The organism is Paenilisteria portnoyi (genome assembly GCF_014322795.1).
GTDB lineage: Bacteria > Bacillota > Bacilli > Lactobacillales > Listeriaceae > Listeria_A > Listeria_A portnoyi.
The window spans coordinates 1-57,671 of the sequence record NZ_JAASTT010000009.1; the positions used below are offsets into that span (position 1 = coordinate 1).

Annotated in this window: 55 protein-coding genes and 1 other annotated feature (1 of these 56 running past the window's edge); of the genes, 46 read left to right on the plus strand and 9 right to left on the minus strand. The window is 42.7% G+C overall.

The genetic code is table 11. From position 1 onward, the window contains the following. Window positions 1–272: 272 nt before the first annotated feature. The 8 genes from argC to HCJ66_RS07575 all read left to right on the plus strand — a co-directional run bounded on the left by argC (window position 273) and on the right by HCJ66_RS07575 (window position 7,106). Window positions 273–1,301, plus strand: coding sequence for an N-acetyl-gamma-glutamyl-phosphate reductase (gene argC, locus HCJ66_RS07540; RefSeq protein ID WP_187132571.1), 1,029 nt, complete (start codon window positions 273–275; stop codon window positions 1,299–1,301). 46 nt (window positions 1,302–1,347) lie between these two features. Then, a complete protein-coding gene (gene argJ, locus HCJ66_RS07545; protein WP_425489631.1) occupies window positions 1,348–2,544 on the plus strand; it encodes a bifunctional glutamate N-acetyltransferase/amino-acid acetyltransferase ArgJ in 1,197 nt (398 codons plus the stop codon). Window positions 2,545–2,560: 16 nt separating this feature from the next. Further along, window positions 2,561–3,313, plus strand: coding sequence for an acetylglutamate kinase (gene argB / locus HCJ66_RS07550; RefSeq protein ID WP_187132573.1), 753 nt, complete (start codon window positions 2,561–2,563; stop codon window positions 3,311–3,313). Continuing rightward, complete coding sequence (gene argD / locus HCJ66_RS07555; RefSeq protein ID WP_187132574.1) at window positions 3,310–4,458, plus strand: acetylornithine transaminase; 1,149 nt, start codon at window positions 3,310–3,312, stop codon at window positions 4,456–4,458. Before argB ends, argD begins: the two co-directional genes overlap by 4 nt. Continuing rightward, window positions 4,458–5,396 (plus strand): ornithine carbamoyltransferase, encoded by a 939-nt coding sequence (argF, locus tag HCJ66_RS07560; protein WP_187132575.1) that lies wholly within the window; start codon window positions 4,458–4,460, stop codon window positions 5,394–5,396. Before argD ends, argF begins: the two co-directional genes overlap by 1 nt. A 492-nt stretch (window positions 5,397–5,888) precedes the next feature. Continuing rightward, window positions 5,889–6,317: a dUTP diphosphatase gene (locus tag HCJ66_RS07565; RefSeq protein ID WP_187132576.1), complete on the plus strand. Its 429-nt coding sequence runs from the start codon at window positions 5,889–5,891 to the stop codon at window positions 6,315–6,317. Further along, the gene (locus tag HCJ66_RS15980; RefSeq protein ID WP_222717440.1) at window positions 6,314–6,661 is read left to right on the plus strand and encodes an arsenic metallochaperone ArsD family protein; all 348 of its coding nucleotides are present in this window, start codon (window positions 6,314–6,316) and stop codon (window positions 6,659–6,661) included. The genes HCJ66_RS07565 and HCJ66_RS15980 overlap by 4 nt, the downstream gene beginning before the upstream one ends. Window positions 6,662–6,764: 103 nt before the next feature. Continuing rightward, window positions 6,765–7,106 carry a homing endonuclease associated repeat-containing protein gene (locus HCJ66_RS07575; RefSeq protein WP_187132578.1) on the plus strand — a complete coding sequence of 114 codons (342 nt, stop codon included), beginning with the start codon at window positions 6,765–6,767 and terminating at the stop codon, window positions 7,104–7,106. A 106-nt stretch (window positions 7,107–7,212) separates the two neighbouring features. Here the strand turns inward: HCJ66_RS07575 and HCJ66_RS07580 are convergent, their stop codons facing one another. Further along, the gene (locus tag HCJ66_RS07580) at window positions 7,213–8,013 is read right to left on the minus strand and encodes an NAD kinase (protein WP_181675353.1); all 801 of its coding nucleotides are present in this window, start codon (window positions 8,011–8,013) and stop codon (window positions 7,213–7,215) included. Between the two features lie 162 nt (window positions 8,014–8,175). Between HCJ66_RS07580 and sppA the strand changes: the two genes are divergently transcribed. The 4 genes from sppA to tpx are packed head-to-tail and all read left to right on the plus strand — an operon-like array spanning window position 8,176 to window position 11,179. Continuing rightward, window positions 8,176–9,198 (plus strand): signal peptide peptidase SppA, encoded by a 1,023-nt coding sequence (gene sppA / locus HCJ66_RS07585; protein WP_187132579.1) that lies wholly within the window; start codon window positions 8,176–8,178, stop codon window positions 9,196–9,198. 13 nt (window positions 9,199–9,211) lie between these two features. After that, the gene (locus tag HCJ66_RS07590; RefSeq protein ID WP_246438605.1) at window positions 9,212–9,730 is read left to right on the plus strand and encodes an RDD family protein; all 519 of its coding nucleotides are present in this window, start codon (window positions 9,212–9,214) and stop codon (window positions 9,728–9,730) included. Window positions 9,731–9,788: 58 nt separating this feature from the next. Further along, window positions 9,789–10,646 (plus strand): phosphotransferase, encoded by an 858-nt coding sequence (locus HCJ66_RS07595; protein WP_187132581.1) that lies wholly within the window; start codon window positions 9,789–9,791, stop codon window positions 10,644–10,646. 32 nt (window positions 10,647–10,678) lie between these two features. Continuing rightward, complete coding sequence (gene tpx / locus HCJ66_RS07600) at window positions 10,679–11,179, plus strand: thiol peroxidase (RefSeq protein WP_187132582.1); 501 nt, start codon at window positions 10,679–10,681, stop codon at window positions 11,177–11,179. A gap of 52 nt (window positions 11,180–11,231) precedes the next feature. On the opposite strand, the gene HCJ66_RS07605 is transcribed toward tpx, so the two are convergent. Further along, window positions 11,232–13,541: a glycoside hydrolase family 65 protein gene (locus HCJ66_RS07605; RefSeq protein WP_187132583.1), complete on the minus strand. Its 2,310-nt coding sequence runs from the start codon at window positions 13,539–13,541 to the stop codon at window positions 11,232–11,234. Between the two features lie 174 nt (window positions 13,542–13,715). Here HCJ66_RS07605 and HCJ66_RS07610 point away from each other — a divergent pair, with 174 nt between their 5' ends. Beyond that, window positions 13,716–14,474 (plus strand): DUF1189 family protein, encoded by a 759-nt coding sequence (locus HCJ66_RS07610; RefSeq protein WP_187132584.1) that lies wholly within the window; start codon window positions 13,716–13,718, stop codon window positions 14,472–14,474. 20 nt (window positions 14,475–14,494) lie between these two features. Here HCJ66_RS07610 and HCJ66_RS07615 read toward each other — a convergent pair whose 3' ends face one another. Next, window positions 14,495–15,508 (minus strand): LacI family DNA-binding transcriptional regulator, encoded by a 1,014-nt coding sequence (locus HCJ66_RS07615; protein WP_187132585.1) that lies wholly within the window; start codon window positions 15,506–15,508, stop codon window positions 14,495–14,497. Between the two features lie 182 nt (window positions 15,509–15,690). Here HCJ66_RS07615 and HCJ66_RS07620 point away from each other — a divergent pair, with 182 nt between their 5' ends. The 6 genes from HCJ66_RS07620 to HCJ66_RS07645 all read left to right on the plus strand — a co-directional run bounded on the left by HCJ66_RS07620 (window position 15,691) and on the right by HCJ66_RS07645 (window position 22,359). Beyond that, window positions 15,691–16,959 carry an ABC transporter substrate-binding protein gene (locus tag HCJ66_RS07620; protein ID WP_187132586.1) on the plus strand — a complete coding sequence of 423 codons (1,269 nt, stop codon included), beginning with the start codon at window positions 15,691–15,693 and terminating at the stop codon, window positions 16,957–16,959. Between the two features lie 387 nt (window positions 16,960–17,346). Continuing rightward, a complete protein-coding gene (locus HCJ66_RS07625) occupies window positions 17,347–18,270 on the plus strand; it encodes a carbohydrate ABC transporter permease (RefSeq protein WP_187132587.1) in 924 nt (307 codons plus the stop codon). Continuing rightward, complete coding sequence (locus HCJ66_RS07630) at window positions 18,267–19,091, plus strand: carbohydrate ABC transporter permease (RefSeq protein ID WP_181675363.1); 825 nt, start codon at window positions 18,267–18,269, stop codon at window positions 19,089–19,091. The genes HCJ66_RS07625 and HCJ66_RS07630 overlap by 4 nt, the downstream gene beginning before the upstream one ends. A 234-nt stretch (window positions 19,092–19,325) precedes the next feature. Then, on the plus strand, window positions 19,326–20,318 hold the full coding sequence (locus tag HCJ66_RS07635) for a class I SAM-dependent methyltransferase (protein WP_343068977.1): 993 nt from the start codon (window positions 19,326–19,328) through the stop codon (window positions 20,316–20,318). A gap of 24 nt (window positions 20,319–20,342) precedes the next feature. Next, window positions 20,343–21,536 carry an acetate kinase gene (locus HCJ66_RS07640; protein ID WP_187132588.1) on the plus strand — a complete coding sequence of 398 codons (1,194 nt, stop codon included), beginning with the start codon at window positions 20,343–20,345 and terminating at the stop codon, window positions 21,534–21,536. Window positions 21,537–21,693: 157 nt separating this feature from the next. Continuing rightward, a complete protein-coding gene (locus HCJ66_RS07645; RefSeq protein WP_187132589.1) occupies window positions 21,694–22,359 on the plus strand; it encodes a GTP pyrophosphokinase in 666 nt (221 codons plus the stop codon). Between the two features lie 49 nt (window positions 22,360–22,408). Here HCJ66_RS07645 and HCJ66_RS07650 read toward each other — a convergent pair whose 3' ends face one another. Then, entirely contained in the window at window positions 22,409–22,867 is a 459-nt protein-coding gene (locus HCJ66_RS07650; RefSeq protein ID WP_036066705.1) for a universal stress protein, read from the minus strand. A gap of 347 nt (window positions 22,868–23,214) precedes the next feature. Between HCJ66_RS07650 and ald the strand changes: the two genes are divergently transcribed. Then, a complete protein-coding gene (ald, locus tag HCJ66_RS07655) occupies window positions 23,215–24,330 on the plus strand; it encodes an alanine dehydrogenase (RefSeq protein WP_187132590.1) in 1,116 nt (371 codons plus the stop codon). Between the two features lie 39 nt (window positions 24,331–24,369). On the opposite strand, the gene HCJ66_RS07660 is transcribed toward ald, so the two are convergent. Further along, a complete protein-coding gene (locus tag HCJ66_RS07660; RefSeq protein ID WP_187132591.1) occupies window positions 24,370–24,726 on the minus strand; it encodes an iron-sulfur cluster biosynthesis family protein in 357 nt (118 codons plus the stop codon). Window positions 24,727–24,852: 126 nt separating this feature from the next. On the opposite strand from HCJ66_RS07660, the gene fosX reads away from it, so the two are divergent. Next, a complete protein-coding gene (gene fosX, locus HCJ66_RS07665) occupies window positions 24,853–25,236 on the plus strand; it encodes a FosX/FosE/FosI family fosfomycin resistance hydrolase (RefSeq protein ID WP_187132592.1) in 384 nt (127 codons plus the stop codon). 30 nt (window positions 25,237–25,266) lie between these two features. Here the strand turns inward: fosX and HCJ66_RS07670 are convergent, their stop codons facing one another. The 3 genes from HCJ66_RS07670 to HCJ66_RS07680 form a co-directional block, all read right to left on the minus strand. Beyond that, window positions 25,267–26,364 carry a M24 family metallopeptidase gene (locus tag HCJ66_RS07670; protein ID WP_187132593.1) on the minus strand — a complete coding sequence of 366 codons (1,098 nt, stop codon included), beginning with the start codon at window positions 26,362–26,364 and terminating at the stop codon, window positions 25,267–25,269. Between the two features lie 66 nt (window positions 26,365–26,430). Further along, window positions 26,431–27,123, minus strand: coding sequence for an SDR family NAD(P)-dependent oxidoreductase (locus HCJ66_RS07675; RefSeq protein ID WP_187132594.1), 693 nt, complete (start codon window positions 27,121–27,123; stop codon window positions 26,431–26,433). Window positions 27,124–27,137: 14 nt separating this feature from the next. Then, the gene (locus HCJ66_RS07680; protein ID WP_187132595.1) at window positions 27,138–27,449 is read right to left on the minus strand and encodes a DUF2316 family protein; all 312 of its coding nucleotides are present in this window, start codon (window positions 27,447–27,449) and stop codon (window positions 27,138–27,140) included. A 143-nt stretch (window positions 27,450–27,592) separates the two neighbouring features. Between HCJ66_RS07680 and HCJ66_RS07685 the strand changes: the two genes are divergently transcribed. The 4 genes from HCJ66_RS07685 (at window position 27,593) to HCJ66_RS07700 (ending at window position 31,049) form a co-directional block, all read left to right on the plus strand. Continuing rightward, window positions 27,593–28,015, plus strand: coding sequence for a MarR family winged helix-turn-helix transcriptional regulator (locus tag HCJ66_RS07685; RefSeq protein ID WP_187132596.1), 423 nt, complete (start codon window positions 27,593–27,595; stop codon window positions 28,013–28,015). Between the two features lie 68 nt (window positions 28,016–28,083). Further along, complete coding sequence (locus HCJ66_RS07690) at window positions 28,084–28,767, plus strand: metal-dependent hydrolase (RefSeq protein WP_187132597.1); 684 nt, start codon at window positions 28,084–28,086, stop codon at window positions 28,765–28,767. Window positions 28,768–28,785: 18 nt separating this feature from the next. Continuing rightward, complete coding sequence (gene ytoI, locus HCJ66_RS07695) at window positions 28,786–30,102, plus strand: CBS-HotDog domain-containing transcription factor YtoI (protein WP_181675635.1); 1,317 nt, start codon at window positions 28,786–28,788, stop codon at window positions 30,100–30,102. 17 nt (window positions 30,103–30,119) lie between these two features. Continuing rightward, window positions 30,120–31,049 (plus strand): DHH family phosphoesterase, encoded by a 930-nt coding sequence (locus HCJ66_RS07700; RefSeq protein ID WP_187132598.1) that lies wholly within the window; start codon window positions 30,120–30,122, stop codon window positions 31,047–31,049. Between the two features lie 41 nt (window positions 31,050–31,090). On the opposite strand, the gene HCJ66_RS07705 is transcribed toward HCJ66_RS07700, so the two are convergent. Continuing rightward, window positions 31,091–31,471: an effector binding domain-containing protein gene (locus HCJ66_RS07705; protein WP_187132599.1), complete on the minus strand. Its 381-nt coding sequence runs from the start codon at window positions 31,469–31,471 to the stop codon at window positions 31,091–31,093. A gap of 99 nt (window positions 31,472–31,570) precedes the next feature. Between HCJ66_RS07705 and HCJ66_RS07710 the strand changes: the two genes are divergently transcribed. The 21 genes from HCJ66_RS07710 to HCJ66_RS07810 all read left to right on the plus strand — a co-directional run. Next, window positions 31,571–32,476 carry a WYL domain-containing protein gene (locus tag HCJ66_RS07710; RefSeq protein WP_187132600.1) on the plus strand — a complete coding sequence of 302 codons (906 nt, stop codon included), beginning with the start codon at window positions 31,571–31,573 and terminating at the stop codon, window positions 32,474–32,476. A gap of 103 nt (window positions 32,477–32,579) precedes the next feature. Beyond that, the gene (dnaE, locus tag HCJ66_RS07715) at window positions 32,580–35,903 is read left to right on the plus strand and encodes a DNA polymerase III subunit alpha (protein ID WP_187132601.1); all 3,324 of its coding nucleotides are present in this window, start codon (window positions 32,580–32,582) and stop codon (window positions 35,901–35,903) included. A gap of 200 nt (window positions 35,904–36,103) precedes the next feature. Next, window positions 36,104–36,979 (plus strand): acetyl-CoA carboxylase, carboxyltransferase subunit beta, encoded by an 876-nt coding sequence (accD, locus tag HCJ66_RS07720; protein ID WP_187132602.1) that lies wholly within the window; start codon window positions 36,104–36,106, stop codon window positions 36,977–36,979. After that, the gene (locus tag HCJ66_RS07725; RefSeq protein ID WP_187132603.1) at window positions 36,969–37,925 is read left to right on the plus strand and encodes an acetyl-CoA carboxylase carboxyltransferase subunit alpha; all 957 of its coding nucleotides are present in this window, start codon (window positions 36,969–36,971) and stop codon (window positions 37,923–37,925) included. The genes accD and HCJ66_RS07725 overlap by 11 nt, the downstream gene beginning before the upstream one ends. Window positions 37,926–38,244: 319 nt before the next feature. Beyond that, window positions 38,245–39,204, plus strand: coding sequence for a 6-phosphofructokinase (gene pfkA / locus HCJ66_RS07730; RefSeq protein WP_187132604.1), 960 nt, complete (start codon window positions 38,245–38,247; stop codon window positions 39,202–39,204). 238 nt (window positions 39,205–39,442) lie between these two features. After that, window positions 39,443–41,200, plus strand: coding sequence for a pyruvate kinase (gene pyk / locus HCJ66_RS07735; RefSeq protein ID WP_187132605.1), 1,758 nt, complete (start codon window positions 39,443–39,445; stop codon window positions 41,198–41,200). A gap of 291 nt (window positions 41,201–41,491) precedes the next feature. Then, complete coding sequence (locus HCJ66_RS07740) at window positions 41,492–41,872, plus strand: FxsA family protein (protein ID WP_187132606.1); 381 nt, start codon at window positions 41,492–41,494, stop codon at window positions 41,870–41,872. Between the two features lie 123 nt (window positions 41,873–41,995). After that, window positions 41,996–42,457: a DUF441 domain-containing protein gene (locus HCJ66_RS07745; protein ID WP_187132607.1), complete on the plus strand. Its 462-nt coding sequence runs from the start codon at window positions 41,996–41,998 to the stop codon at window positions 42,455–42,457. 64 nt (window positions 42,458–42,521) lie between these two features. After that, complete coding sequence (gene citZ / locus HCJ66_RS07750) at window positions 42,522–43,643, plus strand: citrate synthase (protein ID WP_187132608.1); 1,122 nt, start codon at window positions 42,522–42,524, stop codon at window positions 43,641–43,643. A gap of 22 nt (window positions 43,644–43,665) precedes the next feature. After that, complete coding sequence (gene icd, locus HCJ66_RS07755; protein ID WP_187132609.1) at window positions 43,666–44,934, plus strand: NADP-dependent isocitrate dehydrogenase; 1,269 nt, start codon at window positions 43,666–43,668, stop codon at window positions 44,932–44,934. 149 nt (window positions 44,935–45,083) lie between these two features. Beyond that, a complete protein-coding gene (polA, locus tag HCJ66_RS07760) occupies window positions 45,084–47,711 on the plus strand; it encodes a DNA polymerase I (RefSeq protein ID WP_187132610.1) in 2,628 nt (875 codons plus the stop codon). Window positions 47,712–47,732: 21 nt separating this feature from the next. After that, window positions 47,733–48,554: a DNA-formamidopyrimidine glycosylase gene (gene mutM, locus HCJ66_RS07765; protein ID WP_187132611.1), complete on the plus strand. Its 822-nt coding sequence runs from the start codon at window positions 47,733–47,735 to the stop codon at window positions 48,552–48,554. 9 nt (window positions 48,555–48,563) lie between these two features. Further along, complete coding sequence (gene coaE / locus HCJ66_RS07770; RefSeq protein WP_187132612.1) at window positions 48,564–49,160, plus strand: dephospho-CoA kinase; 597 nt, start codon at window positions 48,564–48,566, stop codon at window positions 49,158–49,160. Window positions 49,161–49,224: 64 nt separating this feature from the next. Beyond that, on the plus strand, window positions 49,225–49,689 hold the full coding sequence (nrdR, locus tag HCJ66_RS07775; protein WP_187132613.1) for a transcriptional regulator NrdR: 465 nt from the start codon (window positions 49,225–49,227) through the stop codon (window positions 49,687–49,689). Window positions 49,690–49,704: 15 nt separating this feature from the next. Then, entirely contained in the window at window positions 49,705–51,102 is a 1,398-nt protein-coding gene (locus tag HCJ66_RS07780) for a DnaD domain protein (RefSeq protein WP_187132614.1), read from the plus strand. A 5-nt stretch (window positions 51,103–51,107) separates the two neighbouring features. Continuing rightward, complete coding sequence (gene dnaI, locus HCJ66_RS07785; RefSeq protein WP_187132615.1) at window positions 51,108–52,031, plus strand: primosomal protein DnaI; 924 nt, start codon at window positions 51,108–51,110, stop codon at window positions 52,029–52,031. A gap of 61 nt (window positions 52,032–52,092) precedes the next feature. Then, window positions 52,093–52,326, plus strand: a binding site (T-box leader). A gap of 100 nt (window positions 52,327–52,426) precedes the next feature. Continuing rightward, on the plus strand, window positions 52,427–54,349 hold the full coding sequence (gene thrS, locus HCJ66_RS07790; RefSeq protein ID WP_187132616.1) for a threonine--tRNA ligase: 1,923 nt from the start codon (window positions 52,427–52,429) through the stop codon (window positions 54,347–54,349). A 100-nt stretch (window positions 54,350–54,449) separates the two neighbouring features. Next, window positions 54,450–55,034, plus strand: a complete 585-nt coding sequence (gene yihA, locus HCJ66_RS07795) for a ribosome biogenesis GTP-binding protein YihA/YsxC (RefSeq protein ID WP_181675389.1) — start codon at window positions 54,450–54,452, stop codon at window positions 55,032–55,034. Between the two features lie 96 nt (window positions 55,035–55,130). Further along, window positions 55,131–56,447, plus strand: coding sequence for a glutamyl-tRNA reductase (gene hemA, locus HCJ66_RS07800; RefSeq protein WP_187132617.1), 1,317 nt, complete (start codon window positions 55,131–55,133; stop codon window positions 56,445–56,447). After that, entirely contained in the window at window positions 56,444–57,376 is a 933-nt protein-coding gene (hemC, locus tag HCJ66_RS07805; RefSeq protein ID WP_187132618.1) for a hydroxymethylbilane synthase, read from the plus strand. The genes hemA and hemC overlap by 4 nt, the downstream gene beginning before the upstream one ends. Next, a protein-coding gene (locus tag HCJ66_RS07810; RefSeq protein ID WP_187132619.1) for a uroporphyrinogen-III synthase crosses the window boundary here: on the plus strand, window positions 57,369–57,671 show its beginning. It continues 405 nt past the right edge of the window; only the first 303 of its 708 coding nucleotides appear in the window; its start codon is at window positions 57,369–57,371; its stop codon lies off the right edge, out of view. The genes hemC and HCJ66_RS07810 overlap by 8 nt, the downstream gene beginning before the upstream one ends.

Consider the following 57,671-nt stretch of genomic DNA (forward strand, 5'->3'; position numbering starts at 1 on the left):
TAAATATGGTATTTTTGTTCCAAGTCATATTATTTCTTTTTGTTTTTTAGCCTGTCTACTTGACAGGGAGCAGTTCAGAAGGCCGCTCTGAGGGGTAGTCTTTTTTTTTTGTGTTCAGGAATGTATGTAAATCAGTGATGCATAAAAATGATGATAATATACATAAAAAACGTATAAATAAGCTTAATTATTTATAAAAAACCATTTGACATTATAAATATACAAGTTTATAATAAGCTTTATCATAAAAAAATAAGAAGGGTGGGAAAATCATGAAAGTTTCAATTATTGGTGCAACAGGTTATGGAGGGCTCGAATTACTTCGATTGTTGCATCAGCATCCGCAAGTCGAGGTTGTATCTTTGCATAGTTTTTCCGCCCAGACGGATGATATATCGCGATTTTATCCGCATTTACATACGGTTTACCATCATGAGCTCGCCGAAATTGACGCGGTCAAAATTGCAGAGGAGAGTGAAGCAGTTTTTTTAGCAACGCCGAGTGGGGTCGCGAAGGAGGCTGTGCAGCCGTTTATCGATGTTGGGATGAAGGTCATTGATTTATCTGGGGATTTCAGGTTGACAAAGGAAAAATATGAGAAGTGGTACAACAAGGACGCTGCGCCAGATGCTTACTTGGATCAGGCGGAATATGGCTTGGCGGAATGGCGGGAAAACGTGGATACGACATTTATTTCGAACCCTGGTTGTTACGCGACGGCGACATTGCTTGGGTTAGCGCCGCTTGTGATGCATGGCAAGGTGGAGGCTGATTCGATTATTGTGGATGCGAAATCGGGTATTTCTGGGGCGGGCAAGACGCCGAGTGCGAATACACACTTTCCGGAGACGAACGAGAACATGACGCTATATCGGATGAATCAGCATCAGCATATTCCAGAGATTATCCGGCAGTTGCGAGTGTGGGACGCGGGGATTGATGCGATTACGTTTTCGACATCGCTTATCCCAGTGACGCGAGGCATTTTTGCAACGATTTATGTGAAGGCGAAAGGTGCGACGTCGACGGATGAATTGCTTTCGTTATACCGAGAAAGCTATGACGGGAAGCCATTTGTGCGTATTCAGGATAAGGATGTTTATCCGACGCTTAAACAGGTGACGGCTTCGAATTTTTGCGATATTGGGCTTTGTTATAATGAACGAACGAATATGATTACGATTGTTGTGGTGATCGATAATTTGGTCAAAGGGGCCGCGGGACAAGCGATTCAGAATTTGAATTTGATGGCTGGGTTTGATGAGACGGCTGGGCTTGATTTTATACCGGTTTATCCGTGATTTAGGGGGAAGTACGATGGAAAAGTTATTGGAAAAAGAGGACTGGATAACGGTTGAAAATGGCACGATTGCAACGCCGCTTGGGTTTTACGCGGATGGGAAGCATTGTGGATTAAAGCGCAAAAAGAAGGATATAGGGATTATTTTTTCAGAGGTTCCGGCTGAATCTGCGGCGGTTTATACGATGAATCAAATGCAAGCTGCGCCAATTTTTATAACAAAGGATAGTTTGGCGGCAGACCAGACATTGCAGGCGATTGTGGTCAATAGTGGCGTGGCGAATGCGTGCACTGGGAAGCGGGGGCTGGATGATGGCTTTGCGATGCGGGCGATTACCGCGAAGCATTTAGGAATCGCTGAAACAGACGTAGCTGTTGCGTCCACGGGCGTTATTGGCGACTATTTACCGATGGAAAAAGTGGAAGCTGGAATCGTGTCATTGAGCGCGAAATCAGGTACGAGTGGCGATTTTCATGAGGCGATTTTAACGACGGATACAGTGCAAAAAGAGCTGACATTGCAAGCTGAAATTGGCGGGAAAATGATCACGATTTCAGGCGTGGCCAAGGGTTCGGGAATGATTCATCCAAATATGGCGACGATGCTTTCGTTTATTACGACAGATGCTGCAGTTCCAGCTAAACTATTGCAAAAATTGCTAAAACAAAAAGTAGATCAAACGTTCAATCAAATAACGGTGGATGGTGACACATCAACGAATGACATGGTTGTCGTGATGGCTAATGGCTGTGCGGGAAATACCGCTTTTTCAGAAGGTACATCAGAATTTGCAAGATTCACAAAAATGTTTTACGCTGTTTGCCAACATTTAGCGAAAAGCATTGCGAGAGACGGCGAAGGTGCGACGAAACTCATTGAAGCGCAAGTTAAAGGCGCGACGTCAAAAGAAGACGCGAGAATGATTGCTAAGCAGATTGTATCGTCAAGTCTTGTGAAAACCGCTATGTTCGGTGAGGATGCGAATTGGGGCCGGATTATTTGCGCGATTGGCTACAGCGGCGGTCGTTTTTCACCGGATAATATCACGATTAGGATTGGCGAAACGGCGATTTTAGAAAATAGTGAGACAGCAGATTACAATCCGGATGTACTGGCCAATTATTTGCAAAAGGAAAACATATGTATCGAAGTGAATTTGCATAGTGGTTTGGAAGAAGGAACCGCGTGGGGATGCGATTTAAGCTATGATTATGTCAAAATAAATGCGTGCTACCGGACGTGAAAAAGGGGTGAATGAGATGAGTGGGATTATTGTTGTGAAAATAGGTGGCGTCGCGGGAAGTCATCTTCATGAGAGTTTTTTCAATCAAATAAAAACGTGGCAGGCGGATGGCAAAAAAGTCGTCTTGGTTCATGGTGGTGGCGTTCAGATCAGCAAAATGATGGAGGCGTTGCAGATTCCAGTTGAAACGAAGGCTGGTTTGCGTATCACGACGAAAGAGACGCTCGCGGTGACGAAAATGGTCTTAATCGGGCAAGTGCAACCAGAAATCGTTACAGCGCTCGAGCAGCAGCAAATATCAGCGGTTGGCTTACATGCAGGCGACGCGGGCTTGATGCAAGCGGAGCAATTAACGGACGGCGAGCTCGGTTTTGTCGGGGAAATTACACATGTTAAGACCGACTTGATAGAGAGTCTAATCGCACAACAAATCGTGCCGGTGATTGCGCCACTTGGTTTAGCGATGTCGACGCAGTGGTTAAATGTTAATGCGGATTTGGCAGCGTGCGCGGTGGCGGCAGCGCTCCAAGCCGAGGAATTAATTTTGCTAACAGATGTGGCGGGGGTTTTGGACGCGGGGCAAGTGATGACGCATATTGATACTGCCGAACTGGATGCATTAGTCGCGACAAAAATCATCACGGGTGGCATGATTCCAAAGCTTGAAAGTGCGAAAAATGCAGTCGCACAAGGCGTTGGACAAGTGATTATTACGAATGAAATTACGACTAAAGGGACGATAATAAGCGAAGGGGTGAAGATAGGATGAGTGATTTATTTCCAACATACGCTAAATTTCCGATCGAGATTGTAGAAGGAAAAGGGACGGTTGTAAAGGATGCGAATGGGAAAGCGTATCTTGACTTCACCTCGGGCATTGCGGTTTGCAACTTGGGGCATTGCCACGAAACTGTTCTAGCCGCTGTACAGAAGCAACTCGAGCAAATTTGGCACACATCGAATCTTTTTGAGAGCAGTATTCAAGAACAAGTTGCGACAAAATTAACGGCGGACGAGGATCGTGTTGTCTTTTTCTGCAATAGTGGCGCTGAGGCAAATGAAGCTGCGTTAAAGCTCGCGAAAAAACATACGGGTTGTGATGAGATTATCACGTTTCAACAATCGTTTCACGGTCGAACCATTGCGACAATGACGGCGACAGGACAAGGAAAAATTCATGATGGTTTCGGTGCGTTACTTCCAGGTTTTACATACTTACCATACAATGATTTGGAAGCATTGAAGAACACCATTTCGGCAAAAACAGCGGCGGTCATGCTGGAAGTTATTCAAGGCGAAGGCGGCGTATTACCAGCGACAAAAGCGTTTTTAGTTGGTGTTTCTGAGCTATGCGAAAAACATGGCGCGCTACTCATTATCGACGAAGTTCAAACTGGTATGGGGCGCACAGGAAAACGTTTCGCTTTTGAACATGCAGGCATCGAACCAGATATTTTCACATTAGCAAAAGGGCTCGGAAATGGTTTGCCTGTTGGGGCAATGGTTGGTAAATCAGAGCTTGCTGCAACATTTGGACCGGGTGTTCACGGTTCGACTTTTGGCGGTAATAAGATCGCGATGGCAGCGGCGGATGTGGTTATTGATATTATTTTTGAGGAAGTATTTCTCGCCGATGTGGTCGAAAAAGGCGCCTATTTTCAAGCGTTACTTACTGAAAAATTAGCGGGGAACACCGTTGAGATTCGCGGTGAAGGTTTGATGATTGGAATCGAGTTAGAATCAGAGGCGGGAGTAGTAGTTAAAGCATTGCAAGAGCTAGGTTTACTTACATTGACAGCGGGGCCGAATGTGTTGCGTCTTTTACCACCATTAACGGTGACAAAAGAGGAATTGGAATGCGCGGCGAATTTGATTGAATCCGTGGTTATAAAACAGGAAGTAGGGATGAAATAATGGTATATCAAACAGAAACGACTAAAGGGAAAGATATGTTGAGTTTATTGGAATGGAGCAATGAAGAAATTGCAGAATTAGTGCAATTGGCGCTTGCGATTAAGACAAATCCAGCGCACTATAGCCATACGTTGAGTGGGCAGATTTTAGGGATGATTTTTGATAAGTCATCGACGCGGACAAGGGTTTCTTTTGAGGCGGGGATTTTACAATTAGGTGGGCAGGCGATTGTGATGTCTTCGAAGGAACTGCAAATCGGGCGAGGCGAGCCGATTAAGGACACAGCGCACGTGTTGAGTGAATATATAAACGCCGTGATGATCCGGACGTTTAGCCACGAAGGTGTGGAGGAACTTGCCGAACACGCGTCAATTCCAATTATTAATGGCTTGACAGACCTGCATCATCCGTGCCAAGCATTAGCCGATTTATTAACGATTTTTGAAGTGAAAAATACATTTGAAGATGTAAAACTCGCGTATATCGGGGATGGGAATAATGTGTGTCATTCGCTATTACTAGCTGCTGCAATGGTTGGTTTAGATATCTCATGCGCGATGCCGGCGGGTTATGAGCCAGATGAGGCTGTTTTAAATAAAGCCTTGGAAATCGCCGCTAAAACCGGTTCGACAATCGAGATCACGACAGATCCCGTTCTTGCTGTTTCTGATGCTGATTTTGTGTACACAGATGTGTGGACGAGCATGGGTCAAGAGGAGGAGAATGCGAAACGTCTGGCGGATTTCGAAGGATATGCTGTGACGAGTGAACTAGTATCGCACGCCAAACCGGACTACCATTTCTTACATTGTTTGCCGGCACATCGCGAAGAAGAGGTGGCCACGGCTGTCATCGATGGTAAACAGTCGCTCGTATATCAACAAGCGGGAAATAGACTCCATGCGCAGAAAGCTTTGCTAGTAATGATATTAGGTTAAGAACGAGAACCCACTGTATGATTGATTATCCGTCTGCATTGGGTTTTTGCCTTTTGTTTGACAGTGCTCACATCGAGGCGTAAAATGGAAATGAATGGAGATATAATTATGTCTTCTGATTTTTTTAAATTTTAAAAACACAAAGGGAGGAGAGAGGATAAATGGAGCGTGTTATAACAATTTTCAAACGCTTCCAAATAGACACAAACTACTCTACCGTTCTGGATGAAATTGGAAACGTCGAATTCAAAGTACAAGACGACAGAATCCCTAGATTTATTCATACGGTTAATACGGAAACAGATTGTCAGGCAACCCTTAGCCCATGCGCAGAGTACGTGGAGATAATAAGATCTTAAATTATGCAAAAAATAATCTTGAAAAGGAGGTTGTCTTTTTCAAGATTATTTTTTTGCACAATTATACTTTTATTAGAGACGTTATCATGATAGGATTAAGCGAATGGCAAATTAAATTTTTGGAGGGCTTTCAATGGAAATAAAAGTAAAATACGCGCCTAATCAAGAGGCAAGACTAAATAAAATAGAGCAAGGTGACTGGATTGATTTGTATGCGAACGAAGAAGTCCGTTTGGTTGCTGGCGATTATAAGCTAATCGATCTTGGCGTGGCGATGGAACTACCTAAAGGACACGAAGCCCATGTTGTGCCACGTTCTAGTACATATAAGCATTTCGGGATTATCCAATCAAATAGTATGGGAGTCATCGATGAGAGCTATTGTGGCGAGAATGATTTCTGGAAGTTTCCGGCGATTGCGATGCGAGATACGCTTATTGAAAAAGGTGATCGGATTTGTCAGTTTAGAATTATGGCGAAAATGCCAGAGGTTCAAATCACCGAAGTTACCACGCTAGGCAACACAGATCGAGGTGGATTTGGATCAACTGGTAAAAAATGATGCAGACCTATAAACGAAAAATCGAGATTAGCTACTATTGCTTAGAAGATAATAGGAATTTAGAACTTGAAATTTTTAAGTGCATACACAACGACTCGCGCAAAAATGCACATGCTGAATTTACAGGGGAAGAAATAATGACTCACCTGTATATAAAATCAGAATCCGAACGACCGTTTTTACAAAACAGGCTTGTGTGCGCAGAACTTGAAGAAAATGGTGAAAAGATTTTGCCTATCGTAACGGTTAATGATATGGTTGTTAGACGAGGAGGCTTTCTCAGCCCGGATGAATTAGGAGATTATTTGGGAATTGGGATAAGTATACAGGTAGATGGAGATTAAAAAGGATAGAATTTTGCGGAATGTGGAGCTATTTAGTGACTGAAAAGTAATCATATGGTACAATAATCCTTGTTAATACTTTAATAGTGAAAGGTTGATTACATTGGCGGCAAAACGATATACGGATGAATATTTGATAGATGAAGTAAAGCGCATTACAAAAGTACTCGGCAGACCTCCAATTGGTGCGGCATCTGAGTTTCCAGGCGTTGGCGCTGCGACAAAAAGTTTCGGTTCATGGGAACAGTTTTTAAGTGCAGCAGATTTGACGTTAGTTGCTTCTGAGGGGGAAGGCGAAGATATTAAAGAACGATACATTAAAGAAGCTAATGAGATTATTCGAATTCTCGGTAGAACGCCAAAAATGAATGACTTTGACGATTATCGCATTGTTAAGTATTATTTCGGTAGTTGGCAAGCATTTAAGGATAGTTGGGGAGAATAATTGGAGAGGCTCTGTTCTGGAAATTCAGAATGGTGCCTTTTTCGTTACATAAAAATAAGCTTGTCCGTATACGCCAGACGTGGCAATACAGACAAACTTCATCTTTTTACAAGAAGTTACGCTTCACTTTATCCCAGAATGAATTATTATGCAGCTTGATAATATTCACAAAACGATCGCCAACTTCAAGCTTAATTTCATCCACATGTTGGATGCTAAGCGCTTCGGAATCCATGCCCATAATTGGGAAATCATTCACGCCATTCGCCCGCATATCTAGGCGTAATTTACGTTTCGGACTTAAAATAAACGAGGAGCCGAGCGTACGGAAACGGTTATTATTAATCGAAGCGAGCTCACTCACTTGCATCGATGGTAATAATGGATCCACAATCGAGCCGTTGATTGATTTATTGTAAGCCGTACTTCCGGTTGGCGTCGAAATAACCATGCCGTCACCGCGGAACGTTTCAAACAGGCTGTCATTGATATACACATCGATTTGTAGCGTACGAATAATCGATGAGCGGATATTGAACTCATTTAATACATAAAAAGCCTTCGAATCATTAACCGTGCCGTAAATCGTTGGGTAACGGCGAACAAGCCAGCGATCTTCTGCGGCAGCCTTAATAATTTCATCGATTTGGTGTACGTGAAAATCGCAATATTGGCCAAGTTGTTCTGTTAATGCGATACCTGCATATAGACAATCGGAACGGAAACCAGTTTCGCGCACGGATTTCAAGAATGCGCCGTCTCCACCAATACTAATAATCGCTGTTGCAGCTTCGAAATCATCTGTCACTTCAAAACCGTATTCTTTCGTTACTTTTTTCAGTTCATCCGCATGTTTTTGTAATTCTTCTGTTTTACGATACGAAAAGTAAAAAATTGTTTCAGCCATACTAAAACCTCCAGAGTTCTTAGTTAATTCAATCTCCACCTCATTATAACACGAATGCTCACTACTAATCTTGTAAAAAATAAGAATTTTTCAAGTTTCGCTGTAAAAAGTAGCTGTTTTCCGTTATGATAGTTCTATGGTAATAAAAAAGGGGGAAATAATGTGAATGCAAAAAGATGGATTGCGATCGGGATTGTCGCGGCTTTATTAGTAGTGAGCGGGATTACGAAGATCACAAGTACGCTATTAGCCACTGATGACGAGTATGAAATGTCTTGGGTGGACTCGTTGATGGCGGAGGATACAGGCTTGACGGAGATGGTGTTAGAAGAAGGGAATATAGATAAGCGGATTGCCGTGCTTCATATCGATGGCGCGATTCAGGATACTGGTTCTAGTGACTCACTTCTGGGTGGTAGTGAAGGCTACAGTCATTCGGATTTCATGGATTTTCTTGAAGATATCCGCGAAGACGATTCGATAGCTGGTGTTCTTCTAAACGTGAATTCACCAGGTGGTGGCGTTGTGGAGTCCGCACAAATTCGCGATAAAATTTTACAAATTAAGAAAGAGAAAACGTTGCCAGTCTATGTTTCATTTGGTAGCATGGCGGCATCTGGTGGTTATTACGTTTCCGCGCCAGCCGATAAGATCTACGCGAGTCCTGAAACGCTGACAGGTTCGATTGGTGTTATTATGCAAGGATATGATTTTAGCGAGCTGATGAAGAAAGTCGGAATTTCCGATAATACGATTAAAAGTGGAGAATTCAAGGATATTATGAGTTCGTCACGCCCAATGACAGCAGAAGAAAAAGCGATTATGCAGTCGATGATTGATGATTCTTACGCCCAATTCGTGAAAGTTGTCGCGGAAGGTCGTCACATGACCGAAGCCGAGGTTCGCAAAATTGCAGATGGCCGGATTTACGATGGTCGGCAAGCGAAGGCAAATGGTTTAATTGATGCGTTCGGATATCAAGAAGATGCCCTCAACGCTTTGAAAAAAGAGCAAGATTTGAAAGGTGCAGAAGTGTTTGAATACGATACAAGCGGTGGTGATTTAGCGTCGATATTCTCTACATCTGTCAGCCAAATCGTTGGTCAAAAAAGCGAGGCACACCAAGCGTTGCAGTTGATGAACATGATGGAAGCTCCGCGTTTGATGTATTTGTATGGAAAATAAAGGAGGAGTTCAAATGGAACAGGAAACGTTGCAACATACGGAGCGTCCAGTGTTTAAATATGAGCCTCCAAATGATGAAAAAAACGGTTTTCCCTCGCAATATTATGCTGGATTCTGGATTCGTTTTATGGCGTATATGATCGATTTGCTTGTGACGACGGCGATATCAGGGATTTTGATTAGCCCGGTTTTCCGGTTAGCTGATTGGAACATGGATGGTTCCTTTTTCGCGATTTACGGAGCGCTTTTGACACTTGTTTTTCTGGCCTATTTTATCGTGATGACGAAATTTTGGGGCCAAACGCTTGGAAAAATGATTTTCGGAATTCGCGTCGTATCGCTGAAAACAGAGAAGTTAACATGGGGAACGGTGCTGTTTCGCGAAGGCGCGTTACGCTTTGTCACGTCGGTTGTGTGGATTTTGTACCTTGTCTGTGCATTCACGCCGAAAAAGCAAGGAATTGCGGATTTGCTGGAGAGTACAGCGGTTGTACATGAAGGGTATTTGGCGTTAGATAAAGATAGGAAATAAGATGTGATGAGAATCTACAGGTTACGCTTGTAGGTTCTTTTTCGAAAGGAGTAAAAGGATGGAAATGCAAGTTGCAATAGAGGAATTAGTAGAAAAAGGTGTGTTTATTTCACAAATAGAAAGCTGGGATTTTTTAAGTGGGGGAACATCTAGTCAGGTAGCGAAGGTTTGCTGCGAGGGCGACTGGGAGTATGTCGTGAAGATCAATGATAGTTGTGTTATACGAGCAGAAGCAAGGTTTTTATGTATTTATGGGGGGCTTTCTATTTTGCCAAGCCCTGTTTATGAAGCAGATGAATATGTCGTATATCCATTTTTAGAAGGCGAGACCTCGGGAATACGGCCAGAAAAGAGACAAATGTTGCAGGAATTAGTTGTAGGACTTATCAATCATTACCGTATGGCAACGCGTGGGAGTGGCTGGTACTCTGATGTTCATTGGCTCCGTTTTTTACAAAAAGAAACAATGGGGGCGAGATTAATTATTGGTCATAACTTATCCGAGGAAGATGCGCTACTGATCGTACGAATTGTTCAAAAGCAACCGATAGAGCCAGCGATGTTATTGCATGGGGATTGCGGTGTTCATAATTTTCTATTTCAGGATCAACATTTAAGCGCTGTCATAGACCCTATTCCAGTAGATGGTCCGCCAACATACGATCTGATTTTTGCTTTTTTCTCATCACCAGAAGATTTGACAGAGAAGACGCTTACCTATGCATTACAATTTTTAAAAACACCGATACCAGGAGACTTTTACGGCTCGGTTTTGATTGGGTTGTATATCCGAATCGCGCGTTGTTTATTGCATCATCCGGCTGATTTGGAACAGTATTTAGAAGCTTGGGAATACTGGAAATTGTGTTATTATAGGCAAAAAAATAGTACATTGCTGGACTCTTCGGTAGAATAGAAGGCGTAGAAGAAATCTAAGGAGGAATTCAAATGGCAGAAGTTACATTTAAAGGGAATCCGATGACATTGATTGGAGAAGAAGTAAAAGTTGGTGACATGGCGCCTGATTTCACTGTGCTGAATCAAGGTCTGGAACCAGTCAGATTAGGTGATTATGATGGTAAAGTGAAAATAATCAGTGTGATCCCGTCGATTGATACAGGTGTATGCTCTCAACAAACACGCAAGTTCAATGAGGACGCCTCTGGTTTAGAAAATACGGCTATACTGACCATTTCAGTGGATTTACCTTTCGCACAAAAGAAATGGTGTGCTGCTGAAGGACTTCCGAATGTCATTACTCTTTCTGATCATCGCGATCTTTCGTTTGGTGAAGCATATGGCGTTGTGATGGAGGAATTACGTTTGCTAGCTCGCTCTGTGTTCGTGGTGGACAGCAATAACAAAGTCGTTCATGCAGAATATGTTGGTGAAGGAACGGATCACCCAGATTACGAAACGGCGATTGCGAAGGCAAAAGAAGCTAAATAATAGATAAGAGCTTGTTCAAATGTCGAAATTGGCATCTTGAACAAGCTCTATTTTAATTTGTGGTGAATGTTGCGTTGCCTAAAATACTTATTGCAGTGCCATTTAGCGTTAAAACCACAGTATTGTTAGATGTATTTGTAATGGCGACAGCTTCTTGAGTAACCTTAATTTCTAAACGTGAGCCTTGCCAGTAAATTGGAAATTGCAATGTTGTCCATTTTTCTGGAAGGTGAGGGTGGAGATATAATTTCCCGTCAAGCATACGAACACCGCCAAAACCGTTCACTACGACTTGCCAAATACCACCAATGGATGCGGCGTGAATACCGGCGTCGCTTGATTTCATATTGGGACCAAGATCAATCCGACTTGCTTTTTCAAACATTGAGTAGGCGAGGTCTTTATCACCTAAATCAGATGCTAAAATACTATGTGTAGCTCGACTTAACGATGAATCGTGCAGTGTTTTAGGCTCATAGTAATCCCAATTAGCTTGCTTCACTTCAGGTGAAAACTCATTTTCAAGAAGGTATAGGAGAATCATGACGTCGGCTTGTTTGGTAATCTGCATGTCGTTTACTTGGTCTAGGTTGTAGTCTAGGAATAAAGCGCCAACTTGGGAGGCTTCTTTATAAGGCGCTAGATCAATGATTTTTTTCGATAGGTAGGTGTCGTCTTGCGGAATGACCAGTTCTGTGTTCGGTTGCGGTAGATAAAGTTTTGCTGCTTTTTCTTTCCATTTTTGATAGTTGTTTGGAAGATCCCATTTAGCAGAAAGTGAGGCTAGTAATTCGGGATTTCCTTTTTGTAACAAATCATGGTAATGAATAGCTTTTTTTAGATTCCAATGGGCCATGTAATTTGTGAAAGCATTATTATCCACGTGTTCTTTATATTCGTCAGGGCCGACTACGCCAGTTATTTCATATCGATTTCCTTTTTCTTCAAGCCGTGATTGCCAGAAAACAGCGGTTGCAAATAGGAGCTCGTAGCCGTGTTTTTCCATGAAGTCTTGGTCGCCTGTAAATTGGTAATATTGCCAAACAGCGAATGCGATGTCTGCTGTGATGTGTTGTTCGATGAAGCCAGACCAGATTTTTGTAGGTTCGCCTGTAATGATATCAGCTGCCCCCCAAACTGGCGTCACTTCTCCATCTTCAAGCCAAGCGGATTCCCACGGGAACATAGCGCCTTCGTAATTGTTATCGATTGCCTTTCGGACTGCACCAGGAATCGATAGGGAGCGATATTCTAGGAGCTGGCGAGCAATTTTAGGGTTGGAGGTTGTGAAAAATGGCAATACGAAAATTTCGGTATCCCAAAAAGCGTGACCTTTATATCCTTCACCAGAAAGCCCTTTGGCGCCGATGTTCATGCGGTTATCATGCGCGGGCGTCATACCGGTCAGATGATAAATCGCGAATCTAATAGCCAACTGATCAAAATCAACACCCTCGATTTGAATCGGATATTGCTCCCAAACTTGGCTTTTCCAAGCGTTGCGGTGTGCTTGGAATAAAGTATCGTAATCGGAGGTGGCTGTAAAATTCGCAAGTGCTGTATCGACATCGACCCAATCTTTATCGCGACTTGTGTACACGCCAGATACTTTCTCGATCGTAACGGTTTCGTTCTTCTTAATTTTCTCTGGTTCAAATGCTATGAAAATTTTGCGACGATCCATGAAAATCGTGTTTTTTGGTGTAAAGTTTGTATTTTCTTTTTTGAAGGCATGGCGGGAAAAATGAACAAAATCGATGTTGGATTCTGTTGTATGCGCCTCTAGTTTCATGATTTTTTGGTTGTACAATCGCAAAACCCCTTCTTTAAAATGTTGCGTGCCAGTATTAGTCATTTGGCCGTTTATGCCAGAACGAAGCGTCAAGGTGAGATCGCTAGAAAGTGGCGTAATCGCAACTTTTTGGGCGATGATGTGTTTATTATCTAGGGACACAAAGCGGGTGAAAATAAGCTTGTATTCTGATCCAGATGGGGAGCGCCAATGGATATGACGTGATAGTTCCGCATCTTTAAGGTTTAGTGTACGATCAAAATCTAGAATGTCGCCATCTGTTAATTGGAACATGTCTCCGTTTAGAGTGAAGATCATTTCGGTCATATCTGCAGCGTTTGGTAGTTCGGTGACTTCTTTATCGCCAAGAAATTTATTGAAGGTTCCAGCAACAAAATTACCGCGTACTTCGTGGGCATAACGTTCTTCGGTTGCAGAACGTAAGCCCATATAGCCGTTTCCTAAACTAAAAACGGCTTCGACTTTGCCAAGTGCCTCTGGTTGAAAGTGTGTTTCTGTTATCCGCCAATTCTTTGATTCTGATGTACCTCTATCGTATTTTAATGACATATTCGTATCCTTTCGTATTGCAAAATAGTAAATGAATAGAGAACGCTTTCTTTAGTTTCACATTTTATACGAAACGTTTCGGTAAGTCAAATATAACTTTTATATTGATTTAATTTATGCAATGGTTTAATATGATTTTTAATGATAAATAACGTTTTGGATGTGAGTAGATAAATGGGGATAATTGAGCAATTTCAGCAGAGTTTATTTTTTCAGTGGAAAGAGATTGGGAAGTGGAAGGCGCAGAGTATTTGGAAATCATTTTTTTATTTGTTATGTTTGGTGTTGCTATCATCCCTGATTTTGAGTTTTTCTAGCTTTTCGAAGACGTCGAAATTGGATTATGAGGGTTTATTAACGGAAATGCAACCGTTTAATTTGTCCGAGCAGGGGCTTGATTATGAGGGGGAGCCACTGATTGTGCCCGTTCCAGTTTTTGATGTGACAATTACGATTGGAGATGTAACGCAACGGGCGTCGACGGATTATGTGATTGCGTTGCAGCAAGATGGATTTAAATTTGGAAAAAATGGCTTGATGTCGACGAATAGTACGGCGTATCGTGATTTGCCGATTTGGGGAAGTGCGCAGGAATATACGAATGTGGATGTATTGAAATTGTTGCAGGAAAATGAATCACAGTTGAAACAGTTAGCTTTTTTTTATCAATATGTGAAGGCGTTTTTACAGGTGCTGATTAGCGTGGTATTCATTTCGATTATTGCATGGGTGTCGTTGCCATTTGGACGCAGTGCATCGGTTAGCTACAGGCGACTTTGGATGTTCGGCGCTTACGGCATGACACTACCGCTAGCAATAAAAACAATTTTAAAATTAACGGGATTTTTTATTCCATATTTCGGCATGATATACTGGTTTTCGATTATTATTTTTGTGTTTTTAACGGTGAATACAATAAAGAGGAGCGCCTAAATTTAGGCGCTCCTCTTTATTTATATTCTAGGGCCGCTTGATTCGCGGACAATTAATTCGTTGTGCAAAATTTGGTGATGCTCTGTAGAGGTTTGGTTAATGATTTCTAAAACGAGTATCGCCGCGGCTTTTCCTAGTTCGAATGGGTTTTGCGCAACGGTGCTAAGGGGTGGACTTACGTAGCGAGTGAGCAAAATGTTATCGAATCCGATGATGGAAAGCTCTCTGGGAATCTGGATTTGGAGTTCGCGAGCGGCTTTTAGAACGCCCAATGCCATGATGTCACTGGCGCAGAATATCGCGGAAACGTTTTGTGTGGTTAGTAAAAAATTAAGCGCAGTCTGATACGCTTTTTCTTCTTCAAAATCGCCGTAACAAAGCAGTTTTTCATTATAGTCGATACCGATTTCAGATAGGGCATCTTGGTATGCTTTGAAGCGAATGCCACTCACGTATGCCTGTTTGTGCCCATTCATGAAGGCGATTTTTCGGTGTCCGAGGCGTGACAAATATTTGATAGCCGTTTTTACACTATCCTCTTGATCGGAAGTGACATAACCAGTCGAATCGTTTTCAATCGGAATATCTATCAGCACGGTCGGCAGTTGGCTTGCAACGGCTTCTGTTAGGTATGGATCGTCCTTTTTTAAGCCCTGAATCACAACGCCATCAAGGTTTCGTTCGCTTACGACTTGGCCGAATGTTTTGTTACGTTGCTTGGATGTTGTCGTGCTAATTAAGATCATTTCGTAGTCTATCGTTGCCACATGCTCACTTACACCACATAAAACATCGAATACAAAATTATCTTTCACGCTTTCTCTTTTTAGATCGCTTACTAGTAGGCCGATTGTTTTTGATTTCTTTGTAACGAGGCTCTGGGCAAGCATATTTGGGCTGTATTGTAACTTCTGTGCGGAAGCTCTAATAATAGCACGAGTTTCTTCGTTCACATCGCTGTAGCCATTGAGCGCGCGGGAGACAGTCGTTACCGAAAAACCGGTGTCTTTCGCAATATCTTTGATTGTTGCCAAAACGTTATACCTCCAATTCTAACTTCCTATTACCCCTATTTTAGTGGAATTAAGCTAAACTTACAACTCTAAACATCTATTTTTTAGAAAATAAGCACTTGACATCCGAAACGTTTTGGAATAGAATAACGTTAAATGAATACGCTTTCTTTAAAATTAGATAAAAAGAGGAGAGAATGGTTATGAAAAAAGTTTTGAAAACGTTTATGGTTTTAGGCGCAGTTTGTACATTATTGTTCACTGTTGCTTGTGGAAATGGGACGAAAGACGAGGCGAAAGCTGGGGAGAAGACAGTGACATTAGGTGTTTGGAAAGGTACAGAAGCTGAAAAAACAACAAGAAAGAAGCTCATTGCTGATTTTGAAAAGGAATCTGGAATTAAGGTAAAGGAGAAAGTTTATAATGATTATGAAACGCAACTTCAGACGGATTTAGTTGGTGGAACAGCGCCAGACGTGTTTTATGTGGAGGCATATCTTGCGCCGAGTCTGATTGAAAAGAAGGTTTTAGCTCCACTGGATGATTATATTTCGAAAACGAAGGATTTTGATACAGAGGATTTTTATAAACCTGTTTATAATGCATTTACTGGTGACGATAAGGCGCAGTATGGTTTGCCGAAAGATTATTCTACACTTGGCATTTATTATAACGAGAAGATGTTTGCGGATGCTGGGATTGATCCGAATACGATTCCGACGACAGCAGATAAAATGGAGCCTTTCTTAGAGAGTTTAAAAGCGAAGTTGCCGAAAGATGTTGTTCCTAGTGCGTTCACGGCCGACCTTGCTCGTCAGATGTACATCGCGCAATCTTCTGGGGAAACTATTTTAGATAAAGATGGTTATTCTAATTTGGATGATCCAAAAATTACTGCGGCATTGCAACCGCTTGTTGATTGGTATCAAAAAGGATTGATTAAACGTCCGGCTGATTTAGGCCAAGACTGGTCGGGAGATTCGTTTGGAGCTGGTAAAGCGGCAATGATGGTTGAGGGGAACTGGGCCATTGCGCATTTAGAGCAGAATTTCCCAGATGTCAAATTTGGAACGAAAGAAGTACCGATGATTGATGGTAAAAAAGGGACGATGGTGTTTACTGTAAGTTATTCGATGAATGCGGCGGCAAAGGATAAGAATGCTGCTTGGGAATTGATGGAATATATGAGCGGGAAGACTGGGATGAAAACATGGGCAGAGGGCGCTTCGGTGTTGCCATCACGCCAGTCGGTAGCCAAAGAAATGAATATAGATGCAGATGCAATTTTGCAGCCATTTGTAGCTGGGGCGGAATACGCGACGGCATGGCAAGATGGTACGACACTTTCGATTGTTGCCGATCAATATAAAAACATGTTACCATCCGCGCTTAAAGGTGAGATGACACTGAAAGAAGCGATGACAAAAGCAACGGAAAGTGCGAATAATGATATAAAGACGCAGTTGAAATAGAGAAAAGCTGAAGAAGCCCTTTGCCCCGAAAAAATTTGTTAGGGGGCGCAGTGAAAGTCCTTTTTTGACTTTTGCGGAGGCCACGAAAATTTCGAGGAGCTGGCTTCTGAAGCTAGATCCGGAGGCGGGAAACATGATGCCACGCATGGTAGGACGGGATTGCCGATTCGGTGTCATAAGACCCACTGATGGATTGCCTGTTCACTACGTTCACATGCATATTGAGGGTCTCAAGTTTGTAAAGTATTTCTCGAGTTTTGTATTATTCATATTCGGTGTCATAAGACCCACTGATGGATTACCTGTTCACTACGTTCACATGCATATTGAGGGTCTAATTCAGCAAGGGATGCTTCATAAGACCCTCAACAAAAAGGAGCTTAAAAAATGAACTCAAACAAGCCTACACGCAAGGCGAAGGAGGCCGCGCAAGGTGTTTCTTTCATGTTACCAACAATCATCATCATGACAGTTTTTACTCTAATACCAATTATCTATGCTTTATTTTTATCTCTAAACAAAGTCAGCCTAGTCGGTGAGTCTAGTTATCAGTTTGTCGGTCTAAAAAATTACACCAACGCGTTCCAAGATGAACGTGTCTGGATTGCGCTTAAAAACACGGTGCGCTATGTCATTATCGTTGTGCCTTGCCAAACTATTTTGGCGTTGCTAATGGCGTCTTTACTTAATTCGGGGATTAAATTTCAAAATACATTCCGAACGATTTTCTTCTTACCAACATTGACATCGAGCTCGGCGTTAACAATGATATTCATGTTTTTATTCAGTTTAACTGGTCCTGTGAACAATATTTTAGTCGATTTTGGCATTCTTAGTGAACCGATTAATTTCATTAATGAAACACAATTTGCCCTAGGGACTATTATGGTTATGAATATTTGGTCGACTGTGCCGTTTTTCATGACGATTTATTTAGCTGGGTTACAGGATATTCCGAAAACGATGTACGAGGCAGCGCAAGTGGATGGTGCTAACGCTTGGAAACGCTTGACGCGGATTACGGTTCCGCAGATTGCTCCGATTACGAACTATGTCCTTTTGATGGGGATTATCGGCTGTTTTCAGCTTTTTGACCAAGCCTACATCATTTCGGGTGGGAGTGGTGGTCCGAATAACGCCACATTAACGCTTTCCCTCATTATCTATCAGTATGCGTTTAAATCGTTCGATACGATGGGATATGCTTCGGCTATCGCGATTTTGCTGACCATTATCATTTTCGTCGTGTCGATGCTCGCGAGAAAGCTGAATAAAGAGGATGTCAACGAAGATGGAGGTGAAGCATCATGAAAATGAAGCGTTTTTGGAAAATAATCACGTATACACTCTTGATTGGTTACGGTTTAGTAACGCTGTATCCATTCTTGTGGGCTGTTATGGCCTCGTTCAAACCGTATAGCGAGATCATCGGCGGTGGGCTTTCTTTACTGCCAAAAGCTCCAACTCTTGAGAATTTCAGCTACATTTTCACACGTGATCCGCTCTTTCCAAGATGGATTCTGAACTCATTTATCATCGCTATTTCAGGGACGATCTTGAACATTATTTTTAATAGTATGGCAGGATACGCGTTAGCACGGCTCAGTTTCCCTGGGAGGAAGCAGATTTTCTTGCTGATTTTAGCGGTCATCATGGTGCCGGCGCAGATTCTCTTAATTCCCAATTACTTAATCATGAAATCTATCGGCATTTTGGACACATATAACGCGTTGATTTTGCCAGGTGCGATTAATTTTGGGTATATATTCATGATGCGGCAGTTTTTCGTGAATTTCCCAAGGGAGGTGGAAGAGGCGGCGCAAATGGACGGGCTCAGCCGGACGCAGACATTTTTCCGCATTGTTTTCCCAATGGCTCAAGCGTCGATTGCCACGCAAGGCGTATTTGTGTTCCTCGGTTTGTGGAATGAATTTATGAAACCGTTACTCTACATCACATCACCAGAAAAATATACCTTGACACTTGGTTTACAGTCGTTTCAAACACAAAATGCGACTCAATGGAATTATATTATGGCGGCCTCAGTCGTCTCGATTATTCCGATTCTAATCCTATACATTGTTTTGAATAAGTACTTCATGAAGGGGGTACGCATCGGCGGGGATAAATAGTAAAAGTTTGACGGAGTGCTTCGGCGCTCTTTTTTTGTTGACTCTGTTATAGTAAATACACGCTTTAGTACTATAACAACAAACAAAACACTGGGAAAATTAACGAAAATAAAACGCTTGCTCATTTTGTTACAAATCTTGTTTTTTGATAGTGTAAAATGCTATCATCTTGACTGGAAATGCTGTATAATATTTAATTGGTGTTAGAATTGAAGGAATTCGAGGTGTTCACTTTTGACAAATGCAACAGTTGAGGAATTATTCCGCGTTCTTGATGATACAGCCATTATTATTCAGAATGAGCTCGAAATGAGTTATCTGGAGGCCGTTTATGAGACAGGAGAGAATTTATTTCAGAAAGAGGTACTTCAAAAGGATGAACTTTCTGCTGAGGCGGCACTGAATCTGGAAGAGCGGTATGGTTCTGTTCAGTTGGAGGAGTTTGCAAAAGAAGATATCCGTAAGAGTTATCAACTTGCACTCTTAAAAGGTATGAAGCACGGCATTCAAGTCAATCATCAAATGACGCCGGACTCGATTGGGTTTATTATGGGTTATTTGGTAGACAAGGCTTTTGCTGGTAAGAAACAAATCCGTTTGCTTGATCCTGCGTGCGGGACGGGTAACTTAATTGCAACGATTGTTAATCAATTGGAAGGCAAATTGGAGCTCGATGCTACTGGCGTTGATGTGGATGATTTGCTCATTTCGCTTGCTTACGTCGGTGCTGATTTGGAGCGCCAACCAATCCAACTTTTACATCAAGATGGTCTGGGCAACTTGCTTGTTGATCCAGTCGATGTTGTTGTGAGCGACTTGCCGGTTGGGTACTATCCAGATGATACGCGTGCGAAAGAGTTCGAGCTAAGCCGTGATGATGGTCATTCTTTTGCGCATTTCCTATTTATTGAACAAGGTATGCGATACACGAAAGCAGGAGGGTATTTATTTTTCCTGGTGCCAAGTGCGATGTTTGGAACGGAAGATTTTGCGAAAGTGGACAGGTTCATCAAAAAACATGGCCACATTCAAGGCATTCTGCAATTGCCAGAGACACTTTTTGCATCTGAGGGAGCTCGGAAAAGTATTTTGATATTGCAAAAAGGGGCAGATGATTTGCAGCCGCCAAAAGAAGTATTGCTCGCGAACCTGCCGAGTTTGACCGATCCAAGAGCGACGGCAAACGTATTGGCGAAAATTGAAGACTGGTTTAACGAAAACAAGTAGTGGAAGGGAATGGATGAAATAAACATGGAAAAAACAATTGCAATTAACGCTGGGAGCTCGTCACTAAAATTCCAACTATATGATATGCCATCAGAAACAGTTATTACAGCAGGGATTGTAGAGCGTATCGGTTTGAAAGATTCGATTTTTACAATTTCTGTTGGCGATGAAAAAATCAAAGAAGTAACGGACATTCCGGATCACGAAGTTGCGGTCCAAATGTTACTCGACAAATTAATCTCGCATAACATCATTCAATCATATGATGAAATCACAGGCGTTGGACATCGTGTTGTTCACGGCGGCGAAAAATTCACAGAATCAGTGTACATCACGGATCAAGTTATCACGGACATTGAGGCATTATCTGAACTTGCGCCCCTTCATAATCCAGCGAACGTTACGGGTATCCGCGCTTTCCGCAAAGTTTTACCTGATATCGTGGCTGTAGCCGTTTTTGATACTGCTTTCCATCAAACAATGCCACAATCAAGTTACCTTTACAGTTTGCCATACAGCTATTATAAAGATTATGGAATTCGTAAATATGGTTTTCATGGTACGAGTCATAAATACGTGACTGAACGTGCGTCTGACTTGCTTGGTCGTCCACAAGAAGAATTGCGTTTGATCACATGTCACTTAGGAAACGGTGCAAGTATTGCTGCCATCGAAGGCGGTAAATCAATGGATACATCGATGGGCTTCACGCCGCTTGCTGGTGTCTCAATGGGAACGCGTTCTGGTAATATCGATCCTGCGCTCGTGCCATTTATTATGGAGAAAACAGGGAAGTCAGCAGAACAAGTGCTGGACGTGTTGAACAAAGAATCAGGTATGCTCGGGGTATCGGGTATTTCAAGTGATCTTCGTGATTTAGAAAGCGAAGCCGCAAAAGGAAATGATCGCGCAGAACTAGCGCTTGACGTTTTTGTTGACGGTATTCATAAATACATCGGTTCGTATGCTGCTCGTATGAACGGTGTCGATGCGATTATCTTCACAGCCGGAATTGGCGAAAACAGTTCGTATATCCGCGAGCGCGTTCTTCGTGGCCTTGAATTCATGGGCGTGTACTGGGATCCAGCTTTAAACCAAGTTCGTGGCGTAGAAGCATTCCTTAATTACCCACATTCTCCAGTTAAAGTTATCATCATCCCGACAAATGAAGAATTGATGATTGCACGAGACGTGGAAGTTATTCGCGCACAAAGATAAATCATTTAGCAGAAAGTAGCCATCTTGAGTGAGAGATAGTTGCTTTCTGTTTTTTTTGATGAGATTTTGAAGAAATAGTCAGTTATAGTTAACTTTGTGGTTGGATTTTATGATATTATACAAGAGTGAATACAAAAATTGTAAAGGCGGCAATGATATGGATAGTGCTCTTTTAGAAGATTTTAAAGTATGGTTGGGGAATGATCCGAAATTAAACGAGGGGATGCAACATTTAGACGAATTTCGCAGTTTAATGACATGCTACCAATCGGTTATTAGAGAAGTACGCACGAAATTGGACATTTTAAATGACGAGATGGCTCTGAAGGAAGATCGAAATCCGATTCAGTTTATCACATCTAGAATTAAGAAACCTGTCAGTATTGGTACAAAACTAGCCAAAAAAGAGAAAGCGATTTCGGTGTGTAATATTCGAGAGACGCTAAACGATGTGGCGGGAATTCGCGTTATTTGTTCCTATACAGATGATATTTATTGGTTAGCAGAAATGTTGACAAAGCAAGATGATGTTTATTTGATCGACACGAAAGATTATATTAAAAATCCGAAAGCTAATGGTTATCGTAGCTTGCATCTCATACTTGAAGTCCCGATTTTCTTATCGGATCGTAAGGAGAGTTACCGGATTGAGGTTCAAATTCGTACAATTGCGATGGATTATTGGGCGAGCCTGGAACATTCATTGCGATACAAAAAAGAAGGTAGCGACGCGCAACTTGGCTTAGAACTCGAGAATTGTGCGCACGAAATAGCAGAAATCGAAGACCGGATGCGCGCGATTCGTGAAAAAATAGATAAATAAAAGAAGCGATTTCCCGTTCAAAATTGGGAAATCGCTTCTTTGTATTTTGTTAGTCTTTGTAAACGGGATCTTCATTTCTTACGACAAGTACGTCGCAAGGGGAGTGGCGGATGATGTACTCCGAAACACTACCGATAAGTAGGCGTTCTACTGCGTTTAGACCAGTCGCACCACACATGATAAGGTCGGCTTTAAAGGCTTTTGCAGCTTCTTTTGTGATGGCTGTTTTTGGTGAACCGTATTCGATATAGGTTTCGACGTTGGTAACACCTTGTTTTAATGCATCGTCTTTGTAACCATTCAATAATTCGTCTGCATATTCTGTGGCTTTGTCAGCCATGGAAGTGTCGTAGTTAGCGACGGATGAGAAGGCACGTGTATCAATAACGTGAACTAGTCCTAGTGACCCCTCATTTCTTTTGGCAACTTGAATTGCTTTCTGGAATGCGCTTTCTGCTTCTTTAGACCCGTCAACTGCTACTAAAACTCTACTGTATTGTTGTAACATACAAACTCCTCCTAGCCCAGCGTGTCGACAAATGCTTATCTTCGTCGTTAAAATCTGTGCGCCGGTGCTCACATACCTGAGTATGCTCCGCTCCAGTGCTCGACTTTGCCTAGAATCTAAGCATTTGTCGACACGCTGGGGTTTGGCGAGACTTTTGAGAAAACAGTTTTTGTGACACTTTGGAAAATCTTTTTATACTATTATTGTACCCTTTTTTTGCGAAAACAACCATTAAAAGCATTGCAAAATTTTTTAACCCTTATTTTTTTACAATTCGGGTCATATGTGTTATTCTTGTTTTGTAAGCGCATACTTATGGGCTAATTTACTTAAAAGGGGAGATTCATATGTTAATTGGAGTTCCAAAAGAAATTAAGAATAATGAAAATCGGGTAGCAATGACGCCGGCCAGTGTTTTATCTTATGTGCATTCAGGTCATAAAGTGCTAGTAGAAACAAATGCGGGTGTAGGTTCAGCTTTTCACGATGAGGATTACGTTGCAGCAGGTGCGACGATCGTAGAAACAGCGGCTGAGGCTTGGGCGGCGGATATGGTTGTGAAAGTAAAGGAACCGATTGCATCTGAATACGGCTATTTCCGCGAAGGATTGCTGTTATTCACATACTTACACTTAGCGAACGAACCAGAACTTGCCAAGGCGCTTACGGAAAATAAAGTGAACAGTATTGCCTATGAAACGGTGGAGCTGGATGATCGTACATTGCCGTTACTTAGTCCGATGAGTGAGGTCGCTGGTCGTATGGCAGCGCAGATTGGGACGCAATTTTTGCAAAGAAATAATGGCGGTCGCGGTATTTTACTTAGTGGTGTACCAGGCGTGGAACGTGGTGAAGTGGTGATTATCGGTGGCGGAATGGCAGGAACTAACGCTGCAAAGGTGGCGATTGGACTTGGCGCAAACGTGACGATTCTCGATTTGAACTTGCATCGTTTACGCGAGTTGGATGATATTTTTGGCAATCAAATTACGACGTTGATGAGTAATGCTTTTAATATTGAAACGGCTGTGAAAAAAGCAGATTTGGTTGTTGGTGCGGTGTTGATTCCGGGTGCGCGTGCTCCGAAACTTGTGAAAGAACCGCTTGTGAAGCAGATGAAACCAGGTGCGGTTATCGTGGATATTGCGATTGACCAAGGTGGCATTTTTGAAACGACGGATCGTGTGACGACGCATGATGATCCAACGTATGAAAAACATGGTGTTGTGCATTATGCCGTGGCGAATATGCCGGGTGCCGTGCCACGTACATCGACCATTGCGCTGACGAATGCGACACTACAATTCGGATTAACACTGGCGAATAAAGGGCTTGCTGATGCAGTTCTTGGGAATGTATCGCTGTATAAAGGTGTGAATACGATTGGCGGTTATGTGACATATAAAGCGGTTGCGGATGATTTGGGATATGAGTATAAAGCGGTTGAGGAAGCACTGGCTTAAGCAGATAAATAGGAAAACGAGCAGCGATCTCTGATGAGGTTACTGCTCGTTTTTCGGCGTATATACATAGTTATTATCAGCATCCATTAGCAGGAGATTACGATTATAAAATTGGCCGTCGCTTTTTAGAATGAGGGCGTTGGATTTGGAGTCGTAGTCGATTTTCAGTTGTTCTTCTAGGAAAACGGCTGTCCAGCGAGCAATTAAAATGGGACCGAGATTGGATGAAAATTCGATGTCTTCGGGCGTTGTTTCGGTGGTCAATTTTAATGTGAAAATTCCGCTGTTTTCGCATCCGCATCCTTCTGTTAAATAGTAGAGGTAGAGTTTTCCAGGAAGGTCTTGGCGGAGTGCATGGACGCGGGAAATGGCTGCTGGTGTGAATGTTAGGTTCATTTTTAGTTCACCTCGTTTTTATTTTTATTGTACGGCGATTCGTTGGAATTGGGAAATTTATTGCTCAACAGGGGGAATTTGTATAGTATAGAAGGTGAGGTGATTTTATTGGAAGGTTTGAGTCATATGACATTTATTGTAAAGGATTTGGAAAAGGCAACTGTGTTTTTTGAGCGGATTTTTGATGCGGAGGAGGTTTATTCGAGTGGAGATGATATATTTTCGTTATCGCGCGAGAAGTTTTTCTTAGTCGGGGATTTGTGGATTGCAATTATGGAAGGAGATAGTTTGCCGAGTAAGACATATAATCACACTGCATTTAAGATTGATGATGCAGATTATGAGGTGTATTTGGAGAGGATAGTGGCATTAGGCTTAGAGATAAAAGCGGGGCGTCCAAGGGTGGATGGTGAGGCGAGTTCGATTTATTTTTATGATTTTGATAATCATTTGTTTGAACTGCATACGGGGACACTTGGGGAGCGGTTGTGTAAATATAAAGAGAAGTAGTCCGGATCTAAATCGAACTACTTCTTTGATTTATTTCACATACGTCAATTCTTTCGGAAACTCGGTCAAAATTTCATAACCGTCTTTCGTCACAACGATATCATCTTCAATCCGCACGCCTGCAACGCCTGGGACGTAAATGCCGGGTTCGATGGTGAAGACCATATTTTCTTGTAACGCCATCTCGTTTGTTTCCGTAATCGATGGGAATTCATGGACGCTTGCGCCAAGTCCGTGCCCTAGTCGATGTGGGAAGTAGTCGCCGTAGCCTGCATCCTTGATGATGTTACGCGCAGTGAGATCTACTTCTTTTGCAGGAACGCCCGCTTTTACTTTTTCGATGGCTGCGAGTTGGGCTTGTAGTACGGTATTGTAGATTTTTTCTTGTTCTGCGCTGATTTCGCCGTATGCCACGGTGCGCGTGATGTCGGAGCAGTAGCCTTTGTGGACAACGCCTAGGTCAAAGAGGACAAGGTCACCTTTTTTGATTTTGGTGTCGCCTGGTGTGCCATGTGGCAGGGCGCCGTTTGTACCGGTTAGAACCATCGTTGAAAAGGACATTGCTGTTACGCCTTTTTTCTTCATTTCGTACTCGATTTTTGCCACAATTTCGGCCTCGGTTTTACCTTCTGCGATTTCGTCAACGCCAACTTGGACGGCGTAATCGGCTAGGAGCGCGGCTTCTTTAAGGATGGCGAGTTCTTCGGTTGTTTTAATGAGGCGGATCATCTGGATTTTTTCTTCAATCGAAATGAACGTCGCATCGGTTAAGTATTTGGATAGGACTTCGAAGCGATCGACACTCATATGTGATTTCTCGATGGCAAATTTTTTCACAGTAGGTGTTCGTTTTGTGATTTCTGTTACGATGATTTCCCATGGGTTTTCGATGTCGCTGTAACCGTACGCATCATGTGACCAGTCGCTATTTTTCACGTCTTCTACTTCCAGTCCTGGTGTGAATAGGAATGGCGCTGCTTCGGGAAATACGGCGAGGCCTAGCACGCGTTCGTGTGGGTCGCTATGATAGCCGGTGAAATAGGCGATGTTTTCAGGGTCGGTGATAAACGCAACCTCAGCTCCTTGCTCTTTTAGCCAGTTTTGCAAAATATCGATATTTTTTTCCATCAGTCATCCTTCTTTCCTTGTTTCGTCCGCTTTATCATAACACGAAATCGCGCAGAAATTAAATGTTTACCATGGAATAATGCAATCGCGGCTCATAAAAATGCCAGTAGGACCGTCTTTATCGATATTCGCCATTTGGACGATAGCATCGGTTCCTTCTTGGACTGTTTGGTGGCCTTGCCCGGTTAATCCGGTTTTTGTTGGGCCAGGATCGACCGCGTTAATTTGCATGTTTGGCAATCCTTTGGCGTATTGCACGGTCAGCATCGAAACGGCGGCCTTAGAAGAGCTGTAAACGAGTGGGTTCAGTTTGGACTCGATTTGTTCTGGATTTAGAACTTGTCCGAATGATCCGAGGCCACTGCTCACGTTGACGATGACTGGCTGTGCGGATTGCTGTAATAGGGGCAAAAAGTGATGGGTGACGCGTACGATGCCGAAAACGTTGACTTGGTATACTTGCTCCATCATTTCTGGGGTGATGTCTTCTGGCGATGCGAACGGCCCAGATACTCCTGCGTTGTTGATGAGAACATCCAAGCGGCCTTCTTGTTTTTTGATTGTTGCAGCGGCTTGGATGACGGAAGCTTCGTCGGTTACGTCGATAACTACGAATGAAACTCCTAATTTGGCAGCTGCTTCTTTACCACGAGCCTCGTCGCGCGAACCGATGTAGACTTTATGTCCTAAATCTTTCAATCGTTTCGCTGTTTCGAATCCTAAACCTGCATTTCCTCCAGTAATAAGTGTTACTTTCATTGTGAATTCCTCCTTTATTTATCGCCTTTGCTAAGCTTCATGTTATCGATTTTTTTTGTATTTAAAAACCAGTATTGGTGATAATCGCCTTGTAGTGCGGTAAATGCTACGGGTGTTTTGCCGATTTTGGAAATATGTTGTTCTAGAAAAATTTTAAGAATCCACGGGTCCTCGATGGATTTTTGTTGTAGATTGAGGATGTGTTGGATTTTTTCGGTGCTTGTTTGTAGCTCGGTGGCGATTTGTTCTACGCTTAATTCCGAGATAATGAAGTTTTGTTGAAATTCATGAATGGTATCGTTGACTTGTTGGGTTGTTAGTGACATGATAATTCCTCCTATATAGTTGTTTTTAATACAGTTGTAATTAAAACTATAACGCATAAAAGGAGTATACATCGTTTCTGAATAGTTGTCAATTGAATTGTTTTATATTAAACTGTTATAAAAGACGTGTGGGAGGGAAGGCTTTGATTTCAGGTGAAAATGAGTTGTCAGAGAAGATTTATACGCTTAGTTTGTTGCAGCAGGACTACATTGCGAAGCGGCTAAAAGGGATTCATCTCAACGTTTTGCAGGCGAAGAGTTTGAATTATGTGTCTGCGAATTCTGGGACAATCCAAAAGGAACTCGCGAATTATTTAGGGAAACAGAACGCGACGGTGACGAATATTTTGAAGGAATTAGAAAAGAAACAGCTGATTTACCGGGAAATTCCGAAAGATAATGAGCGCCAGAAAAAGATTTTTTTGACAACTGAGGGCAAGGATTTGGTTGTTGAGGTGCAGCGGGCGTTTCATGATTTAAACAAGGAGATGGAGCGGGTGCTTTCTGGAAAAGAAAGAGCGCAACTCGTGGCGGGTTTAAAAAAACTTATTGAGGATTTTGTTTAATATAAAGTGCCAAAATAAAGGCTTTGGCTTATAATGAGAGTAAGTATATATAGAAGGGAAGTCAAAATATGAAAATTTCATTTCACGGGCAATCTTGTATTAAAGTAGTAACGGAGGACGTGACGATTCTTGTGGATCCGTTTATTTCGGGGAATCCGCAGTGTGATTTGGTGGTTGAGGATGAGAAACCAGATTATATTATTGTAACGCATGGGCATGATGATCATGTTGGGGATACGGTGGCGATTGCGCAAAGAACAGGTGCGACGGTGATTGCGAATGTTGAATTGGCAACGTTTTTGAATATGCAAGGTGTGGAGAATTTGGCGCCGCTACATATTGGTGGAAAGCGGCCGTTTGATTTTGGAACGGTGAAATTGACGCAGGCGTTTCATGGTTCGTCGACAATGCAAGATGGCAAAATTATTAATTTGGGCTTGCCGACGGGGTTTGTGTTGACGATCGGCGACAAATCGATTTACCATGCTGGCGATACGGGATTGTTCTCGGATATGAAATTGATTGGGCAGTTGAACGAGCTTGACGCAGCCTTTTTGCCGATTGGGGATAATTTCACAATGGGGCCAGAGGATGCGGCGATTGCGGCGGAATTTTTGCAGGCGAAGGTAGTTGTGCCAATGCATTATAATACGTTTCCGTTGATTGCGCAGGATCCGCACGCGTTTGTGGCGAGTTTGAATACGGAATTGCGCGGGAAAGTGCTGGATATTGGCGCGTCGATGACAATTTAGAGGGAATGGGTGAGTGGCTTGGCGACAAAGCATGAGCAGATTTTGAAATATATTGAAGAGCTTGCGGTTGGCGAGAAAATTTCGGTTCGGAAAATCGCGAAAAACTTGCATGTCAGTGAGGGGACGGCTTACAGGGCGATTAAGGATGCGGAAATTGTCGGCTTTGTTAGCACGATTAAGCGTGTTGGGACGATTCGGATTGAGCGGAAGCAAAAGGATAGTATCGAGAAGCTGACCTATGCGGAGATTGTGAATATGATTGATGGTCAAGTGCTGGGCGGCCGTGCTGGGCTTCATAAATCGCTGAACAAGTTTGTGATTGGTGCGATGACGGTTGAGGCGATGGAACGTTATACGGATGCGGGAAACTTGGTGATTGTTGGGAACCGGGTTGGTGCGCAGGAGTTGGCGCTTGAACGTGGTGCCGCGGTGCTGATTACAGGTGGTTTTGATACGGTGGATTCGGTGAAGAAGTTGGCGGATGAGAAGGAATTGCCAATTTTATCGACGACGTATGATACGTTTACGGTGGCGACGATGATTAACCGGGCGATTTTTGATCAGTTGATTAAGAAGGAAGTCGTGTTTGTGGAAGATATTCTGACACCGCTTGAGAAGACGGCTTATTTGAGCACATCGGACCGGGTCGAGGATTGGTATAAGAAGGAAACGTCGACCGGACACAGCCGTTTTCCAGTGGTAAATAAAGCGATGCGGTTGTCAGGGATGATTACGAGCAAAGATGTGATTGATAAAAATTTATCGATCTCGATTGAGCGGGCGATGACGAAAAATCCGTTGACTGTCGGTCCGAAAATGAGCGTGGCGTCGGTATCTCACATGATGATTTGGGAAGGTATCGAGGTTATTCCGGTCGTGAAGGATGATTTGACGCTGATTGGGATTGTGAGTCGGCAGGATATTTTGAAATCGTTGCAAATGATTCAGCGCCAGCCGCAAATTGGAGAGACGATTGACGATACAATTACGAATCAGTTGATTGAAAAAACAACGGATGACGCATCGGAGCTCGATTTTCAATTTACGGTGACGCCGCAGATGACGAATAGTATTGGAACGCTTTCTTATGGCGTTTTTACGCAGATTGTGTGTGATGTTGTGCAACAAAAACTGTTTTCCCTGAAGAAGCGTAATGTGGCGATTGAGAATATCTCAATTTACTTTTTGAAACCGGTACAGATGGATGCGACGATTGTGATTAAACCGCGGATTTTGGAGATAGGGCGTAAGGCGGGGAAAATTGATATTGAGCTATATTTGGAAGGTATTTTAGTTGGTAAGGCGATTGTGGCTTGCCAAATGATGGAACGTTAAAGATTGGTGGAAATAGGATGAAAAAAGCGATTTTAGATGTCATTAAGAAATATGAGACGATTATTATTCATCGGCATGTGCGGCCAGATCCAGATGCGTATGGTTCGCAAATGGGACTCGCAGCGGTTTTAGAAGGTAATTTTCCAGATAAGAAGATTTATTGCGTTGGTGAAGGTGAGCCGTCGCTTGATTTTCTTGGGAAAGTGGATACAATTGATGATTCGGTTTACGATGGTGCGCTTGTGATTGTTTGTGATACCGCGAACACGGAACGGATTGATGATGCGCGCTATACGCTTGGCAAGGAGCTTGTGAAGATCGATCACCATCCGAATGATGATGCGTATGGTGATTACAGTTGGGTTGATACGGCGGCTTCGTCTTGTAGTGAGATGGTGACGGCATTCGTGGAGGCGTTTCCGAAAGAATTGACGCTGAATGAGAAGGCGGCGAGGTTGTTGTACGCTGGAATTGTCGGGGATACAGGGCGGTTCTTATTTCCAAATACGACACCGAAAACATTGCGTTACGCAGCGGACCTCGTGGTTTTCCCGTTTGATCGCACGGAAATTTTCACAAAAATGTACGAGACACCACTGAATGCGGTCAAATTATCAGGTTATATTTTGCAAAATTTCCAAATGGCAGCAAATGGCGCCGCGCATATTTATATTAATCGTGCCTTGCTGGAGCAGTTTGATGTCACGGCGCGTGATGCGGCACAGTTGGTGAATCGGATTGATAGCGTTATTGGCATTAAGGCGTGGATATTATTCATAGAAGATGGCGATATTATCCGAGCTCGTTTGCGATCAAAAAGCCCTGTTATCAACGGTTTGGCAAAGGAATATCGCGGCGGCGGGCATCCATTAGCATCGGGTGCGACGCTTGAATCGGAGTCAGAAATCCCAGAAATGGTTGCGAAATTGGAAGCATTGTGCGATTAAGAAAAAGAGAAGGACACCAAAATTTGGCGTTCTTCTCTTTTTTATGCGTTCAGCCCAATGTAAATCCGAATCGAGCCATCAGGGGCGTATTCTTCGTAGTCAAAATGGTAACTTCGATTGAGTTCGGTATTCCAAATTTCTTGCCACGTCGCGAAAACGTCTTTTTCTACGTTGAAAACTTGATACGGTTGTTCAGGAATCATGATTTTTTTCGTATTTTCGGAATGAGGCATATTGCTCGCAATACTCACCGTGTAATCTCCCAAGTAATCACTCTCATAATCGGCATAAATACCATAAAATGTGGCGCTCGTTTGCTGTAACTTTTGCGCATCGGCCCATAAATTACCTATTTTTGTAGCTACGTCGGGATCATTGAAATTATTCGTACGTGTTTCGTTTATCCAATAAATTTCTTGCATTGTTAAAACCTCCTTTTCATCTATATTAACGTACTTGATTGACAGCGTTATGTCATATTAAAAATATATGTTAGGATAAAATAAAGAGGGGTGAGCGTCGTGAAAATTGATCGTTTGTTAGAAATTTTAATCTTATTAATGAATCGAAAACAAGTACAGGCCAAAGATTTGGCAACCAATTTTACAGTTTCAGTCCGAACAATCTATCGTGATATTGAAACGCTCTCCCTTGCAGGTATTCCTATCGAGATGACACGCGGGAGAAGTGGTGGAATCAGACTGATGCATGGATTTAGCTTATCTCGAATCCCGATAACGACGAAGGAAAAAGATGTTTTACAAGTAGCGTTGCAAAACCTTTCGACGACGAATTTTCCAGAGGTGGCCCTTTTAATGGAGAAGTTTCAAGCATTGTGGGATGCGGTTGAGAAGGATTGGATTGTGATTGATCCAGCTGAATATGGGGCTCCGCCTGAACGGAATGAAATTTTTGCGATGATGAAGCAGTGTATTTTGGAAAATCGCAAAGTTTCTTTTATTTATTATAATAGCAATCGACAGAAAACGAGGCGAGAAGTGGCGCCCTTGAAGCTTTGGTATCGCGGGAATGCTTGGTATTTATGGGGGTACTGCTATTTGCGGAAGGCGTACCGCTTATTTCATGTGCATCGCATGGTGGATGCTGTAATCACGGATTATTTCCCACCAAGTTTTGAGGAATCTGTGTTTGAAGCGTTTCGTCAGCAAGCCGTGACACCAGCGCCAAAATTGGCAGTACATATCGTGTTTGAAGCATCCGTCTACTATCGTTTACTAGCCATTTTTCCCGCAGAAATCTTGAGGATAGTATCTGATCGTATCGAAGTGAAGACGGAAATTCCGAAAACAGACTGGCTGTATTCCTTCTTACTATCTTTCGGATCGGACGTTCAAATCATAGCACCAGAATCACTACGCCTAGAAATAAGGGCAAGTCTGCAAAAAGCTGTCAAAAATTATGAGTAGCCTCGACGCGCAGGATAAATAAAAGCGAACATATGGTTTCTTTTTCGGAGGATAACCGATATAATAGAATGGAGAATATTGTTCGAGAGAGGAGACGTGGATAATGGGATTTGTTCATTTACAAGTAGCTAGCGCATATGATTTGCTATCGAGTACGGCGGCTATTGACGGGATTATTGAGAAAGCGCAACAATTTCATTATCCAGCAGTCGCGATTACGGACCATAATGTGATGTATGGCGTTATCGAATTTTATCAAAAGTGTCATGCGGCGGGGATTAAACCGCTTATCGGGATGACGATTTCAGTGGAAGGCGTGACGCAACCGCTCGAGACTTACGAACTACTCCTACTCGCGAAAACGACACAAGGCTACCGTAATTTGCTCAAAATTTCAAGTGCCATCGAAACGCGTGAGGAGCAGAAACTACCTATAAAATGGCTAGAATCATATCGAGACGGCTTGTTGCTATTCTCGCCGGGTGAAGCTGGAGAAATCGAACGCTTGATTCGTCAGGGATTACACGAAGATGCTCGTCTAGTCGTGGCAAAATGGCAGGAAATGGCGGGGGCATCTGGTTTTTATATGACCTTGCAAAAGGAAAATCCACATTATGAGGCTGTTCGTGATTTTTGCGAGGCGGAGCAAATCCCAGCGGTTGCGACGAAAAATGTGCAGTATTTAGAACCAAAAGGTGTTCGTAGTACGGAAATTTTGCGCGCGATTCGCGATAATGAAACTGTGTCGTGGCACAATTTACCGCTCGCTGGAGGGGCTTATTTTGCGGCACCAGAGGATATGGAAAACTTGTTTACATCGCCTTTTGAGAAGGAAGCATTGGCGTTAACGGCGAAAATTGCGGATATGTGTGACGTAGAAATTGCGATGGATCAACATTTATTGCCTAAGTTCCCGCTGGCAGAAGGTTTTGAAGCAGGACCGGTGTTGAAAGATTTATGTTATGAAGCGCTGAGAACTCGTGTTGTGAATCCTGATGGAAGCTATTGGGAGCGCTTGGATTATGAGTTGAAAGTCATTCAAGATATGGGCTTTTCCGATTATTTTCTCATTGTATGGGATGTCATGAAATATTCGCGAGGGAATGGTATTCTAACGGGACCAGGGCGAGGATCGGCGGCGGGATCGCTCGTTTCTTACGTCCTACAAATTACGGATGTGGATCCGATTCAATACCAACTTTTATTTGAGCGATTCCTGAATCCAGAACGTATCAGCATGCCCGATATCGATTTGGATTTCCCGGATAATCGTCGAGATGAAGTCATTTCCTATGTGGTTAGCAAATATGGCACGCAACATGTCGCCCAAATTGGCACATTTGGAACGCTGGCTGCCAAAGCTGCGGTGCGAGATACAGCGCGGACATTCGGCTTAAATTCTGTCCAATTATCCGACTGGTCGAAGCTTATTTCACGGGAACTTGGTATGACGCTAACCAAGGCGTATGAACAATCTACAGCATTACAACGTCATATCATTAGCTCCGAACAAAACCAACTTATCTGGGAAATTGCGACTGAAATCGAAGGCTTGCCACGCCATATTTCCACACATGCCGCAGGGGTCGTTATTAGTGACGAACCACTCGTGGATCAAATTGCCTTGCAAAAAGGGAGTGGAGATGCGCTTCTGACACAATTTGCTATGGGTGATCTGGAAAAAATCGGACTTCTAAAAATGGATTTCTTAGGCCTTCGAAATTTAACGCTACTCGATCGAACATTGAAAAACGTCAATTATATCCGAGATACAGAGCTGACGCTGCAAGATATCCCGCTCGACGACGCTAAAACGTTACAAATTTTCCAAAAAGGGGATACAACGGGGATTTTTCAGTTTGAATCAGATGGGATTAGGCGTGTATTGAAGCATTTACGCCCGACTTCATTTGAAGATATTGTCGCGACGAATGCACTTTATCGTCCAGGCCCGATGGAACAAATCGATACTTTTATTGCTCGGAAACATGGGAAACAAGAAATTGTGTATCCACATCCCGATTTAGAGCCGATTTTAGGCGTTACTTACGGCATTATCGTCTACCAAGAACAGATTATCCAAGTCGCGTCCGCTATGGCAGGTTTTTCGCTCGGTGAGGCCGATTTACTTCGACGCGCCGTCAGCAAGAAGAAGGCGGATGTCTTAGAAGAAGAACGCATTCATTTTGTGTCTGGTGCGGTCAAAAAAGGGTACACACAAGCGAGCGCGGATGAAGTCTATGATCTGATTGTCCGATTTGCGAACTACGGTTTCAATAGAAGTCACGCGGTAGCCTATTCCAAAATCGCGTTTCAACTAGCTTACTTAAAAGCCAATTACCCAGCCGCATTCATGGCTTCCCTTCTTAGCGCGGTCATTGGAAACGACGATAAAATCAGCCAATATATCACGGAAGCAAAAAACTACGGCATCAAAATGCGCGGTCCATCGATCAATCGTAGCTATTATCATTTTCAAGTGGAAGAGGACGCGATTAGGTTCAGTTTACGCGTGATTCGCAAAGTCCCAAGTAAATTCGTACTTGCAATCGTTAACGAGAGAAAAGGAGCGCCGTTCAAGGATTTCTTTGATTTTTGCGAACGAATGCCTCAAAAACAGCTAACGAAACAAGTTTTAGAAGCGCTTATTTATGCGGGCTGTTTCGATGAATTTGGCAAAGATCGCGCTACCTATATGGCATCAATGGACGCAGCACTGCAATATGTTAGTTTGCTCGGCGACGATGAAAAAGGAATCAATCTCTTCACGACAGACGATGAATTATTCCGCAAAATGAAACCGAAATATCGCGAAGCTAGTCCACTTCCAATCGATGAAAAACTAGAAAAAGAAAAAGAATACGTCGGACAATATGTTTCTGCGCATCCCGTCACGTTCTATCAAGATAAATTAAAATTACTTGAAATAACGCCCTTATCGCAAATCAAAGTCGGTAAAATTTACAAAATCGCGGCGTATATTCACGATATCAAAACCATCCGCACAAAAAAAGGCGAATCAATGTGTTTTCTTACAATCAGTGATGACAGTCGCGAAATAAGTGCAGTCATGTTCCCTGAAACCTACCGAAAATATACAGAACTAGTCGAAAAAGGACTTATTGTACTGCTCCAAGCCAAAGTCGACCAGCGAAATGGGGAATTACAGCTCGTCGTCAATAAAACAGAGAATGTAAAAGACATCGAAGTTCCCAAACGTGCTTTTGTGCGAATTAAAGAAGCAAGCCAGTTGGAACAATTAAAACCGATTTTATTATCTAATCGCGGGGATATCAGCGTTATTTTGCACGATGAAACAACAAAGAAAACCACCCAGCTACAGCCGAAATTTAGTATTAACGGAAGCCCAGAAACAGGGAAGGCGATCACAGAACTCCTCGGCAAAGGCAACTTTATCATTCGTTAGCCTTTTAAAAAATAAAAAAAATATGGTATAGTAGTGTGACGGATTAAAGGATAAATAGTTAATATCGGAATCCAAGTTGTGCTAATACAGAGAAATTTAGATAAGACAAATGCGCCCAAAAATGCTATTATGGAAAGTGGACGAAAAATAGTTGAAGCGCGTAGTTAGAAAAGAGATTGTTTCAAAAGGGGGTTCATCCTTTGTTAGGAGATTTATTTACAAAACCAAAGAAAAGGAAATATGCAACGATTCCTTCAGACGGCTCTAAGCCAGATGTTCCAGAGGGTATTATGACTAAATGTCCTTCATGTAAGAAAATTATGTACTCCAAAGAATTACAGAAGAACTTGAAGGTTTGTAGCTATTGTGGCTACCATCATTCGCTCGGAGCTCAAGAAAGAATCGCGTACTTAGTAGACGAGGATTCATTTTCGGAGTTAGATGGCAATTTAACAACTGCAAATCCGCTTGGGTTTGAAGATTATATGGATCGAATTGTAAAAGATAAGAAGAAAACAGATTTGAACGAAGCTATTTTGACTGGAACGGCGACGATTGCAACACTGCCATTTGTAGTAGCAGTGATGGATTCTCGGTTCCGGATGGCGAGTATGGGTTCGGTTGTCGGAGAAAAAATCTTGCGTGGTGTGGAAAAAGCAGATGAGTTAGGCATTCCTTTTGTGATTTTCACAGCATCAGGTGGCGCTCGGATGCAAGAAGGCATGGTATCCTTAATGCAAATGGCAAAAACATCAGCCGCCTTCAAACGTTTTAGTAACCACGGAGGACTCGCGATTTCCATCATGACGCATCCAACAACAGGAGGCGTTTCCGCAAGTTTCGCTTCGTTGGGGGACTACAATTTTGCAGAACCGGGAGCGATGATTGGTTTTGCGGGACGTCGTGTTATTGAGCAAACGGTTCGTGAAGATTTACCAGAGGACTTCCAAACCGCGGAGTTCTTATTAAAGCACGGCCAGCTCGATGAAGTTGTGTCACGCCTTGATATGCGCGAAACATTGCGCTTCCTCTTAGATATTCATACGAAAAAGGAGGATTCGGCAAATGGCAAATGAGCTAGAATTTGAAAAACCGATTTTAGAATTACAAACAAAAATTGCCGATCTCAAAGAGTATAATGAGAAGTCGGATGTCGATTTGTCGAAGGAGATTGTGAAGCTGGAGATTCGTCTTGGCAAGCTAGAGGACGCGATTTATGGCAATATGTCTGCATGGGATAAATTCCAAGTGGCGCGCCATCCAGAACGCCCGACGACATTGGATTATATTCCGTTCGTGTTCGACCAGTTTATGGAATTACATGGCGATCGTTATTTTGGTGATGACGCAGCGATTGTCGCGGGTGTGGCAACGTTTAACGGCACACCAGTCACGGTTATCGGTCACCAACGCGGGAAAGATACAAAAGATAATTTGCATCGTAATTTCGGAATGCCGCATCCAGAGGGTCTCCGTAAAGCGTTGCGATTAATGAAACAAGCCAATAAATTTGGACGTCCGATTATCTGTTTCATCGATACGAAAGGCGCCTATCCAGGTCGCGCCGCAGAAGAACGCGGACAAAGCGAAGCGATTGCGCGTAACCTTTACGAGATGAGCGATATGACTGTGCCAATTATTTCAATCGTTATCGGTGAAGGCGGAAGTGGTGGAGCCTTGGCGCTAGGCGTCGGCAACCAAATATACATGCTAGAAAATGCCGTATTCTCCGTTATTTCACCAGAAGGCGCAGCCGCGATTCTTTGGAAGGATGCAAGCCTTGCCAAACAAGCCGCTGAGTCAATGAAAATAACGGCAACAGACCTTTTTGAGCTGGGTATTACAGACGGCATCATCCCGGAAATTCGCGGTGGGGCCCATCGTAATGTGGAAGAACAAGCCGCACTTATTTCTGCTGTCATCCGCAAAAGCTTGAATTCCTTGTCAGCGCTTGACGGCGAACAATTATCGGATCAACGGTATGAGAAGTTTAAGAAAATCGGTGTTTACGAAGAGTTATAAATAATTATGAAAAGTCATGAAAGTATGAGCCGATGGAAGTGTTAGCTTATATCTTAATGGCTTTTTATTTTTTTGATGCTATCGAAAAGTAGCTTTGTTCCATCCTATACAATGTTTGGTCTACTCCACCAACGGGTAATAAACCAATACCAATTCCTAATAAAAAGCAATTGGTATACACCATTCGCAGGTGGAATTAATGAAAAGTTTCACAAAACATGAAAAAAGAACTAGATTCCTGCTTTCATTTTTAGGAAAAGTGATGTAGAATGTAACCATGTGATGAAAAAATATATTCATTGTTTGAGGTGGGATTTTAATGAAACGTATTGCAGTTTTAACAAGTGGTGGAGACGCACCAGGAATGAACGCTGCGGCTCGTGCCGTTGTTCGTAAAGGTATTTATGAAGGTCTAGAAGTTTATGGTATCGATTACGGCTTTTTAGGTCTAGTAAACGGAGATATTCATAAATTGGATTTAGGTTCTGTAGGGGATCTTTTACATCGCGGAGGAACGTTCCTTTATTCGGCGCGCTATCCTGAATTTGCGACCGAAGAAGGTCAACTAAAAGGTATTGAGCAGTTGAAGAAATTCGGTATTGAAGGCCTTGTTGTTATCGGTGGAGACGGTTCTTATCACGGAGCTGAGGCCCTAACAAAACGTGGCTTCCCAACAGTCGGTATTCCAGGAACAATCGATAATGATATTTCTGGTACTGATTTTACCATTGGTTTTGACACGGCTTTAAACACAGTGCTTGACGCATTGGATAAAATTCGTGACACGGCAACAAGTCATGAACGTACATTTATCATTGAAGTAATGGGGCGCGATGCTGGTGATATCGCACTTTGGTCTGGTCTAGCAGGAGGCGCGGAAGCAATTATCGTTCCTGAGCATAATTTTGTGATGGAAGATGTTGTAGAACGCCTGAACAATGGACTTGCTCGTGGTAAAAAACATAGTATTATCGTCGTTGCAGAAGGCGTTATTTCTGGAAATGAATTCGCGAACCAATTAGCTGAGTTTGGCGATTATCATGCTCGTGTAACGGTTCTAGGACATGTTCAACGTGGTGGTAGTCCGACTGCTTTTGACCGCGTACTAGCAAGTCGTCTAGGCGCGCGTGCTGTCGATTTATTAATGGAAAACCGTGGCGGTCTTGCTGTCGGCATCCAAAATAATAAAATCGTCGAAAATGATATCACAGAAGTTTTGAAACAAAAACACGTGATTGATAAAGAAATGTTTGATTTAGCAACAATCCTATCAATTTAATACAACGATAGAGGTTTCTAGTTTTGCATAACTTAGAAGCCTCTTCCTACGGATTAAAATGAAAATAGGCATGAAAACAGGCTACATAAATGCGTGCCTAAAAAAGAATGAAAAGTTTGGTCAACATGCACATAAATTCACAAAATCCTTGAACGCTAGTGAAGTTACTGGTAAAATGGGGCGGATGAGTTTATAATAAGTAATGAATGAATAGGTATTCTTAGGAGGAGTATAAAAGATGAAAAAAACTAAAGTTGTTTGTACGATTGGACCTGCAAGTGAAACGGTAGAAACATTAGTACAATTAATCGAATCAGGTATGAACGTATGTCGTCTTAATTTTTCACATGGTGATTATGAAGAGCACGGCGCGCGTATCAAAAATATTCGCGAAGCTGTCAAAATTACGGGAACAGAGGTAGCGATTTTACTTGATACAAAAGGCCCTGAAATCCGTACGAACGATATGGAAAATGGGAAATTAGAATTTGCAAAAGGGGACACTGTTCGCGTAGCAATGGAAGAAGTCCTTGGAACAAAAGAAAAATTCTCCGTAACATATACAGAACTATTTGATGACGTAGAAATCGGTTCAACGATTCTTTTAGATGACGGCTTAATTGGTCTTGAAGTTATCGAAAAAGACGCTGCTAACCGTGAACTAGTAACATATGTTCAAAACCCAGGCGTACTTAAAAACAAAAAAGGCGTGAACGTGCCAAACGTATCGATTAACCTACCTGGTATCACAGAAAAAGATGCAAATGATATCCGTTTTGGTCTAGGACAAGGAATCGACTTTATCGCAGCATCATTCGTTCGTCGCGCAACAGATGTTCTTGAAATCACAAAAATTCTAGAAGAAAACAATGCAACACACGTACAAATCATTCCTAAGATTGAGAACCAAGAGGGCGTTGACAATATCGACGAAATCCTACAAGTATCTCAAGGCCTAATGGTTGCTCGTGGTGACCTAGGCGTTGAAATTCCTGCTGAAGAAGTTCCGATCGTTCAAAAACAACTAATCAAAAAATGTAATAAGCTTGCCAAACCAGTTATTACAGCAACTCAAATGTTAGATTCTATGCAACGTAACCCGCGTCCAACCCGCGCAGAAGCAAGTGATGTAGCCAATGCCATTTTTGATGGTACAGATGCAATCATGCTTTCAGGTGAAACAGCAGCTGGGGACTATCCAGTAGAATCCGTACAAATGATGACTAAAATTGCGCTACGTGCGGAAGAAGCACTAGTAGCTCAAGATAAATTTGCTCTTAAAGCGCACCAAAATTCTGATATGACAGAAGCAATCGGTCAAGCAGTTGGTCACACAGCGCGCAACTTGAACGTTCACACAATCGTTGCAACAACGCAAAGTGGTCACACAGCACGCATGATCTCGAAATACCGTCCAAAATCACATATTTTAGCGGTTACTTTCAACGAACGCGTATGTCGCGGACTTTCTCTAGTATGGGGCGTATACCCACGTCTAGCAGAACCAATCGCGAATACAGATGACATGTTCGACCTTGCAGTAAAAGAGTCACTAGCATCAGGACTTGCAAAACAAGGCGACCTAATCATCATCACTGCCGGTGTTCCAGTTACAGAATCCGGTACAACCAACCTAATGAAAATCCAATTAATCGGTGACAAAGCAGTATCAGGACACGGAATTGGTTCGACTTCCGTTATCGGTAAAGCAGTCGTTGCTAAATCGAATAAAGAAGCATTAGACAAAGCAGTAGAAGGCGGCATCCTTGTTGTTAAAACGACAGACAAAGAAATGTTACCAGCATTCGAGAAAAGCGCAGCAGTCGTTGTAGAAGAAGGCGGCCTAACTAGCCACGCAGCCGTTGTTGGAATCACACTAGGAATTCCAGTAATCGTAGGCGCAACAAACGCAACAGACCTTGTCAAAGACGGCGAAACAGTAACCGTCGACGCACGCCAAGGTAATGTTTACAATGGTAAAACGGCTACACATTAATAGAAGTGCTGAAACAGCCCGTTCAGCTCCGACAAAAACTGGAGCGGCCGCAGGAAAAAGCCGCTCTTGCTTTTTTCGGAGGGCGTGAAGTTTTCGAGGAGTTGGCTGTTGAAGCTGGATCCGAAGGCGCTAAACACGAACTACTCAAAACTAAGAACTCAAAACCAGATTACATCCCAAACTCGGATGATAATCTGGTTTTTCTAATCTTTTCCGCAACACCATCTTCTTTCTCATTTCCCCAAAACTACGCTATAATAAAAAAGAAACCATACAAAGGAGGTCGCCATTTTGAAAAAAATAATCTACTACTGGGCTGCATACGGCTTATTAGAACTACTCACCTACATCCTCCTATTCCAATGGATTGGCTTCTGGCCACTAGTATTCATCCAAATCGCATCGACAGCATTCGGTATATTCATCGTCAAACGCTTATGGCGCGGCATTACTCAAAACATGCGCGAAGGAAAAACAATATCCCCATACCTGTTAGACACGATTTGCCTACTACTAGCCGGAATCCTACTCATCATCCCTGGTATTATCACATCTATCTGCGGATTACTCCTATTCCTACCCTTCATACGTTCATGGATGAAACCACGCATCAACCGCTGGATAGAACGCCGAATGAGTCAAGGAAACTTCACCTATTTCGATATGAAATAATAGGTCATTGGCTTTTCTTATCTATTTTCAGATATACAATAAGTATCGCTTTACATCAAGGGGTGTAGATGTGTTATAATACAACTAATCTGACGTTTTCTCAGAAGGAAAGGTTTGTTCTTCTTGGTTACAGAAAGTATGCTATTTTTATTACTATTTCTCGGACTTGGGCTACTAGCAAAAAATAACTCGTTAATCATTGCGGTTGCCGTTGTAATTTTGCTGAAACTTTTCCATGTGGATGGCAGAATTATGGAAACGATTCAATCGCGAGGAATAAATTGGGGCGTAACGGTGATTACAGTTGCCATCCTGATTCCAATTGCGACGGGACAAATTGGTTTTAAAGACTTAATCGATTCCTTTAAATCAGCGGCTGGTTGGATTGGTTTGCTGGCGGGGATTGCGGTTTCAATTTTGGCAAAAAAAGGCGTTGGCTATATGGCGGTGGACCCACAAGTGACGGTATCACTTGTTTTTGGTACGATTTTAGCTGTGGTACTATTTCGCGGGGTTGCGGCTGGACCGGTTATCGCGGCAGGTATTGCCTACGTACTTATGCAAGGTGTCGCTTTATTCAAATAAATTAATAAAAAAGACAACTACATAGCAGATGACGCTAAATTTTATATTGTTAGGGGGAAAAATAATGACGGTTTCAAGAGGTTTGGAGAATGTATATGTTGCGGAGACGTCGATTAGTTCTATTCTAGATGACATGCTGACTTATGTTGGCTACGGTATTGATGATCTGATGGAAAGTAATGCAACATTCGAAGAGGTTATTTATTTACTTTGGCATTTACGCTTGCCGAATGCGGAAGATTTGGCGAAATTTACGGGCGAAATCCGTGAAAATATGGCAGTTTCGGAGACGATTATTACGAGTTTGCGTTTGCAACATCACCAGAAATTACATCCGATGAGCGTTTTACGGACAACGGTTTCGATGCTCGGCGTTTTTGATACGGAATCGGAGATGGATGACGGGGAAGCTGTTTATCGTAAAGGCATTCGTTTGCAAGCGAAGATGCCGACGATTGTGGCAGCATTTTCACGGATTCGTCGCGGCTTGGATCCGATTCCGCCACGCGATGATTTGAGCATGGCCGCGAACTTTTTATACATGCTAACTGGCGAAGATGCTACTTATTTGGAAGTCGAGGCAATGAACAAAGCGCTTGTCCTACATGCGGATCATGAGTTTAATGCGTCTACGTTTACTGCGCGTGTTTGTGTGGCGACGTTATCCGATGTTTATTCTGGCGTAACCGCTGCGATTGGCGCGCTTAAAGGGCCGCTTCATGGTGGCGCGAATGAGCGTGTGATTGACATGATTGAAGAAATTAAAGAAAAAGGTCATGCGCGCGAATATATCCAAAATAAGATTGATAACAAAGAGAAGATTATGGGCTTTGGACACCGTGTTTATCAAGGTGGCGACCCGCGTGCGATGCATCTGAAAGAAATGGCGCGTAAGCTTACGGAGAAAAAAGGCGAGCCAGAATACTACGATATTTCGGCGGAAGTGGAAGAGGCTGTTTGGGAATTTAAACACTTGAAACCAAATGTCGATTTTTATTCGGCGTCTGTCTATCACGCGCTTAATATTGATCACGACTTGTTTACGCTCGTTTTTGCAATGAGTCGCGTATCAGGCTGGTTGGCGCATATCTTTGAACAATACCGTGATAACCGCTTGATTCGTCCACGTGCTATTTATGTGGGGCCAGATTCAAGAGACTATATTCCTGTCACAGAACGGGACTAAAATTTGCGAGGGGGAAATTAATTTGACACAAGGTGAAAAAATTCAAGTAGTAGACGGTGTTTTAAAAACGCCAAATAATCCAGTGATTCCATTTATCGAAGGCGATGGCACAGGTCCAGATATTTGGCGTGCATCTAAGCGCGTACTCGATGCGGCTGTTGAAAAAGCATATAACGGCGAGAAAAAAATCGATTGGAAAGAAGTTTTAGCGGGCGAGAAAGCATTCAATCAAACGGGCGAATGGTTACCGCAAGCGACACTCGACACAATCGATGAGTACTTAATCGCGATTAAAGGGCCACTTACAACGCCAATCGGTGGCGGGATTCGCTCGTTAAATGTGGCGCTTCGTCAAGAATTAGATTTATATGTATGTCTGCGTCCAGTTCGCTATTTTACAGGGGTTCCTTCTCCTGTGAAGCGTCCTGAGGATACGGATATGGTTATTTTCCGTGAGAATACGGAGGATATTTACGCTGGGATTGAGTTTAAAGAAGGTAGCGATGAGGCGAAGAAATTGATTGCTTTCTTGCGCGATGAATTTGGCGTGAATAAAATTCGTTTCCCTGAAACTTCTGGGATCGGTGTGAAGCCTGTTTCTAAAGAAGGAACGGAGCGTTTAGTGCGCGCGGCGATTGAATATGCGATTAAAGAAAACCGCAAATCATTGACGCTTGTGCATAAAGGAAACATTATGAAATTCACAGAAGGCGCGTTCAAAACGTGGGGCTATGACCTTGCAGAACGCGAATTTGGCGATAAAGTTTTCACATGGTCTGAATATGATCGTATCGTTGAGGCGGAAGGTGTAGATGCAGCTAACGCGAAACAAGACGCGGCACTTACGGCAGGCAAAATCTTAGTCAAAGATTCGATTGCGGATATTTTCTTGCAACAAATTTTGACACGTCCAGCGGAATTCGATGTTGTGGCGACGATGAACTTGAATGGAGATTATATTTCCGACGCGCTTGCGGCTCAGGTTGGTGGCATTGGTATTGCGCCTGGTGCGAATATTAACTATTTGACGGGACATGCGATTTTTGAGGCGACACATGGTACGGCTCCGAAATACGCAAACCTTGATAAAGTGAATCCATCCTCGGTTATCCTTTCTGGAACGTTGCTACTCGAGCATATCGGATGGGGCGAGGCGGCAGCTTTAATTATTAAATCAATGGAGAAAACAATCGCTGACAAAACAGTTACTTACGACTTCGCACGTTTAATGGATGGCGCGACAGAAGTGAAATGTTCCGAGTTTGCAGATGCCTTAATTCGCAATTTTTAAGCGATAAAAGATACCGTGTTTTGAAGTGGGAGAGAGCGTGTGGCTGCCATTTCAAAACATGGTTTTTTTGTGCGCTCGAATAAAGGCGCATTCAATGTTTCTATGTTAAAATGGACATAATGAGCGCTAAATTTGGAGGAGGAATCCCTGTGAATAAACTTGTACTAATTGATGGAAATAGTATCGCGAATCGTGCCTTTTATGCGTTGCCGCTTTTGAGTAATGATAAAGGTGTGTATACGAATGCGGTGTATGGTTTTGCGATGATGATTATGAATGTGTTGGAAAAAGAGCAACCGGACCATGTGTTGGTGGCTTTCGATGCGGGGAAAACGACTTTTCGGCATAGTCAGTATAAAGAGTATAAAGGTGGACGCCAGAAGACGCCGAGTGAGCTGTCTGAGCAGTTTCCGTTTATTCGTGAGTTGCTGGATGCCTATTCGATTCCGCGCTATGAGCTGCCAAATTATGAGGCGGATGATATTATTGGGACCATTACGAAGCATGCCGAAAAAGATGGCTTGGAAGTCGTTGTTATTACGGGAGATCGCGATTTAACACAGCTTGCGAGCAATAAAACGACCGTGTATATTACCAAAAAAGGCATCACGGATATGGAAGAAAATACACCAGCAAGTTTGAAAGAAAAATATGATCTTACGCCTGAGCAAATCATTGATATGAAAGGCTTAATGGGCGATGCTTCCGATAATATTCCCGGGATTCCTGGTGTCGGCGAAAAAACGGCATTAAAACTATTACACCAATTTGGTACGGTAGAAGAAGTGCTAGCCAATGCGGATCAAATTTCAGGTAAAAAGCTACAAGAGAAAGTAATGGACAACAAGGAATCGGCAATCATGAGTAAAGAATTGGTGACGATTAATACTGATTCACCGCTAGAAATCAAAGTTGCAGATCTGAAATATACTGGTTACGATACAGAAAAAGTGGTGCCGTTACTGAAAGAACTTGGTTTTGCGACACTTTTGAAAAATATACAAGGCGAGTCAAGCGAACCGGTGAAAGAGATGGAGAGTCTCTCATTTGAAATAATAGAGGAAGTTACGGCGGCACATCTGAGCGATAAAACGGCGATTTATGTCGAGTTGGATAACGATAACTACCATACGGCGCCATTTATCGGGATTGCTTTTCATTCAGAAGCAGGTACATTTTTTGCGAATGCGGATGCGCTTGTGAAGTCTCCGGCACTTAAAACGTGGCTGGAAGATCCGAAAAAAGAAAAAGTCGTATATGATGCGAAGAAAACGATTGTTGGACTTTCCAAATTTGAGATTGCAGTTGACGGTATTGCATTCGATATTATGCTAGCTTCTTACTTGCTCAACCCATCTGATACGATTGGGGACTTTGCGAGTGTAGCGGTCAGCCATGATTTCGACGCGGTAAAAACAGATGAACTAGTATACGGAAAAGGGGCAAAACGAGCGATTCCAGAAGAAGCGATTGTCGCGGAACATTTGGCACGTAAAGTAGTCGCGGTTTCAGAACTAGAAAAGAAAATGCGAACTGAACTCGAAAATAATGAGCAGTTAGGCTTATTTGAAGACCTCGAATTACCACTATCCAAGGTTTTAGCGAAAATAGAAATGTACGGCGTCAAGGTCGATACAGCGCGTTTAGAAGATATGAAAGTTGAGTTGGCAGGTCGATTAAGTGAACTCGAAAAAACGATTCACGACTATGCCGGTTCTGAATTCAACATCAACTCACCGAAACAACTTGGCGTTATCTTATTCGAAAATCTAGGACTTCCAGCTGAGAAGAAGACGAAAACAGGCTATTCCACATCTGCTGACGTTCTTGAAAAATTGGCGGGCTCACATCCAATCATTGAAAGTATCCTCATGTACCGTCAACTTGGCAAACTGCAATCAACCTATATCGAAGGCTTGCTAAAAGTAACCCATCAAGATACGCAAAAAGTATACACGCGCTTTAACCAAACGTTGGCGCAAACAGGCCGTCTGAGCTCTGTTGACCCGAACTTGCAAAACATCCCAATTCGTTTAGAAGAAGGCCGCAAAATTCGCCAAGTCTTCGTTCCATCTGAGCCAGGTTGGAAGATATTCTCCGCGGATTATTCACAAGTGGAATTACGCGTCTTGGCACATATTTCAGAAGATGAGAATTTACAGTATGCCTTCAAACATGACTACGATATTCATACAAAAACAGCGATGGATGTTTTTCATGTCGAGCAGGAAGAAGTGGATTCGTTGATGCGCCGCCAAGCGAAGGCTGTTAATTTTGGTATCGTATACGGCATTAGTGATTACGGTTTATCGCAGAATTTAGGAATTACTCGGAAAGACGCGCATGATTTTATCGATCGTTATTTTGCGAGCTATCCTGGCGTAAAAGAATACATGGAAGATATTGTGCGTTCTGCAAAGGAAAAAGGCTATGTCGAAACGATTTTGCATCGGCGTCGTTACATTCCGGAAATCACGAGTCGCAATTTCAACGTGCGTGGTTTTGCTGAAAGAACCGCGATGAATACACCGATTCAAGGAAGTGCCGCCGATATTATTAAAAAAGCGATGATTCTCATGAACGACCGTCTTATCTCGGAGAAACTGGAAGCGCGTTTGCTACTCCAAGTACATGATGAGCTCATTTTCGAAGCACCAGAAAGCGAAATCGCGAAACTGGAAGAAATCGTTCCAGATGTGATGGAGAATGCTGTGGAGCTCTCTGTTCCGCTCAAAGTCGATAGCTCTTTCGGAGACACATGGTACGACGCGAAATAACATAAGTAAGGGGTTAAAATCATGCCAGAATTACCAGAAGTAGAAAATGTTCGGGCAACACTCGCCGAACTTGTGATAGGGAAAAAAATTGATCAAGTTATCGTTGGCGTTCCAAAGATGATTGTTGGTATGCCTGCGGAACAATTTATCGGCAATATGATTGGGCAAAAAATCGATGCTGTTCGCCGTCGCGGCAAGTTTTTGCTGATTGACACAACGGACGGCACGCTTTTATCGCATTTGCGCATGGAAGGAAAGTATCGTCTCAATAATGCGACAGACCCAGTCGATAAACACACGCATGTCATCTTCCATTTCACAGATGGGACAGAACTACGCTACCTCGATGTCCGCAAGTTTGGGACGATGGAGCTCGTATTAAAAGGGCAAGAAGGGCTCACGAAATCGATTCAAAAACTCGGACCAGAACCACTTTCCGCAACGTTTGAAAAAAGCGCTTTTGCGACGAAGTTAAAAAAATCTGGTCGTGCTGTCAAAACGGTATTATTGGATCAGAGTCTTGTCGCAGGTATCGGAAATATTTACGCAGACGAGATTTGCTTCCAAGCTAAGGTGCTTCCGGAACGCCCTGCGAACACGCTAAAACCGGCAGAAATCACGCGACTCTATGACAGCACAAAATCAATCATGGCAGAGGCAGTGGCGCTTGGTGGCTCCACAATTCGCACGTATGTGAACTCGCAAGGAAAGATTGGCGGGTATCAAGATAAACTGCAAGTCTATGGCGAAAAAGACAATCCGTGTCCGATATGCGGTACGCCTATCGTGAAAATCAAACTGAACGGCAGGGGCACGCATTTTTGCCCGAAATGTCAGAAATAGGTGACGCGGATGGCTTATATTATCGGATTAACAGGTGGAATCGCAAGTGGGAAAAGTACGGTCAGTAAAATGCTTCACGATGCTGGTTTTCCAATCGTTGACGCGGATATTGCTGCTCGACAAGTTGTCCAGGCAGGGACGGAAGGCGCCAAGCAAATCAGGGCTACTTTTGGCGCGGAGGTTTTTCAAGAGAACGGGGAGCTTGATCGGCAGAAGTTGGGCAACATTATTTTTCATGATAGTGAGAAGCGAGCGGCTTTAAATGCAATTGTGCACCCGCTTGTGAGGCGCTGGATGCTGGCTGAGCGGGATCGCTTGCTAGCTGCTGGACACGACCTCATTATTTTTGATATTCCACTTTTGATTGAGAGCAAACTGCAAGAAATGGTGGACACGGTTGTCGTTGTTTTTGTGGATGAACAGACGCAATTAGAGCGCTTGATGCAACGAAATAAGTTGTCGGAAAGCGAGGCACAAGCTAGAATTTCCAGTCAAATACCGCTATCCGATAAAATAAAGCAGGCAGATATTGTGATTGATAATTCACAGAGTCTAGCCGAAACAGAACAACAAGTAAACGCACTGATTCGCACCTTTTCAAAGTAGAAGCTTTGGCGGTAGTCGTGGTATACTAGGGAAAAGTAATCACATAAAATAGGAGTGGATGACAATGAAATGTCCATCTTGTAAAGGCAATAGCTCACGCGTTGTGGATTCAAGACCGGCGGATGATGGCAATTCCATTCGACGTCGCAGAGAATGCGAAACGTGCGGCTTTCGCTTCACAACATTCGAAAAAGTAGAGGAAAGCCCGCTTATCGTCGTCAAAAAAGATGGTGTTCGCGAAGAATTTGCCAGAGAAAAAATATTGCGCGGCTTGATTCGGGCATGTGAAAAACGACCGGTTTCCGTGGAACAACTGGAAGACGTCGTGAATGCAGTCGAACGTGAGCTCCGAAGCATCGGTGAAAGTGAAGTATCTTCGCATTTGATTGGTGAGAAATTAATGGATAAACTGGCTATTTTAGACGAGGTTGCCTACGTGCGATTCGCCTCTGTATACCGCCAGTTCAAAGATATTAGTGTTTTTGTAGAAGAACTCAAGGATTTAATGAATAAGACAAAACAGGAGTAAGAAAGGTGAAGTAGAGTGGCAGAATTTTGGATGGAGTTACAGCCGGTCGATAGCTATCAAGTGAAGGCGAATGGCGTTTTATCAGAGAAAGACCGCAAAATCATGACTTTTTTATATCAGCCGCTAATGGGAGCAGAATGTTTGGCACTCTACGACACGCTTGTCACGGAGGTAGAGGAAAATCGTCTTTGGTCCGAGAGTCACAGCCATACCCAGTTGCTAAACTTACTTGGAATTAGCTTAGCAAACCTTTTTCAGGCTCGGTTGAAGTTAGAAGGGCTGGGCTTGTTGCGCAGTTTTGTGCAAACGACCGGGGAATCCCGACATTACATATACGAAATGGCAGCACCGCTTTCTCCAGAGCAATTCTTTTCTGATGGGTTATTAAATATTTATTTATATAGCAAAATTGGAAACGCACAGTACCAACGATTGCGCCGCTTTTTTTCCGACGAACCGATGTCAGAAGAAGGTTTTGATGAGGTGACGCGTTCGTTTCAAGATGTATTTGAGACATTTAATGGGAGCGAATTGCCAGTGAGCACTGTCTCGAATGGCGAGCCAATGGGGCGTGCGGTATCCCGAGGCGTCACGCTTGATGACAAGGCCTTTGATTTTGCGGTGATGCTCCAAAGTTTGTCGCCAACGATGCTATCGCGAAATGCAGTGACGGAAGAAGTTCGTGCCTGTATCTTGAAGTTGCACGCGATTTATGCGGTCGAGGAGCTTGATATGGTGCATTATTTGTATCGTTCGGTGCAAGCGGATGGTTCGCTGGATTTAGATTATTTACGCAAAATTGTACGCGATGGTTACCAGTTGCAGAATAATCGATTGCCAGAATTAAAAGCGAAAGCAGAGCCTAAAACCACGTCACAGGAGTCGCAACCACAAGAAGGCGCATCGGATACAGAAGCGCTGGCGTACTACTTGGAAAACGTGACACCGTATCAATTGATGGTTGATATTAGTGATGGAGCAGTGCCCGCAGAAACCGACCTCAAAGTTATTGATGAAGTTTTGGCGCAACAAAATTTACCGATTCCCGTTATGAACGTATTAATTGAATATGTCTTGCTTCGATTAGACGGTAAAATTTCTAAAAACTATATGATGACGATCGCAGCTCATTGGAAACGTAAAAAAGTGCAGACGGCCAAAGAAGCGATGGAGATGGCTTGGGCAGAACATGAAAAATATAAAAAGTTGCAAGAAGAAGGCACGCAAAAAGCGCCGACTAACTATCAAAATAACAAACGTAAATTCAATCAAAATGGACGCAAAGAAATATTGCCAGATTGGTTCGATAAAGAAGAAGTGAAACCAGTCGAAAAAGAGATGACCGTTCGCGAAAAATCGACGCTTGACAAACAAGTAGAAGAGATGAAAAAACGCTTAAAAGAAGGTAGGTGACGAAGATGGACAAAATCGAAAGAACGCTCGGCCAACTATTTCAAGGTCGCGATTTTGAAAAACAATATGAAACATTGAAGCAACAAGTTTTTGCTTATGGACCGGTGAAACAGTTTCTAAAAGAGCACCAATCTGAGCTAAATGAACAGATTATTAATCAGAACTTATCCAAACTGTACGAATTTATGACGGAACACGAGAAGTATCAGCAAAAAGAAGATACATTGATGCCAGGATATGCGCCGCGACTTAGTTTGAACGGCGATTATATTACTGTCACGTATTACCCAACCGAGGAGAAAATCCAAGCAGACCGCCAGCGTGCAATAGAAAAGCGCATCCGTTCTCTCTATATGCCAAAACAAGTGATGGAAGCGACGTTGGATGATTTTTCAATCGATAATGAGTCCAGAAGTGCGGCGTTTCTTGCGGCGGGCGAATTTTTAAGTACGTATGAAAAAGGTTCTACAGGTATGCAAAAAGGCCTCTACATCCATGGTAGTTTTGGGACTGGAAAATCGTATTTGCTCGGGGCAATGGCGAAAGATCTGGCGCTAAAAGGTATTTCAACAACGCTCGTTTATTTACCGGAATTTATGCGTGAAATCAAGCAATCGATAGCGGATAATAGCGTTGGTGAAAAAATCCAGTTTGCGAAAGAAACCGATATTCTGATGCTGGATGATATTGGTGCTGAATCGATGACGACCTGGACACGTGATGAAGTGCTCGGAGCTATTTTGCAGTTTCGGATGCAAGAAGAGTTACCAACCTTTTTCTCGTCCAACTATAGTATGGAACACTTGGAAAACCATTTGATGTTCTCCAATAACGGCACGGAAGAGCGCATGAAAGCCCGCCGAATTATGGAGCGGATTCGTTACTTGTCGAAAGAAATAGAATTAGACGGCAGAAACAGACGGTATTAAATTTTTTTACTCTTAAAGCTTGCCATTTTGTCGAATCCGATTTATAATACAGGTAATGATGAAACAAGTATTGATAAGGACAACATTTTACTCGAGTCTGATTCACAGAGAAGGAGGCATTGCTGAGACCCTCCTAATTAGCCAGTAAAGTGACCCCCTTTGAACTTTTCATTCGAAATTGGGTATTCCCAGTAGTAGTTTGAGACGGATCACACCGTTAACTGTGACAAGAGTAGAATTTTTCGGAATTCTTGAATCTTGGGTGGAACCACGTGTTGAAAGACTCGTCCCTTGCATAAGCATGGGATGGGTCTTTTTTTGTTCCCCAAAAAGTTAGAATATGCTTGAGAAAGTCCGCGTTTCGTCTAAAAAATTGGAAGAAGGAGTCGAAGAAAATGAAAATTACATTTCCAGATGGTGCAGTCAAAGAATTTGAGGCAGGCGTTTCCACAGCTGATATCGCAGCATCCATCAGCCCAGGCCTTAAGAAAAAGGCGTTAGCAGGTAAAGTGAACGGAACATTGGTCGACTTAGTAACACCGATTCTTGAGGATTCAAAAATCGAAATTGTGACTCCAGATCACGAAGACGCGCTACAAATTTTGCGACATAGTTCCGCGCATTTACTAGCTCAAGCCTTAAAACGTTTATATCCAGATGTGACTTTCGGTGTAGGGCCAGCTATTGATTCAGGTTTCTACTACGATATCGATACAGAAGTTGCAATCAGCGAAGAAACTTTCCTAGTTATCGAAAAAGAAATGCAGAAAATTATTCGTGAAAACTTGCCGATTACGCGTGAAGAAGTTTCCCGTGAAGAAGCAATCAAACGCTTCAAAGCAATTGGTGACAACTATAAATTAGAACTTATCGAAGCAATCCCGGCAGACGAAACAGTGACTATCTATACACAAGGCGAATTTTTCGATCTATGTCGCGGTGTACACGTTCCATCTACTGGTAAAATTCAAGTATTTCAATTGCTAAGCGTGGCTGGTGCTTACTGGCGCGGTGATAGCAATAATAAAATGTTACAACGTATTTACGGTACAGCCTTTTTTGATAAAGATGGTTTGAAAGAATTTTTACGTATGCAACAAGAAGCGAAAGAACGCGATCATCGTAAACTTGGTAAAGAGTTGGAGTTATTTGCGAATAGTCAAGAAGTTGGACAAGGCTTGCCGTTATGGCTTCCAAAAGGCGCGACAATCCGCCGCGTCATCGAGCGTTACATTGTTGACAAAGAGGAACGCTTAGGCTACAACCACGTATACACTCCGATTATGGCGAATGTGGAGCTTTACAAAACAAGCGGTCACTGGGATCACTATCATGAAGACATGTTCCCAACAATGAAAATGGACAACGAAGAGCTTGTGCTCCGTCCGATGAACTGTCCGCATCACATGATGATTTACAAAAATGACATTCACAGTTATCGCGAATTACCGATTCGTATTGCTGAACTTGGTATGATGCATCGTTACGAAATGAGTGGCGCGTTATCAGGCTTGCAACGGGTTCGCGGGATGACTTTAAATGACGCGCATGTATTCGTTCGCCCAGATCAAATTCAAGACGAATTCAAACGTGTCGTTGAGCTTATTTTAGCGGTGTATAAAGATTTCGCGATTACAGATTATAGTTTCCGTCTAAGCTATCGTGATCCGGAAAACACAGAGAAGTATTTCGATGACGATGCGATGTGGGAAAAAGCGCAAGGCATGTTGAAAGATGCAATGGACGATATGGGCTTGGATTACTATGAAGCAGATGGCGAAGCAGCATTTTACGGGCCAAAACTTGATGTTATGGTTAAGACTGCAATCGGCAAAGATGAAACATTGTCTACTGTTCAACTTGATTTCTTACTTCCAGAGCGCTTCGACTTAACTTATATCGGCGAAGATGGCGAAAAACACCGTCCAGTCGTTATTCACCGTGGTGTTGTATCGACAATGGAGCGTTTCGTTGCATACTTGATCGAGGAATATAAAGGTGCATTCCCAACATGGTTGGCGCCGATTCAAATGGAGCTTATCCCAGTTAGTATCGATGCACACATGGATCACAGCAAAGCGCTTAAAGATAAGTTAATGTACGCTGGTTTCCGCGTGGAAGTCGACGAACGTAACGAAAAACTTGGTTACAAAATTCGCGAAGCACAAACAAAGAAAATCCCGTATGCGCTCGTTATTGGTGACCAAGAAGTAGAAAACAATACAGTCAACGTACGTAAATACGGCGAGAAAGATTCAGAAACATTACCACTAGACGAATTCATCGCACGCGTACAAGCAGAAGTATCACAAATCTAGTTTTTTAAGGAAGGTTCTCCCATCAGCGGAGAGCCTTTTTGCTTAATTTGCCGAATTCCGTTATACTTAAAAAAGATCATTTTAGATAAAGGTGGAAACTATGAATATAAATAATGTAGAACTTGTCATAAGCGCTGTTTGGAAAGAGCAGTATCCAGAAGGCGGTTTGCCAGAGTTTGCGCTCGCAGGTCGTTCTAACGTCGGGAAATCTTCTTTCATTAATACGATGATTCGCCGTAAAAGTATGGCACGAATCTCGCAAAAACCAGGGAAAACGCAAACATTGAATTTTTATAAAATTGAAGATTCCTTTTTCTTCGTCGACGTACCAGGATACGGTTTTGCGAAAGTTTCTAAGAAAGAGCGTCAAAAATGGGGCGAAATGATTGAAACGTACATGACGAGCAGAACGCCATTAAAAGCGGTGATTCAAATTGTCGATTTGCGTCATAAGCCAACAGAAGACGATCGGAACATGTATGAATTTTTGAAGTATTATCAAATTCCTACGATCGTTATTGCTACAAAAGCTGACAAAATTCCGCGTAGTAAATGGCATAAAAACATGAAAATCGTTAAAGAAGCGCTAGATTTCGATCCAACAGATGGTTTCGTGATGTTTTCGTCTGAAACGAAGATGGGCAAAGAAGAAGCTTGGAAATTAATTGAAGAGGCGATGGCATAACTCATTGTCGTTTTCACAAGCGAACAAGTTGGCGCCTATTCTAAAAAGTGATAGAATAAAACTTGAATTCATTAATGTAAAAAAGGGGGCTTATTGATGTACATTCTCTCTGTCGGTCTAAATCATACAAGCGCGCCAATCGAAATACGGGAACGGCTAGCTTTTAATCCAGAAGAAGAGGAAATGGCATTGGTTTCCTTGTATCAGGAAAAAAGCATTTTAGAAAATGTAATTATATCAACGTGTAACCGCACTGAAATTTTTGCTGTCGTGGATCAAATTCATACAGGAAGATACTATATCAAGCGTTTCTTAGCTGACTGGTTCCAAATGGATATGCAAATTTTGGAGCCTTATTTGCTGTTTTTTGAAGAAGAAGAGGCTGTGAAACATTTGTACCGCGTCACAAGTGGCTTGGATTCTTTGATTATTGGTGAAACACAGATTTTGGGTCAGGTCAAAGATGCATTTACGAGTGCGCAAACGATTGGAACAACGGGAACCATTTTAAATCAATTATTCCGTGAGTCCGTTCATTTTGCTAAAAACATACACCATACAATGAAAATCAACGAAAATGCCGTGTCAATCAGCTATGCTGCGGTAGAAGTCGTGAAAAAAGCATGTGTGGATATTAAGAACAAAAAAACAGTTATTGTCGGCGCTGGGAAAATGGGCGTGCTGGCGATTCAAAATATGCTTGGCGCCAAAATATCTGACGTCACGCTATTAAATAGAACGAGCGCGCGCGCGGAAAACGTGGCGGAAAAGTTAGGTGTTCAGTCGCGTGACTATGCCAGTTTGAGTGAACAATTGAAGTGTGCAGACATTGCTATTACCTCTACATCAGCAACAACGCCAATCATCACGCAACATATGCTAACAGAGACGATGGCTGAGCGTGAAAATACGCTTGTCATTGTTGACATCGCTCTGCCGCGAAACGTTGAAGCGACATGTGCAGAGATTCCCAATGTGACATTGTTTGATATTGATGATTTAGGTGGCGTTATTCAAGAAAATACACAGCAACGGCAGGCGATGGTAATCGAAATTGAAGAACATATCGAAGCTGCATGCGTGAATTTTTATGAGTGGGAGAAGCAGCTCGGCGTTGTTCCGATTATTAAAGATTTACGTGAAAAAGCACTAGCGTTACAGGCAGAGACAATGCAGAGTCTGTCGAATAAGTTGCCAGATCTAACCGATCGTGAACAGGTCATCGTTGGTAAGCATATGAAGAGCATTATCAATCAGTTACTGAAACACCCGATTTCCGAATTAAAAGAAATGGCAACGAGTTCGGACGCTGCACATGATATTGAAGTGTTCCAGAATATATTTGACCTTCAAAAAGCAAAAATGGAAGATACAGCAGAAATAACTAAAGAAAAAGTTGGTGAAAAGGCATGACTCGAAAAATTATTGTTGGTTCAAGGCGTAGTCAGCTAGCTTTAACGCAGACAAAATGGGTGATTGCAAAACTTCAAGAACAATTTCCAGAAATAAGTTTTGAAATTGAGGAAATTGTGACGAAAGGCGATCGTATTTTAGATGTCACGTTGAGCAAAGTTGGTGGCAAAGGCCTTTTTGTATCGGAAGTGGAAGATGCTTTGCTAGAAGAGCGGATTGATTTCGCTGTACATAGTATGAAAGATGTTCCATCAGAACTAGCGGAAGGACTACTGATTGGCGCTATTCCGAAGCGCGAAAACCCGCTAGATTGCCTTATATTTAAGCAAGGCGATAGTTTGGAGAGTTTGGCGGAAGGCGCTGTCGTTGGAACGAGTAGTTTAAGACGTGCCGCGCAATTATTACACATACGCCCAGATTTAACGATCAAACCGATTCGTGGCAATATTGATACGAGACTTAGAAAATTGCAGGAAGAAGATTTTGATGCAATTGTATTAGCGGTTGCTGGATTGAAGCGTATGGACTGGCTAGATAAGTTGGAACAAAGCTATATTTTCTTGGATGAATCGACTTGTTTGCCAGCTGTTGGACAAGGAGCACTTGCTATTGAATGTCGTGCGAGCGATGCTTTTGTTCAAGAGATGCTTTCGATACTGAATGATTCAGAAACAAATTGTGCTGTGACAGCAGAACGTACACTTTTAAAAGCATTAGATGGTGGTTGTGAAATTCCAATTGCAGGTCATGCGACTTTGAAAGATGGTGTTTTAGAGTTGAAAGGCCTTGTCAGTTCTGTTGACGGTAGGCTATTTTATCAAATTACAGAACAGGGTGAGGACCCTAAAGCGCTAGGTTTAAGTGTAGCAAATCAGCTTATTGAGCTTGGTGCCAAGGAGATTATTCAAGGATTAAGAGATAATGTCTAAACATGTTTTATTAACACGTGAAGCTCGGAAAAATGAGTCATGGTTGGATTTTTTAGAGAACGCAGGATTTCAAGTTTCTGCAGTTCCGATGATCGAGACAAGGCCTCATCCATGCGATATGGTATTGGACGAATACGACTGGATTGTGTTTACAAGTGCCAATACAGTGCGTTATTTTTTTGAACAGCAAGAGACAATCCTTGAAACGATAAAAATAGCTGTGATCGGCGAAAAGACAGCGACAGTACTCGCATCATACGGCTATTCACCCAATTTTCAGCCGACATTATTCACA

Excerpts from the sequence above, each read along its gene's own strand:
- argC (WP_187132571.1), top strand. The coding sequence starts at position 273 with ATGAAAGTTTCAATTATTGGTGCAACAGGTTATGGAGGGCTCGAATTA.
- argB (WP_187132573.1), top strand. The coding sequence starts at position 2,561 with ATGAGTGGGATTATTGTTGTGAAAATAGGTGGCGTCGCGGGAAGTCAT.
- argD (WP_187132574.1), top strand. The coding sequence starts at position 3,310 with ATGAGTGATTTATTTCCAACATACGCTAAATTTCCGATCGAGATTGTA.
- argF (WP_187132575.1), top strand. The coding sequence starts at position 4,458 with ATGGTATATCAAACAGAAACGACTAAAGGGAAAGATATGTTGAGTTTA.
- HCJ66_RS07565 (WP_187132576.1), top strand. The coding sequence starts at position 5,889 with ATGGAAATAAAAGTAAAATACGCGCCTAATCAAGAGGCAAGACTAAAT.
- HCJ66_RS15980 (WP_222717440.1), top strand. The coding sequence starts at position 6,314 with ATGATGCAGACCTATAAACGAAAAATCGAGATTAGCTACTATTGCTTA.
- HCJ66_RS07580 (WP_181675353.1), bottom strand. The coding sequence starts at position 8,013 with ATGGCTGAAACAATTTTTTACTTTTCGTATCGTAAAACAGAAGAATTA.
- HCJ66_RS07590 (WP_246438605.1), top strand. The coding sequence starts at position 9,212 with ATGGAACAGGAAACGTTGCAACATACGGAGCGTCCAGTGTTTAAATAT.
- HCJ66_RS07595 (WP_187132581.1), top strand. The coding sequence starts at position 9,789 with ATGGAAATGCAAGTTGCAATAGAGGAATTAGTAGAAAAAGGTGTGTTT.
- tpx (WP_187132582.1), top strand. The coding sequence starts at position 10,679 with ATGGCAGAAGTTACATTTAAAGGGAATCCGATGACATTGATTGGAGAA.
- HCJ66_RS07605 (WP_187132583.1), bottom strand. The coding sequence starts at position 13,541 with ATGTCATTAAAATACGATAGAGGTACATCAGAATCAAAGAATTGGCGG.
- HCJ66_RS07610 (WP_187132584.1), top strand. The coding sequence starts at position 13,716 with ATGGGGATAATTGAGCAATTTCAGCAGAGTTTATTTTTTCAGTGGAAA.
- HCJ66_RS07620 (WP_187132586.1), top strand. The coding sequence starts at position 15,691 with ATGAAAAAAGTTTTGAAAACGTTTATGGTTTTAGGCGCAGTTTGTACA.
- HCJ66_RS07625 (WP_187132587.1), top strand. The coding sequence starts at position 17,347 with ATGAACTCAAACAAGCCTACACGCAAGGCGAAGGAGGCCGCGCAAGGT.
- HCJ66_RS07630 (WP_181675363.1), top strand. The coding sequence starts at position 18,267 with ATGAAAATGAAGCGTTTTTGGAAAATAATCACGTATACACTCTTGATT.
- HCJ66_RS07640 (WP_187132588.1), top strand. The coding sequence starts at position 20,343 with ATGGAAAAAACAATTGCAATTAACGCTGGGAGCTCGTCACTAAAATTC.
- HCJ66_RS07645 (WP_187132589.1), top strand. The coding sequence starts at position 21,694 with ATGGATAGTGCTCTTTTAGAAGATTTTAAAGTATGGTTGGGGAATGAT.
- HCJ66_RS07650 (WP_036066705.1), bottom strand. The coding sequence starts at position 22,867 with ATGTTACAACAATACAGTAGAGTTTTAGTAGCAGTTGACGGGTCTAAA.
- ald (WP_187132590.1), top strand. The coding sequence starts at position 23,215 with ATGTTAATTGGAGTTCCAAAAGAAATTAAGAATAATGAAAATCGGGTA.
- HCJ66_RS07660 (WP_187132591.1), bottom strand. The coding sequence starts at position 24,726 with ATGAACCTAACATTCACACCAGCAGCCATTTCCCGCGTCCATGCACTC.
- fosX (WP_187132592.1), top strand. The coding sequence starts at position 24,853 with ATGACATTTATTGTAAAGGATTTGGAAAAGGCAACTGTGTTTTTTGAG.
- HCJ66_RS07670 (WP_187132593.1), bottom strand. The coding sequence starts at position 26,364 with ATGGAAAAAAATATCGATATTTTGCAAAACTGGCTAAAAGAGCAAGGA.
- HCJ66_RS07675 (WP_187132594.1), bottom strand. The coding sequence starts at position 27,123 with ATGAAAGTAACACTTATTACTGGAGGAAATGCAGGTTTAGGATTCGAA.
- HCJ66_RS07680 (WP_187132595.1), bottom strand. The coding sequence starts at position 27,449 with ATGTCACTAACAACCCAACAAGTCAACGATACCATTCATGAATTTCAA.
- HCJ66_RS07690 (WP_187132597.1), top strand. The coding sequence starts at position 28,084 with ATGAAAATTTCATTTCACGGGCAATCTTGTATTAAAGTAGTAACGGAG.
- HCJ66_RS07700 (WP_187132598.1), top strand. The coding sequence starts at position 30,120 with ATGAAAAAAGCGATTTTAGATGTCATTAAGAAATATGAGACGATTATT.
- HCJ66_RS07705 (WP_187132599.1), bottom strand. The coding sequence starts at position 31,471 with ATGCAAGAAATTTATTGGATAAACGAAACACGTACGAATAATTTCAAT.
- dnaE (WP_187132601.1), top strand. The coding sequence starts at position 32,580 with ATGGGATTTGTTCATTTACAAGTAGCTAGCGCATATGATTTGCTATCG.
- HCJ66_RS07725 (WP_187132603.1), top strand. The coding sequence starts at position 36,969 with ATGGCAAATGAGCTAGAATTTGAAAAACCGATTTTAGAATTACAAACA.
- pfkA (WP_187132604.1), top strand. The coding sequence starts at position 38,245 with ATGAAACGTATTGCAGTTTTAACAAGTGGTGGAGACGCACCAGGAATG.
- pyk (WP_187132605.1), top strand. The coding sequence starts at position 39,443 with ATGAAAAAAACTAAAGTTGTTTGTACGATTGGACCTGCAAGTGAAACG.
- citZ (WP_187132608.1), top strand. The coding sequence starts at position 42,522 with ATGACGGTTTCAAGAGGTTTGGAGAATGTATATGTTGCGGAGACGTCG.
- mutM (WP_187132611.1), top strand. The coding sequence starts at position 47,733 with ATGCCAGAATTACCAGAAGTAGAAAATGTTCGGGCAACACTCGCCGAA.
- coaE (WP_187132612.1), top strand. The coding sequence starts at position 48,564 with ATGGCTTATATTATCGGATTAACAGGTGGAATCGCAAGTGGGAAAAGT.
- nrdR (WP_187132613.1), top strand. The coding sequence starts at position 49,225 with ATGAAATGTCCATCTTGTAAAGGCAATAGCTCACGCGTTGTGGATTCA.
- dnaI (WP_187132615.1), top strand. The coding sequence starts at position 51,108 with ATGGACAAAATCGAAAGAACGCTCGGCCAACTATTTCAAGGTCGCGAT.
- thrS (WP_187132616.1), top strand. The coding sequence starts at position 52,427 with ATGAAAATTACATTTCCAGATGGTGCAGTCAAAGAATTTGAGGCAGGC.
- yihA (WP_181675389.1), top strand. The coding sequence starts at position 54,450 with ATGAATATAAATAATGTAGAACTTGTCATAAGCGCTGTTTGGAAAGAG.
- hemA (WP_187132617.1), top strand. The coding sequence starts at position 55,131 with ATGTACATTCTCTCTGTCGGTCTAAATCATACAAGCGCGCCAATCGAA.
- hemC (WP_187132618.1), top strand. The coding sequence starts at position 56,444 with ATGACTCGAAAAATTATTGTTGGTTCAAGGCGTAGTCAGCTAGCTTTA.